Genomic DNA, 57,671 nt, shown 5'->3' on the forward strand with positions numbered 1-57,671 from the left:
GCTAAGTCACCGTTAACATAAAGCTCTGGTATTTGTTGAAGGCCTTCGTATAAGCGCTCTCGCAAGGCCAAAATGCGCGAATTTTCGCTCTCCATTTCTAACTTTGCTAAACGAAATGCTTCTCCCATACCCACGATTTGATGGGTTGCTAGGGTGCCTGCCCGCATGCCTCGCTCGTGTCCACCGCCATGGATTTGTGCTTGAATATGAATACGCGGCTTACGCCTGACATATAGCGCGCCGATGCCTTTAGGGCCATAGGTTTTGTGGGCAGAAAACGACATTAAGTCGACTTTCATCTGCTGTAAATCAATGGCAACTTTTCCCGTGCTCTGCGCTGCGTCCACATGAAATATAATGTTTCTGTGCCGACAAATTTCGCCAATCGCGCCAACATCTTGGATAACGCCAATTTCATTATTTACATGCATGACACTAACCAACACAGTGTCTTCGCGTATGTGTGCTTTGAACTTTTCTAAGTCGAGCAGACCATTTGATTCGACCTGCATATACGTCACATCAAAACCTTCATGCTCAAGCTGCTCAGCGGTATCTAGTACGGCTTTGTGTTCCGTGCTCAGCGTTATAATGTGCTTTCCACGGTCTTTATAAAAATGCGCAGCACCTTTTAAAGCGAGATTGTTCGATTCAGTGGCTCCCGACGTAAACACAATTTCTCGCGGGTCTGCATTGACCAAATCTGCAACATGATTGCGCGCAATATCAACCGCCTCTTCTGCAAACCAGCCAAATTTGTGAGACCGAGATGCAGGATTGCCAAAATTACCCTCTCGCGTTAAACACTCATGCATTTTCTGCGCTACGCGTGGGTCCACTGGCGTAGTAGACGAATAATCGAGGTAAATAGGCAATTGTGGAGCACTCATTAAACATTCACTTATTGTTGCTAACTCATTTGGGCATTAAGGCTGACATACTGAACAGGTAATATATGTCCAGCGTGCATGCTACCTGTGCATAGTGTGTCTATTGTTTCAAAATGCAACTTTTATTGCGCAGACATTCGTATCAGGCACTTCGTCTGGTGCTGCGTAAGCAAAGATGAGTCCGGCGCGCGGCACTCGCCCATTGAAACGCACTTTTCCATTGAAACGCACTTTTCCATCGAAACGCAACGCAATAGCGAAAGTCTAATTGTCTAGACAAAATTATCAACTTTTTACTCAAGCACGATTACTGCTGAGAGCGGCAATCTGGAAGCAATGTGGTACACGGCAATGGTTATCTAAATGCTAGGGTCAAAAGCCTCCGCTGCGGCCTTTTTCAACACGGGCGAAATGCCCGTTTGCGCAAAATCTTCAGCATTAAGCTTGGGCAACGACTGCGTGCACACATCGCCGCCTAGTGATTGAATGACTTTGCACATTTCTTCTACCTTAGTATCCATCAAGTGCACGTGCTCAAGCATTAAACCTAGTGCGCTGGCTACCGGGTCCGGATTTTCCTCCGAGATGGCGTATGCATCAAAACCATACTTCTTTGCAATCGCGTGGCGCTTTGCATCGCGTTCTTTGTCTTCTTTCTTTTGCAAAATATTACGCCCGGGTATGCCTACGCACGTTGCACCGTTCGGTACGTCTTTTACTACGACTGAATTAGAACCCACGCGAGCGTTGTGCCCAATCGTAATAGGCCCGAGTATTTTCGCCCCTGCCCCAATTACTGAATTATTTTCAAGCGTTGGATGACGTTTTCCAGCACTCCAACTGGTTCCGCCTAAGGTTACGCCATGATAAAGCGTGACATCATCACCCACGATAGCGGTTTCACCAATCACTACCCCCATGCCGTGATCAATAAACACACGTCGGCCCAGCACTGCTGCGGGATGAATTTCAATGCCGGTAATAAAACGGCTTAAATTTGAAACAAAACGAGCTAGCCAATATAGCTTTATATGCCATAGTTTGTGACTTAAGCGATGCACCCAAATGGCATGAAGACCGGGATAGTTAAACAGTACTTCGAGCGTATTTCGAGCCGCGGGGTCGCGATGAAATACACTGGCAATATCCTCTTTAACGCGCTCGAACATATCAGGCCTCGTCATCGTGCAGTGGTTTATTGACTGCTGTGTTTGCTCGACCCTGTTTCACATCATATTGTTTATCAATTGACGCAAGAATGCCGCGCAGTATATTAAGTTCAAGTGCCTCAGGACGGGCACGATTGAACAAACGTTTCAGCTTTTCCATTACCACGCCAGGGTGATTTTCGCGGATAAAACTCGTTTTGCGCAGCGTGCTCTCAAGATGCACATAAAAGCGCGCCAAATCTTCGGCCATTGGATACTCACTAACCTTGACCGGCCGATATTTGCGCTTTTCACGGTCTAAATAGTCGGTGCGAATTTCATAACAAAAGGTCTGAACGGCTGCGGCTAAATTAAGAGAGCTGTATTCAGGATTTGCCTCAATGCATGTATGAAAATCGCAGACCCGCAGTTCGTTATTATTTAAACCACTGTTTTCTCTGCCAAAGACTAAGGCAACATCGTGCTGATGTACTTCATCGTTTATTTTGATGCCTGTCTCGCGTGGCGTAAGCATCGGCCAAGAGAGCGTCCGCGTGCGTGCAGAAGTGCCAATCACCAAGCCACAATCGGCAATAGCCTCGGCTAAGGTGGGCACTATTTTCGCATTCGCAAGCACATCACCGGCGCCCGCTGCTAAGGCACTTGATTTGCCATCTGGTTCAGATACGGGGTCTACCAAATATAGAGAAGATAGGCCCATAGTTTTCATCGCTCTGGCTGCCGACCCTATGTTGCCTGTATGAGAGGTATTAACCAGTACGATACGAACCTTATCGAGCATATTTTTGATATCCTTTGCAACGCATCTCAAACATCGAACATAAAACATCGAACATGAAACGCAAGCGTCGCCTGAGTTGATGTATGAGCTTTATGTATGAACTATATGTATGACCCGTGTGCATAACTTTTTGGGAAAACGACCGTTAAAAAACGGCGCACAATATAGCATGTGAAGTGCTTGTCTGATACACTCTATGGTGTTTTTATCCCGTTCTTTTAACAATTTGTCTTTTTTATTTGGTGGACTCTATGCATCCTATGCTCAATATTGCCGTGCGCGCAGCACGCGCCGCTGGCTCAATCATCGCGCGAGGGTTTGAAAATCGCGACGACCTTAACATCGAAAAAAAAGGACTGAACGATTTTGTAACTAAAATCGACAAAGAAGCGGAAACCGCAATTATCGGAAAAATTCAAGACGCGTATCCTGACCACTCCTTCATTGGAGAAGAAGGCGGGTCAATCTCAAACAACCCTGATTATGTGTGGGTAATCGACCCTCTCGATGGCACCACTAATTTTATAAAAGGCATTCCTCATTTTGCAGTAAGCATCGCCTTACTGCACAAAGGTAAACTCGACCAAGCGGTAGTGTTTGACCCTATCCGAGGCGAGCTTTTTGCTGGCAGCAAAGGCGCTGGCGCTCAGCTTAATGGTTATCGTATTCGCGCAAGCAAAACAAAAGACTTATCGAGCTCGATTCTAGCAACCGCGTTCCCGTTTAGAGATAAAGCTCGATTGGAGGAATCTCTGCAGCAATTTAACCGTATATTTTCTCAAGCTGGTGATGTACGCCGCTCAGGCTCTGCTGCTTTAGATTTGGCATATGTGGCTGCCGGTCGCTTTGACGGTTATTGGGAAAAGGGCCTAAAATCGTGGGATATGGCCGCAGGCGAGCTATTGGTCAAAGAAGCAGGCGGCTTAATCACCGATTACGCAGGCAATAACGACCCCTTGTATGCTGAGCTTAAACAAGCCGGAAGTGCTAATGGTTTGGTCGCTGGAAGCTCTCGCGTGGTACAGCACATTGTTAAGAATCTTAAAGCCTGATAGCCATCAACTGATGGCACTTTTACGATAGTCGGTTGACAAGGAGGCGCTTTGAATCCATACCAAAATATGCCAGACGATGCTTTTTGGAAAAGCGCTGTTGCATCACAACATATGCTCGACATCGCAGGGCTTTGGAAGCCAAAATTTGCTATCAGACCTGCGCAAAAAGTGGTGACCTTTGGCTCATGTTTTGCGCAGCATATCGGCAGGGCGTTAAAACAGCGTGGCTACAATTGGTTGAGCACTGAAAAAGCGCCTCATCGAATGAGTGCCGAGGATGCGGCTCGATTCAATTACGATATATTTTCATCACGAACGGGCAATATCTACACCACGTCCTTGCTTGATCAGTGGACAAACTGGGCGCTTGGCTATAAAGAAATTCCATCTGAGATATGGGAAAAAGATGGGCGTTTTTACGACCCCTTTCGACCCAACATAGAGCCACAGGGCTTCGCGTCAGCTGACGAGGTAGTACGCTCGCGTCAGTACACGGTTGACGCCTTTGGTCGCGCCATAAAAAGCGCTGAATACTTCGTATTTACGCTAGGCCTCACCGAGAGCTGGACAAACCAAGCGCACGAATATGAATATCCGATGTGTCCAGGCACTGTTGCTGGAGAGTTCAACGGTGACATACATAAGTTTACCAACCAACAGTTTGTGCCTATTTTGGAACGTTTGCGCAATGCGATGGAAAAGATGCGTAAGGTCAATCCTAAGCTTCGGTTTATTTTGACGGTATCACCCGTGCCATTAACCGCAACCGCCTCTGGTAAACACGTATTAGTAGCAACGATGGCATCAAAATCTATCCTCAGAGCAGTGGCCGAACAATTGTCGTCCAACCGTCAGTATGTGGATTATTTTCCCTCGTATGAAATTATTAATTCTCCGGTTTTTAAAGGTAATTTCTTTATGCCAAATCTGCGAAGCGTTCACCCGAAGGGCGTCGCATTTGTAATGGAGAATTTTTTCGCAGCGCTGCCCCAAGCTAATAAGGCAAATAAAACAAAGGTAGACGCTACTCAAGCACAAGCTGATGAGGTATGTGAGGAGCTCATGCTCGCTCATTTCAAAAATTAATATGATGTCTAAACTTCTTCTTATATCAGATAGCAATGCCGCGTCAGTTAAAGATGCAGCCAACCAAGGCCTTTTAAACTTAGACATAGATATTGATTATCTGCCCCTAAGTGGCAAAAACGCTGCACTGTTAAATGAGCTATCGCTTGAAGGCAATATGCTGACATCTGAGCATGAGAGTGTAAAAGCAATAATGACCCGCAATGGCTTTTTGAACACCGGCATCGATTTGCGCGAATATTCGTACGTAGTGATATTTGGGTTCCAACTGTTCAGTAGCGGAAATGGCAGCAATTGGATTGCCATTGTGGATGACCAAGACAAGTTTTTGAGTCAAGCGGTGCGAAAGGCAACGCCTTCAATTTACGATAATATTTGCGCCACTTTCCATTTAGAATTTATTAAAAGACTAAAAACGGTTGATAACGAACAGGCGCTGAGTCATTTAAACGTATTTTCAATAGCATCACCACTGCCCAATCAAGGTCACCCTGGCTGGCGAGGCGTTATCGGTAAGCGAAGTAGCCCGCTAAACGCCTATGAGCAACAGGCTCAAGAAATTTGTGAAGGCTTTGGAGTCCAGTTTGTTACGCTGCCTACCCGCTTATTAGCAAATAACGGCTATAGTGCTGCAAAAGAGTTTTGGTACGGAAACGCAAAGGATTTTTCACACTTAAATGCACAAGGCGCCGCAATTCTAATGGAGCATTTTGCCGCTCTTGCCAACATTCGCAAGATAAGCTAAATCGCTTAAGCACATCTCAGTTGCTGTTGGGCGGCGCAGGCACGTCTATTTTTAATAAAATATCTTCACTCACCCATTCAGCTTGCGGGTCTGAATCATAGCCTATATTATAGTCTAAACGTTTGATAGGCAGCGTTGCCTTGAGCCGACCGCCGTCTTTTTTCAGGGTAAATTTGACCGGCTTGCTCATACCACGCAGCGTAAGTTCTCCACTTACGCTGAATCCATCAGCCGCTGCGGTAACTGAGCGGCTTACAAAACTGCCCGTTGGGTGATTTTCGACGTCAAACCAATCTGCTTCTGGCAGCGTTTCGTCATAAACAAAGTCACCTGTTTTTGCACTGCTTAAATCAAAGGTAGTTTCGATACTGCCAGAATCGTTGGCGTTTGGGAGAATGATGCTGCCCGTCCATTGTTCGAACTTGCCCGAAAACGTCATGCCCGCATGTTCACCACTGAAGGCGACGCTTGCATTTTGATTGTTAATCTCGAATCGAGCATAGCATGCACTGGCAACACACCAGAGCGCGATTGCCAATATCGTATGCAAGACCGTAAAACGATTTATTTGAATCACTTAGCTTTACTCCACCACATTCGTTTTAATAAAGAAATACCCTGCTTCTTTTTATGCATCACAACTGCGCCTATATGACCCACCACCAAAATGATTAATGCTGTAGCCGTTACCCAGTGAATGTTGCGTGCAATCGTTTCAATTGTTTTATTGCGCTGAACAAATGGAATATGAGGCCATTTTATCCATTCTACAAATACAAAGGTCGGCAGGCCGAAGGGACTGGCAGATACCATCAACCAGCCGCTGATGGGCATTAACACAAGTGCACAATACAGTGCCACATGACCGAGCTTAGCCAAACGTTGTTCGGCTACACTCATCTGAGTCGGCAATGCTGGCTGCCTAGTTAACCAACGCGTGAGCACTCGCAACACTATGGCCCACAGCATAATAACACCCGCCGCTTTATGCACCTGAAACAGCTTGTACTGGTCGGCTTTTGGCATGTCTGCATTTACCATGTACGCGCCTGTGACAACCATAAATAATAGTCCGAGCGCAATCAGCCAATGCAGGACTATGCTCAGACTATGATAACGCTGTATATTACTCGACATTCTAATGATTTCTGTTAGTCAGCTTTAAAGAACTCTCCCTCAATCATGACCTCAACAGAATCGCCTATATTCGGAACATATTTGCTCATGCCCCACTTTGAACGCTCAATAGTGGTTGTCGCTGAAAATCCCATAGTCGGTTTACCAGAAAACGGTTGACGCTGCATCGCGCCGTTGAATGTTACGTCTAAGGTGACTGGCAGTGTTGTACCTAAAAATCGTAAATCACCCTTCATCAAGGCGGTTGTATCGCCAGTCATTTCAATGTTGCTAGAGGTAAATTCGATGCTTGCAAATTCTCCTGCGTTAAACCAGTCTTTGTCGGTTGCCAAGATGTTGTTAAAATCTTTTTCAGCCGCATTAGGGTAGGCGGTTTGAATAGACATAGGGTTAATACTCGCCGTGACTTTGCTGTTTTCTATGTTATTAGGGTCGTAGTCGATGCTTGCGTCAAAATCGGCAAATCTTGCGACATAATCTGACAAACCGAGGTGCGACACTTTCCATACAATGCTTGCATGGCTTAAATCCAATGCATATTCGCCGGCGGGCATATCGTTAAACGGGCTTTTAGCAAACACCCACGACACACAGCTGCTAAGAAAAAGACTGATTGCTACAACACTGACAGTAAATACTTTCATTTTTATTATTCCTTTATCATGCTTATTTGGTGACGATGTTATTTAAAAATTTATTTCGGCGCGCCTACTTACACATTAGCCTAATATTGCGCCAATTGCTGATGAATGCTGTTGACTAACTCGCTTGGTATGCAAAGGTTCTGCGAAAGCTCTTGCAAAAAGGCCTGAGAGGCTGGCGCAGATGTATCTACAGCGCTCGCGCTAGCGGCATATACCTCAATGCCTGTTTGCGCATTAGGCACCTGATTCACCAAGTCGTGCAGCGACAAGGGTTTGCGCAGTTCATCAAACAAGGTCGCCTTTTCTTGAACGCTAAGCTCCATAGTGTCGACCTGTGCAAAAATTCGCTGGCGCTCTTGCGCATCAATATGGCCGTCTGCATGGGCTGCAGAAATCATTGCGCGCATTAAAAGCATTTGCCCTTGTTCGTTATTTTGGTCAACAACCTCTTCAAACGCTTGTTGAGGAAGCGCTGCGGGGCGAAAGTCAAACTGTGCCGCTTTTGACTGGACATGACCGCCTGCGTTATATGTTTCTGCTTGATGCCCTTGCGATGACGGAAAATACTGAGACTGGCTAGCTGGCGCGCTTTGTGCACCATGAGGCACGCCTGAGACAGCAGTCGCGCCTTTGTTTGCCGAGTAGCTCTGATAGGCCTTCCACGCGATACCGCCAACGGCAGCAAGCGCACCAACTTTTAAGGCACCTTTGCCTACTTTTCGGCCTTTTTTGCTGGCTATCATGCTTGTTAAACCGCCACCTGCCACGCCACCCATGAAGCCGCTAAGTGCGCCTGACTTACTGAGACCACCTACTAATTTAGATAAATCCATTTCGTTCTCCACCGATGAACTTGTCAGATATTGATGTTATTTATACAGCCGCTCGATAAAAAAGTTTCTTTATTTGGCACCTATTTACGCGAAATATTACGACAACTCTCATTTGCGATTGGCCGCTTCGATATTTTTTGCCGGTCGCCGATGTTTAGATAAGCTGAATCCTGTTTAAGAAACGGCCCTCAGCACCACCAGAGGAGCGAAGACTAACTTGTCCAATATTGACTCGTAAAAAAATGCAATAAAAAAGCACGCTCAAGAGCGTGCTTTTTTGGTTTTACTATGGCTAATCTGCCAAAACAGCCTAATTTACATGCTTAGAGCGATTCTAGGTCCTCGCCTTCTTTTTCAATTTCAGGTGGCATTAAGTCTTCTTTGCTCACGCCTAAGAACAGCGCAACAGATGATGCGATATAAACAGACGAATACGTCCCAATAAACACACCAAATAGCAAGGCCGTGGCAAACCCATGGATGAGTGCCCCACCTTTATAAAACAAGGCGACCAGCACTAAAATGGTGGTAAGCGAGGTAACAATCGTTCGGTTTAGGGTTTGAGTCAGAGAAATATTAATGACCTCTTCTGGCCCGCCCTTTCTAACTTTGCGAAAGTTTTCACGAATACGGTCACTAACCACAATGGTATCGTTAAGTGAATAACCAATTACCGCTAGCAAAGCTGCAAGTACGGTTAGGTCAAATTCAAGCTGCAACACGCTAAACAAGCCAAGCGTAAGAATAACGTCATGAGCCAAAGCGCCCACCGAACCTAGTGCAAAGCGGTATTCAAAACGCATAGCCACGTATATCAAAATACATATAAGGGCGACCAACATCGCAAGACCGCCTTGCTCTGTTAACTCCTCTCCTACATTTGGCCCCACAAATTCGATGCGCTGCATTTCGACGTTAGACGAGCCCTCTTTCAGAGCGGCCATTACCATATCGCCTATAATTTCTGCTTGCACATCGTCCCTTGGCGCTACGCGAATCAGTACTTCCTGACTGCTACCAAAGTTTTGCACCACAGCATCGGGGAAATTTGCCGCGCTGAGCTCATCTCGTATTAATTCGAGATTGGCCCCGTCGGGATAATTAACCTGAATAACCGTACCGCCAGTAAAATCTAAGCCCCAGTTTAGTTGATTCACCGCCAACGAAGCGATAGAGCCAATAATAAGGACCGTGGAAAAAATCATCGCAGGAAACCGAAACTTCATAAAGTTAACGGTTTCTTTGAGATTCAATATTTGAATTTGCATTGTCTCGTTCCTTAAATCGCTAACTTCGTAATTTTCTTGCCACCCCAAAAGAGGTTTACAAGCACGCGGGTCACTATGATGGCAGTGAACATTGATGTCAGAATGCCAATCATCAAGGTGATTGAAAAGCCCTTAATCGGTCCGGTTCCAACAGCAAACAAAATCATCCCCACAATGAAGGTGGTAATATTGGCATCTAAAATCGTTGAAAATGCATTGTCGTAGCCAAAGTGGATTGCTTGCTGGGGGCTTCGCCCGTCTCGCAGTTCTTCCCGTATCCTTTCGAATATAAGAACGTTGGCATCTACCGCCATACCCACCGTCAATACTATTCCAGCCATGCCCGGTAAGGTAAGTGTGGCACCTGTAATCATCGACATAATGCCGACTATCATCACCAAGTTGGTTACCAAGGCGATATTGGCAACAATGCCAAAGGCCTGATAGTAAATAAGCATGAATATCAGAACGGCAATCAACCCATAGATAATCGCTTGCATGCCCAGCTCAATATTTTCTTTACCTAAGCTCGGCCCCACGGTGCGCTCTTCTACTATTTGGATAGGCGCGATGAGCGCTCCAGCACGTAAAAGTAATGCCAAGTCTCTGGCTTCGCTTGCAGAGTCGATACCGGTAATGCGGAAGGACGAACCTAACTGACTTTGAATTGTGGCGACATTGATCACTTCTTCAGATTTTTCAAAAATCAACTTGCCATTAGCGTCACGCTCATCGGTGGCTTTAAATTCAATAAACACCGTCGCCATTGGCTTACCGATATTATCGCGACTGAATTTACTGATTTTACTGCCGCCCTTAGAATCAAGATTAATGTTAACCTGCGGAAACCCGTTCTCATCCATGCTATTTGTAGCATCAATGATGTGACTGCCTTCTAGCATGATTTGTTTTTTCAGCAATACTGGCTGGCCGTTTCGTTCATATAACAACTCTGAACCTGCCGGCACGCGGCCATTCACGGCGTCGCGGATGTCACCTTCGCCATCAACAAGGCGGAAGTTAAGTGTGGCGGTAGCATTGAGGATCTCTTTCGCCTTTGCCGTATCTTGTATGCCCGGCAATTGCACGACTATTCGGTCTTGACCTTGCTTTTGTACAAGCGGCTCTGCAACTCCAAGCTGGTTTACTCGATTTCGAATAATAGTAATATTCTGCTTCACCGCATAATCGCGTATTTGAGTAAGACGAGCCTCAGTAAAGCTTGCTCTGAGCGTTAGTGAATCACGCTCATCAATGGTCATGTCTTGATAGCTGTTGCGTAAGAAGAACTGCGCGCTTTCTAATACGTCTTCGTCGCGAAAAACAACTTCAACCGCATCACCTACTTTGCGTACCGAACGATAGCGAATTTTTTCTTCTCGTAAGCGGTCACGAAACTCGTCTACCACACCACCTACGGCAGTATCGATAGCACTGTTCATGTCCACTTCCATCATAAAGTGTACGCCGCCTCTTAGGTCTAAGCCTAACTTCATCGGCGTGCCACCTAAGTCATCAAGCCAGTCGGGAGTATCTGGCGCTAGGTTCATGGCTACAAAGTAGTCGTCACCTAAGGACTTTTCGAGGGTTTCACGAGCAAGCAATTGTGTATCTGAATCAGGCACGCGGATAAGGATCCTGTCATTTTCAAATTCAACTGCTTTTATCGCAATATTGGCTTTGTTTAACTGCGATTCAACATTGGCTGCTAAGGCTTGAGTGACAGTGGTATCTCTGCCCGATGAAATTTGCACCGCATGATCCTCTCCGTAGAGGTTTGGGAGCGCATACAAACTGCAAAGTGCCAGCATAAATACAACTAGCACGTATTTCCAAATTGGAGTTTGGTTTAACACAATAACTTCCTGTAAAGCCGCTAGCGCTAGCTAGCGAGAGTTAACTAACTATGCGGCTTTGTTAATTAATTACAATGACTTGAGCGTGCCTTTTGGCAGTACTGCGCTTACCGCAGACTTTTGAACAAGAATTTGGTTGGTCTCATTAAGCGAAATTTCAATGAAGTCTTTTTCATCAGAGACTTTTGTGATTTTGCCCACAATCCCGCCTTGAGTAAGCACCTCGTCGCCTTTTGCCAAAGACGACACCAAGTTTTTATGCTCTTTTACGCGTTTAGCTTGAGGGCGATAAAGTAGAAAGTAAAAAATCAGGCCAAAAACGGCGAGCATGATAAGTGGTTCAAATCCAAAACCAGGTGCAGCTCCACCGGCCTCTTGTGCATGTGCGCTTGATATAAAAAAGCTCATAATATTTCCTTGTTAATGTAAATTCTTATTGTTGTTATCTTGTTTGTAAGCCTTGGTGCTAAAGCGATGGAACGTCCATCCCTTTTTTAGCGTAGAACTCAGCAACAAATTCTTCTAGGCGATTGTGCTCAATAGCCTCTCTTAACCCTTCCATTACGCTTTGATAATAGCGTAGATTATGAATGGTATTTAAACGAGCGCCAAGTATCTCGTTGCACTTGTCTAAGTGATGAAGGTATGACCGAGTATAATTTTTACAAGTGTAACAATCACAATTTTCGTCAAGCGGCGAGGTATCCGTCTTATGCTTCGCGTTGCGAATTTTTATTACGCCCTCCCCTACAAACAAGTGACCGTTGCGTGCATTTCGCGTTGGCATAACGCAATCAAACATGTCAATCCCGCGTCTTACCGACTCTACAATATCTTCAGGCTTTCCTACGCCCATTAAATATCGAGGCTTGTGCTCTGGAATTTTAGGAGCGGTATGTTTAACAATGCGCATCATATCTTCTTTGGGCTCACCGACCGACAAACCGCCAATGGCGTAACCATCAAAATCTATCGCTTCTAAGCCTTCAAGTGACACATCGCGTAAATCTTCATACATGCCTCCTTGAATAATGCCAAACAAGGCCGAAGGGTTGTCACCATGCTCATCTTTACTGCGCTTCGCCCATCGCAGCGAGAGCTGCATAGATGTTTCGGCTTCTTCGGGCGTGGCAGGGTATGGCGTGCACTCGTCAAAAATCATCACGATGTCGGAGCCTAAATCACGCTGAACCTGCATAGACTTTTCGGGTGTAAGGAGGATTTTTTCACCGTTGATAGGCGAACGAAAAGTCACGCCCTCTTCATTGATTTTGCGTAAATCCCCTAAAGAAAACACCTGAAAGCCGCCAGAGTCAGTTAAAATAGGCTTGTCCCAGTGCATAAAGTCGTGCAGGTCGCCATGGTCTTTTATAATTTGCGTACCCGGACGTAACATTAAGTGAAAGGTATTACCCAAACAAATGTGAGCGCCTGTATCGGCTAACTCTTCCGGTGTCATGCCTTTGACCGTCCCGTAGGTGCCAACGGGCATAAATGCGGGCGTTTGAACAACGCCTCTGTCAAACACCAATTGCCCTCTGCGAGCCATTCCATCGGTGTTTAATAAATTAAATTTCATTGAATACTCTGCGCCAATTCCTCAATTTGCACTGCAAGAACACAGCAGACATTGAGGCTATCAAAAATTGGGCGAGATTATAGCAAAAGCTACCCGCCTTGGCATTAGCTAAAGTACGCAAGGGTTCGTGTTTCCTTTAGCGCTCCATAGAAGGCGTAAATCTTACTGGTCACTTTCCTTTTTTTCGATGAACATAGCATCACCATAACTAAAAAATCGGTATTGCTCTTCTATGGCTTGATGATACGCCTGCATCACTTCCTCGCGTCCAGCAAATGCGCTGATTAACATCATGAGAGTGGATTGCGGTAAGTGAAAATTAGTAATCATTGCGTCGACGACTTTAAAGTTAAAGCCCGGGTAGATAAAAATACTGGTGTCTGATAAAAATGGCGCAATAAGCGCATCGTCCTGCTGATGCGCTGCCGACTCTATCGAACGCACCGACGTCGTTCCCACAGCAACTACTCGCTTACCCGCGGCTTTGGTGGCTAATATTTTGCTTATTACCTCTTCGGTGACTTCCGCATATTCAGCGTGCATGTGATGTTCTTCAATATTCTCAACGCGCACGGGCTGAAAAGTACCGGCCCCCACATGCAAGGTTACAAAGGCTGAATCAACACCCTTTTGTGACAAGGCGTTTAATAATGCTTGGTCGAAATGGAGTCCAGCGGTAGGCGCTGCAACAGCACCGGGCTTTTGGTTATATACCGTTTGATAGCGCTCTTTATCACTTTCTTCATCAGGGCGGTCAATATAAGGTGGCAAAGGCATGTGACCGTGGCGTTCTAACAATTCAAACACATTGTCTGTGCCTAAAAATTTGATATGAAATAATGCATCCTGACGCCCTAAGACCTCTATTTGCAAGCCACCTTCCATATTCAATACCGCGCCTTGTTTAGGAGACTTGCTCGCGCGTATGTGGCTGAGCGCAGTATTATCATTAAGTACGCGCTCAAGCATGACCTCAACCTTGCCCCCAGATGATTTCTGCCCAAATAGCCGCGCGGGTATTACCCGAGTATTATTAAAAATGAGTAAATCACCGCTCTCGAGTAAGTCCAAAATATCAGTAAACTGCCCATGAACCACCTCGCCAGTGTTTCCATTGAGCTTTAGCATCCGGCTAGACGTACGCTCTTTTGCGGGATATTTGGCAATTAAATCTTCAGGTAGCTCAAAGTCAAAGTCGCTTATTTTCATATTTCTCACTGTTTGCTGGTGGGCGTTTTGTCAAAAGGGATAGTATCAGATACCTAAGCACAGGTTCACATACCTTAAAGTTGTCGCACATTGTATCGTACTGACCTAGTATCTATTGTTCATATTTTAGACATCTCCCTGTAGTCTTAAATTTAGCCCAACCTTATCGCTGGGCTTTTCTTTTGTAGCCTTACTTTTTTTACTCATGAATATCGTATTTTTACTTTTTTTACGGGAAAAAGGTTGTTGAGTTATGGTAACTTTATGCCTTAAATCATCGAAACAATAAAAGTGTGAACTCAGCATAATGACAACATGGATAAAAGCCAAACGGATTATGGCGCGATATTTAAGCGAAATGCGATGGTACGTAATTGTCAGTTTTACGCTCGCCTACGCCGTTTCGAGCTACTTGTTATTATACGCGGTAGGAGAATACGATCTCTTAGCGACTCATAATTTCGCTTATTGGCTCGTCGTCACCGGCTCCACTGTTGGTTATGGCGATATGTCACCTACCACCGAGGCAGGAAAATGGGCCGTTGCGCTCTACATTATTCCCGTTGGCTTAAGTATATTTGCATTGTTATTGGGCAGAATTGCCAATTGGGTAGGGAATCAGTGGCAAAAAGGAGCAAAAGGCTTGAACGCATTAAATGTTGAAAATCACGTATTACTAATAGGCTGGAACGGCAAACGAACGATGCAGCTACTCAAACTTCTGCTGATTGAGAAGGCAAGCGCGTCGAACAATCCCGATATTGTTCTGTGTGTTCGTGCAGATATTGAAAACCCCATGCCCTCAAAAATCGATTTTGTGAAGGTGCACTCATTTAACAACGATGACGATATGGACAGAGCGTGCATAGATAAAGCGGCAACAATTATTATAGACAATCCGCAAGACGATATGACCATGACCACGGCGCTCTATTGCTCCAAGCGCAATCAAAAAGCGCACAAAGTCGCTTATTTCGATGATGAAAGCCTAGTGCCGTTGTTACAAAAACATTGTCCTGAAATTGAGTGCACGCCCAGTGTTGCGGTAGAGATGCTGGCAAAATCGGCGTTCGACCCAGGTTCAAGTTTACTGCATCACGATTTATTAGACGTATATGAAGGACAGGCACAGTTTTCAGCCACTATCCCAGAGGCAACACAAGATTTAAAGGTAGAAACTGTATTTTTAGCCCTTAAAAAACGCTATAACGCTACCTTTATTGGCTATGTGGAGCATAGCGACTTTCATAATATTATCGTTAATCCCCCCTTAACGGATGAACTCCACGCAGGGGCGAAGGTCTTCTACATTGCTGACAAGCGCATCAACGATATTGCGTGGCAGTCGTTTGCCGACTCAAGCGAAGAAATCTAGTTTTGAGGCCATTGTTTGTGAGAGTTTTATTCTGCGAAAAGCGTTTTACACGAGAGTAAGTAGTACATGACAGAGCAAGCCCCTATAGAAAACAACAATTCGCCTAATAGCGCTGGGCCAAAGGCCAATAAACCTCCTCAAACCGGTTTTTTTGGCAATCTAGTTTTTAATATTGCAGTGCCCGTGCTGATCATGAGCTATTTGAGCTCAGACGAACATCTTGGACCTGCATGGAGCGTCGTTGTTGCCTTAGCGTTTCCGCTTGGCTTTGGCTTATATGATTTACAAAAGACCAAAAAGATAAATGGTTTTTCAATTCTTGGTATTGTGAGTGTATTGCTCACCGGCGGAATAAGCCTATTGAAGCTACCGGCGGAATACATGGCAATTAAAGAGGCGTCAATCCCTGCAGCCATAGGGCTTGCAGTGTTGGTAACACAATTTACGCAAAAGCCGCTAGTTAAAATGCTGATACTAAACGACCAGATCATCAATTGGGATAAGCTTAACGCGAGCCTGGCTCATCACAATGCAAGCGCTGAATTTAATAAAAAGGTAGCCGTGAGCTCTTATATCGTCACCGCCTCTTTCTTTTTGTCGTCGGCGCTCAATTATGGCCTTGCCAAATGGATATTAGTGTCGGAACCGGGAACGACCGCGTATACAGAAGAGCTCGGGCGCATGACGGCGCTCAGCTATCCGGTAATTGTTATCCCCAGTATGGTGCTTCTTATCACTGCCCTCATCTACCTTTTCAAACAAATATCGCGCTGCACGGGCGAACCCATAGAAAATTTCTTGAATCAATAAGTGAGTAGAGAATGACTCGACATTTTGAGCAAGCCGACGGGCTTTGTGAGCAGCATGACAGCGCAACGCATAATTTTGTGTTCAACCAAACCATGTTGCGAATTAAAGACCCTAAACGTAGCCTTCACTTTTATACAGAGGTGTTAGGTATGACCTTGGTCAAACGTTTAGACTTTGAAGATATGCAGTTTAGTCTTTATTTTTTGACGTCTATTGCACCTGACCAACGAGAGCAATGGTCAGAGGATGCAAATGAACGCATTATCCAAACCTTTGGTCGCCCCGCCATGCTAGAGCTCACTCATAACTGGGGAGATGAGCAAAATGAGAATGTGTCTTATCATAATGGTAATAATGAGCCTAAAGGCTTTGGTCATATCGGATTTGCAGTTCCCAACATAGAGCAAGCCTGCGAGCGCTTTGAATCGCTCGGTGTTGAATTTCAGAAAAAGCCTAACGATGGCAGCATGAAAGGCATCGCATTTATAAAAGACCCAGACGGGTACTGGATTGAAATTTTCACGCCACACGACCTACCAAAGATGCTTGGGAAACACACAGAATAAGCGAGTAGGTAGCATTTGGCGTTGAGGCATACCTTGAGGAATATTTTAAGGCGTGTAATGAATGCACGTAACAAATGCATGTAATAAACGAAATGCTTCAAAGCGACCATCAAAATTGTCAAAAAAGGTCCATGAACACGGACCTTTCTGTTTTACTTAATTTTTTACTTCATTTTCTACTTCATTTTTTTCGCCGTACCCACATCACAGTTATCGCAAGACCCATTATCAATATGCCCGCCGGCGCCGGCACATCAATAGGGTTTTCTGAGGTCGCTAAAAACGCAAACGCATTTAGTGCAAAAATACCGTTGTCATTGAGCGGCGAAAAGTCTGCCTGCGTAGTAAACATATCGATGTCGGCTACCACAATCAAAGAACCCGCTCCCGCTGCATATTGGCCTGCGCCCCAAGCAGCCGCTATCACTTGGTTTTCAGCATTTGTCCCGATTACCGTGCCGTTATTGTCAAGTACATCATTGAGCGAAATGTAACCTTCTTCTCCACCCCCCTGCGTTATATTGTTAGCCACGCCAAAAGGCCCATCGAATAAAGGCGCGATGCCATTAACTGGTGATATTGCGGTTTGACCAACCGTGGGCAGTCCAAGAGCGGCACCTATCCCATCTCGACCTGCACTGTCTTGCATCAACCACAAATCACCACCGTTCAAGAAGAAATCGATGACATCTGCGTGAAAGGACGTTGATTCGCTCGTAAGCCACCAAGGTACAATAAATCCGTCTACTCCGGCCAAACCAGCTGCATCGGGCACAATGTCGACGGTTGAAATAGATTCATTTACTATGCCGCCGGGGCCAAAGTAAACAGGATTTTCAAGAGCTTCTCGAAAGCCAACCACGTTTAAACCGCCATCCCAAGCATATGAACCATTGCTGGCTTGAAATGCGGCGCTAGGACCTCCCACAATATATGCGGAGGCATTAAAAGATGGCAGTAAGACAAGTAATAAGCCTGCCATAAGAATGTTACACATTTTATTCATATCAATTTTCCTTTTGTTAGAGAATGCGAGCAAACTACAAAACCCCTATTGCTCATTTTTTGTACAGCACGGAATGTGCCAGCTCATTAAATTCAAACTTAATCAACTGTTTAAAAAATGAACAAATAACAAATGTGAAATTTTGTAAAGAAATCTGACAGGTGTTAACGCAGAACAAAGAAGATAATTCTTTGTTTAATTTAGGGAGTCTGCTTCAAAGACAATAGACAAGATATTTAGACTGAAAAATGTAGGAATAAAAAAGCTACTGCAAAAGGCATGAAAAATGAAAAATGAAAAGGATAGACACGGTAAACAAGAGAACGGCTAGTTAAGATAGCCGCATCATACCCTTTAGTTACATAAGCTCAGCTCTTCTGGAGAAAAAACATTCCTCCAGCAGCGTTATAACGCGAGTTACTGCGTTGAATTAGCGGGTGATTGGCGCACGTCCAAAAGCTCAAAAATACCGTGAGCAATGTCTACATTATCAATATTGCCGCTGAAACGCTCAATGCCAGGGCCATAACCGAATACATTCACATCTACCGCAGTATGGCCGATGGTTGTCCAGCCAGTATTAGTTCGCTCATCGAGGATACGTTTCAATACATTTTCTGCATCTCGCGGCTTCATATCACTTGAAATAGATTGAACACTGGCGACTTCGGTCTCGGTAAGCTCAAAACCAAACATTTCAGCCACAAAGGCAGCGGGCTCATTGTTTTGCTTACTGCTGTTCGAAGAAGACTCCATTAAAGAGCGCGATAGCACCCCTTTTGCTATTTCCGGTACTGATGCCTTAACGCCCTTTAACCATTTAGGATCCCAGCGATACCCGTCTTCTCCGGCAACCGTCAGCCCGCCAGTGCTGTGATCTGCTGTTAGAATAACAAGGGTATCTGGATTAGTGGCCGTAAACGCTTTAATCGTGTTCATGGTTGCCACCAAGTCGGTCATCTCAGCCATTGCCGATGCAATCTCGTTACCATGCCCTGCCCAGTCTACCTGACTAGCTTCTACCAATAAAAAGAATCCGTCTTTATTGTCGAGCTGCTCAAGCGCCGCTTTGGTTAAGGTGTTTAGGCGAAGGGGGTCACTATCATCTAGCGACCAGGGCAGACTTTGCGGTGCAAATAAGCCCAGCAGGGGCTTGTCTGTGGCGACCGACGCAAGTTCGTCATAAGCTGTAATATATTGATAACCGTTTGCTACAAATTCACTGACCACATCACGGTCTTCACGAATAAAGTGGTCGGTACCGGCCCCTAGCATTACATCAGCCAGAAATTTTCCGTCGATCCTATCGTCAAAAAAACTATCCGCAATCTGGGCGTAGTTGCGACGTTGCTCGTTTGCCACCATATAAGAAGCTGGTGTTGCATGCACAATAGTTGAGGTGACCGCTAGCCCTGTCTTCATGCCCTGCTTTCGCGCCCGATGCAGAACCGTCTCTTGGGGCTGCTTGTTAACGTCCATGCCAATGGCACCGTTGTAAGTTTTTACGCCTGCGGCCAGTGCCGTCGCGCTCGCCGCCGAATCGGTCACATAGCCAGAATCGCCGTGCGGGTAAGTGCGCGCGGTACCTATAAGCATGTCGTCAAACACTGTAGTCTCGACCGCCTCGGTATTTGGGTCGTCGTTATAATATCGATATGCTGATACATAAGCAGGCCCCATGCCATCGGCAATGACCATAATGATGTTTTTGGGCGCGTCTTGCTTTGGCGTGTTATCGCTCGCAGATGTAGCCGTGGCTAAACATAAAAGGCTGGCAGCAACTGCGCTAAAACGTAAAAAAGAGGCTGAAATATTATTGTGCTTTTTCATAGTATGTCCGAAGAGTGACGCGATAGCTTATACAAGTACATTATCGCTTTTTGCCCATTATCATTGCATTGATACATCTGCATTAACACATCTGCACAAACACATCTGCATAAACAACGTGTGTTACTACAGAGCATCACTTTTTGCTTACCGAACGTGTCTGTTCGGTTGAGATATGCGTGGTATGAGTATACTAGGAATTTTTAAAATTTATAATCTAACGAGGTTTTTTAAACACTTATTTGCTTTGTTAGTGCATTTCCAGTGTTTAAGTATCTGTTGATTAAGTTCCCAGTGATTAAGTACCCAATGATGAAGCGGTGTTTTCGCAACAAATAAGCGGTGAGTAAGCCGAGACTTAGAAATGAATCCTCCCATGGCCCTTCAAGCGCTTATTCACACTTATGGCCGTACTAACGGTCATAATTATGGTTATTGTAGTACGTGCGACCATACTCATGGTCATTCTCATATTGATTTCAATATTCTAACTGCGTTCAAGCAAGCAAACCCAAGCGTTCAAGCGCAATCATTCACAAAATGAATATCGAAAATGAAAATTATACATTATTTTTATTGAGATTGGTCTTCTAGGATGAAAGCAGGTCTTAAGCAAAGCCGCTTATTCACAACTGCCAAAATTTAGGCAGACACAGAAGAGGAAATCACTATGTCAACTTATCTTCAAGACATTAAACAATTCACCGAACTTAAATCTGCACAGGGCAGTGCTTGGAATGCGATTAGTCCTGAGTATGCGGCGCGCATGAAGGCGCAAAATAGATTCAAAACCGGGCTCGACATCGCTAAGTACACCGCCGGCATTATGCGCCAAGACATGGCTGACTACGACGCCGACAGTGCGCAATACACCCAATCACTAGGCTGCTGGCATGGCTTTGTAGGCCAGCAAAAAATGCTAGCAGTGAAAAAACATCAGGGCACTACCAGCAAGAGCTACTTATATCTGTCAGGCTGGATGGTGGCAGCGATGCGCTCTGAGTTTGGTCCACTGCCCGACCAATCTATGCACGAAAAAACGTCAGTGCCAGCGTTAATAGAAGAGCTTTACACATTTTTACGTCAGGCTGACGCACGCGAACTAGGCTCACTTTTTGACCAGCTCGATACTGCTGCAGCTAATGGGCAAGATACAAAGGCGATTCAGGCTAAAATTGATAATTTTGAGACACATATTGTTCCCATAATTGCAGACATAGACGCCGGTTTTGGTAACGAAGAGGCCACTTACTTATTAGCTAAAAAAATGATTGAAGCGGGTGCTTGCTGCATCCAAATTGAAAACCAAGTTTCAGACGCTAAGCAGTGTGGTCACCAAGATGGAAAGGTCACTGTTCCCCACGAGGACTTTTTGGCAAAAATTAATGCAGTACGATACGCATTTTTGGAGCTAGGTGTGGACGATGGCGTGATTGTTGCGCGCACAGATTCATTGGGTGCTGGGCTAACGCAAAAAATTCCGGTATCGCAAAGCGCAGACGATTTAGCCGCGCAATACAACGCCTTTTTAGAGACTACAGAGATTAGCAACATTGAGGAGCTGAGCGAAGGCGACACAGTGATGAAACTTGCCGGAAAATTAGTAAAACCGGTGCGCTTACCCAATGGCCTCTATAAGTTTAAAGAAAACACGGGATTTGATCGTGTGGTGCTAGATTGCATTACAAGCTTACAAAACGGCGCCGATCTGTTATGGATTGAGACTGAAAAGCCCCATGTCGGTCAAATTGCAGACATGGTAAATGCGATCCGTGAGCAAGTGCCCAACGCGAAGTTGGTGTACAACAACAGTCCGTCATTCAACTGGACGTTGAACTTCCGTCAACAAGTCTTCGATAACTGGACACAAGCAGGTAAAGACACGGCTGGCTACGACCGCAGTGCATTGATGTCGTCTGTGTATGATGACTCAGAACTGGCACTAGAGGCCGATGCGAAAATTCGTACCTTCCAAGCAGATGCTGCTCGTGAGGCCGGAATTTTCCATCACTTAATTACCCTACCAACTTATCATACGGCGGCTCTGTCTACCGACAACTTAGCAAAAGGCTATTTTGGTGAAGACGGCATGCTTGCTTATGTGAAAGGTGTTCAGCGCCAAGAGATTCGACAGGGCTTAGCCTGCGTAAAACACCAAGCAATGGCTGGTTCAGACTTAGGCGATACTCACAAAGAGTACTTCTCTGGTGAGCAGGCGCTTAAAGCCTCTGGTGAAGACAACACGATGAACCAGTTTGACGTAGTTGCATAGCAGCACGTGGTGACTTCAATATTTAAAGACTCTTGTTCGGCGCCCTTCGGGGCGTTTTTTTACGCTCATCTTTTAGACTTTTTTCAGATTTATTTTTAAGACTTATTTCTCATAGAAAAAAAGCATCAATACCAATAAGTGCAGCACAACAAGGCAAGACGAGCGCAAAGCTTAGGTTTTAGCAATATTGAATTGAGCGATACACCGCTTCGGCCCGATAACAGAACAAAGAAATGAGTATAAATATCAATAAAATACATAAAAAAACGGCATTCATGCTACTAATGAATAATCAATGCGATATTCTATTGCTTATATACTCGTATCGAGATGTGTGTTCACGATAGGCATAATGCACGTACGGCGACTGCATCCTTTCTCTACGTTCTTTATACGCATGCTTTGTATGCGTTCTTTAGATGCTTGAACAACGACAACAACTGCAAATTGGGGAGTTTTTTTGAACATTGCAAAGGTAGACCTTAATTTACTCGTTTACTTAGACGTGTTACTCAGAGAAGGCAGCGTTACAAGAGCTGCAAACCAACTGAGTATTACTCAGCCAGCAATGAGCAACGGCTTAAAACGCCTTAGGGACTTATTTAAAGACCCCCTACTCGTGCGCACTAGCGACGGGATGACACCCACAAAGCGGGCACTTGAGCTGCAGCCAGTTATCCGAGATGTCTTAAGCCGACTGGAATCATCTATACAGCCTGAAGTAGAATTTGAACCGAGTACAAGCGTTCGCACCTTCCGCATTATGACCAGTGATTATGCTGAATCAACCTTATTGCTTGAGCTTATTGGCAAATTGTCAAAACTCGCACCCAATATTACCCTCGATTTAATCACACCAAGTGACGTAACCTTTCACGATGTGGAGCAAGGTAAGGTTGATATGGCGATTAATCGATTTGATGAACTGCCGCTGTCGTTTCATCAGAAGGTTATTTGGTACGACACCTTTGCCTGTGTTATCAGCTCTGATCACGCGGCTAAAGACAATTTTGATTTGCAGGCGTATCTGCAAGGACAACATATTTGGGTAAGTAAAACCGGCTTTGGTGTAGGCGTTGGTATTGACCCTAACGAAGTGCAAAAACTCGGTTGGGTAGATGCCGAGCTCACCAAAATTGGCAAACAACGAGATATTCGAGTGTTCACGCGCCACTATCATGCGGCGCTTCAGCTGGCAAAAACGCAGAACCTTATTGCGACTCTGCCGAGCAAAGCTGCAAAAATATTTAAAGACGACCCTGCTATCACTGTTGTGCCACCGCCATTTGATATCCCCCCTATCGCCCTGAAGATGGCATGGAGCGCTTTATTGCATCACGACGCCGGGCATATATGGCTGCGCCGCCTAATAAATGAGGTGGCCGAAGAGATGTCTCCAAGTCATTAAACTACTTCGTTATGTGGCTAGCTCACATACGATAAGCCCATGCCAATGACTATTCATGTAAGTTATGCTAAACATATTTATCATAAACTAAACAATAGTAGTTTGCTCTCATACACTGCAAGTCAGATTAACGCGGGAGAAAGCCATGTCAGCATATATTGAAAAAGGGAGCCTTAAGATAGCCCCGACGCTTTATTCATTTATAACGAAAAAAGCATTAGTAGGCTTAGATGTCAGTGAAGCTGAGTTTTGGCAGGGCTTCGAAGCCGTGCTTAATGAGTTTACTCACCCAAACAATGAGTTGTTAAATAAACGCATTCAGCTGCAGACTGCTATTGATGAGTTCCATACTCAGCAAAAAGAAGCAAGCTTTGAGCAGTACAAAACATTTTTGCAGTCGATTGGCTATTTAGAAGCGCAAGCTGTAGAAGCACAAGCTGCTGAACGCAGCGACTCAGCCCAAATTAGCACTCAAAATATTGATGAAGAGATAGCCAAAATGGCCGGACCGCAGCTTGTGGTCCCCATCAACAACGCCCGATATGCGCTAAACGCGGTAAACGCTCGCTGGGGAAGTTTATACGACGCTTTGTACGGCACAGATGCGCTTGGCTCCTTGCCCTCTGGCAAACAGTACGACGCGAATCGAGGCGATGAAGTCATACAGCAGGCAAGGAAATATCTTGACGTAATTGCCCCCCTCACGCATGGAAGCCATGTGCAAAGCACCGCCTATTATATCGAAAATCAACAGCTGGTTGTGGCGCTCAGTGATGATACTCGAACTACTCTACAAGATCCGGCGCAGCTTAAAGGCTATCAGGGTAGCCTGAATAATATCAGCGCTATATTACTTGAGCATAATGGTCTTCATGCTGAAATCCAGTTTGACCCAACTCATCCCATTGGTGAGCGTGACCCAGCTAACATCAAAGATATCGCGCTGGAGTCTGCCCTTACAACCATCATGGACTGCGAAGATTCGGTCGCCGCGGTAGATGCAGAAGACAAAACCCTGGTATATCAAAACTGGTTAGGCTTAATGCAGGGCAATCTCAGTGTAGAGCTCGAAAAAAACGGCAAAACTAGCATCCGTAAAATGCATGCAAATCGTTTTTACAAAACCCCAGACGGCGCTCACGAGGGTTTGACCCTCTCGGGTCGGAGTTTAATGTTCATCCGCAACGTTGGCCATTTGATGCAAAACGATGCTGTGTTGTTCAATGACGAACCGGTTTATGAGGGCATTATGGACGGCATTATCACAAGTCTGATTGCCAAGCATGACCTTAGTAAAAACAGTGCGTTTGAAAACAGCAAAACCGGCAGTGTATATATTGTGAAGCCAAAAATGCACGGGTCAGAAGAGGTGGCATTTACCTGCAGTTTATTTAGCGCGATTGAAACTGCGCTTAAACTACCATCATACACCCTCAAAATAGGCATCATGGACGAGGAGCGACGCACGAGCTTAAACCTAAGCGCATGTATCGCAAAGGCTAAAGAGCGAGTGGTTTTTATCAATACCGGATTTTTAGACCGAACCGGCGATGAAATTCATACGTCTATGCTGAAGGGCGCATTTGCACCAAAAGCAGAACTCAAAGAGCGCCCGTGGCTGCAGGCATACGAAATGGCAAACGTGATCACCGGGCTCAATCATGGCCTTTCGGGCAAGGCGCAAATTGGAAAGGGTATGTGGCCGATGCCAGAACTCATGGCTAATATGATGCAAACAAAGGTTGCCCATCCAAAGGCCGGCGCTAGCACGGCATGGGTCCCCTCGCCTACTGCCGCAACTCTACACGCCTTGCATTATCATCAAGTCGATGTATTTGAGGTGCAGCAGCATCTTTCAACACACACCTTTGATGGCGTCGATACCATACTCGACATTCCTCTACTGCAAAGTCAACGCACCCTTACTGACGACGAAATACAGCGTGAACTCGACAATAATGTGCAGGGAATATTAGGCTACGTAGTGCGCTGGGTGCATCAAGGCATAGGGTGTTCAAAAGTGCCCGACATAAATAATGTTGGTTTGATGGAAGATAGAGCCACCTTGCGTATCTCGAGCCAGCATATTGCCAATTGGCTAGAGCATGGTCTACTGACGGCAAATCAGGTAAACGAATCGCTCAAACGCATGGCTAAATTGGTAGATGAACAAAATCAAGGTGACGCCTCCTATATTCCAATGCTGCCTGATTTAGATAACAGCATCGGCTTTCAGGCGGCAAAAGACCTTATATTTTTGGGTAAAATACAGCCTAACGGCTACACCGAACCACTTCTGCATCAACGCCGCAGAGAAATGAAGGCACGCTTGGCGCAGCAGTCTGTCGTGACAGATGATTTTACCAAACAGTCTGCATAAGTCTGAATAATTGCGCATAAGTTTGCGCATAAGTGGTAAGGAAGTAAAAACCTCTTAAGCTGAATGGATATTGAATTTATTTAGCTTAAGCGGTTGACCGCGTCACCAAAGCAGATTACATTCTAATCAACTACAGGGCACTTAAGTTGATATTGAACGAATAAACGTTCAAAGTCGTTGCACCTTGCGACTTTTATAGCAAAGAACACAAAGCCGACAATATCACAAGCTTGCAAACGGAACACAAATGACGTCAGCAAATTCATTAATTATTTTACTACTCGGTCTGGCAGCTTAGGCGCACGGGTAGCCTGTATATGAAATTTCAAAAACCCGTGTATATCACGGGTTTTTTTATGGGCGCATCACCACAAGCATTATGGTGTAAGCATTAGACTAAAACGCCAATATTTAACAGCACAGCAACATCGAAAGGATGAACATCATGGACAATCGAGTCATAATATTTGATACCACATTGCGCGATGGCGAACAGGCCTTGCCGGCAAGCCTAAGTGGCCGTGAAAAATTACAAATTGCGCTGATGCTCGAACGTTTAGGTGTAGACGTGATTGAGGCAGGTTTTCCCGTTTCTTCACCTGGCGATTTTAAATCGGTGCAGCTCATTGCCAAAGAAGTAAAGAAGGCAACCATTTGCGGTTTGTCGCGGGCATTGGAAAAAGACATTGATGCATGTGGTGAAGCGCTCAGCGTTGCCGAAAAATTTCGGATTCATACCTTTATCGCGACATCTGATATTCATGTAGATACAAAATTAAGGAAATCTCAAGACGAAGTAGTCGAGATGGCGGTTAAAGCCATTGCGCATGCTAGAAAATACACCAACGACGTGGAGTTTTCGTGTGAAGATGCAGGCCGCACGCATATCGATTACTTATGCCGTATGGTCGAAGCGGCCATAAAAGCAGGTGCAACGACGGTTAATATTCCTGACACCGTGGGTTATACCATACCGTCGGAATTTGGCAGCACTATTGAAAATCTATTTAATCGGGTGCCAAACATAGACCAAGCCGTGATTTCAGTGCATTGCCACAACGATTTAGGCTTAGCCGTAGCTAACTCGTTAAGCGCCATCCAATACGGGGCGCGTCAGGTAGAATGCACCATTAACGGCATTGGTGAGCGCGCGGGTAACTGCTCACTAGAAGAGATTGTGATGGCGCTAAAAACCCGCGAAAGTTTGTTAAATTTGCAAACCGGCATTAACACCCAAGAAATTAGCAAAACATCAAAATTAGTCAGTCAGCTTTGCAATATGCCCGTGCAGGCTAATAAAGCCATTGTGGGTGCAAACGCATTTAGTCACTCATCTGGCATCCACCAAGACGGCGTGCTTAAAGGTCAAAACACCTACGAAATCATGACGCCAGAAAGCGTGGGCATCAATAAGAATAACCTCAACCTTACCTCGCGCTCTGGTCGACACGTGATTAAGCATCGACTCACCGAGCTTGGTTACGGGCCAGCGGAGTACGATCTTGACGAGGTGTATGCGTCATTTTTGCGTTTGGCTGACAAAAAAGGGCAGGTTTTTGATTATGATCTTGAGGCGCTATTGTTTTTTAATCAACAAAAGCATGAACATGCGTTTTATAAGCTTCATTACCTCCATGCCACCTCGGGTCATAACATTATTCCCTCAGCAACCGTCACGATTGAAGCGGGAGACGACAAAATCACTGAATCGGCCACAGGAAATGGACCTGTAGACGCAGCATTTAATGCTATTATTCAGGCCATAAAAGGGCACGACTTAGAAATCGTCGATTTCAAGCTCGACTCCAAAGGTGAAGGCGCAGACGCATTGGCCCAGGTGAGCGTAATAGTAGAATATAAGCATCGCCGTTTTAACGGTATTGGCCTGGCTACGGACATCGTTGAGGCCGGCGTAAAATCATTGATATTTGTGCTAAACAACATGTATTTAGCAGACCAAATTGACCAACAAAAACAAGAAAAGATAGCAGGAGTATAGAATGACGCGTCACAACATTGCCGTATTAGCCGGCGACGGTATTGGGCCAGAGGTCATGCGCGAAGCGAACAAAGTGCTCGATGCCGTAGCGGCACAATGTGGCTTTGAGCTTGTCCGACAAGACTATGCTGTAGGTGGCTATGCCATTGATCATCATGGCAAGGCCCTTCCCAACGAGACTTTAAAAGGCTGTGAAAACGCCGATGCGATCCTGTTTGGCTCTATCGGAGGTCCTAAGTGGGACAGTTTACCGCTAGAGCAACGTCCTGAAAGGGCGGCGCTGTTGACGCTCCGCAGTCATTTTGATTTGTTTAGCAATTTGCGCCCTGCCCGCATTTATCCCGGTTTAGAAGCCTTATCTCCTCTTCGAATCGATATTGCAAAAAGCGGTGTAGATGTTCTAGTTGTGAGAGAATTGACCTCTGGTATTTATTTTGGTCAGCCCAAAGGAATAGACGGTGAGGGCGAGGCACAAAACGCATTTGACACCATGCGCTATTCTCGCAAAGAGATTCGACGTATTGCTCATTCGGCGTTTAATGCCGCTAGCAAACGTAACAACAAAGTCACATCGGTCGACAAAGCCAATGTATTAGTCAGTAGTCGCTTATGGCGCGAAGTAGTAGAGGATGTTGCCAAAGACTATCCGAATGTAAGTTTGGAGCATATCTATATTGATAACGCGACGATGCAACTTATTGCCAACCCTTCACAGTTTGACGTGATGCTGTGTTCTAATTTGTTCGGCGATATATTGTCAGATGAATGCGCCATTATCACCGGCTCTATGGGGCTATTGCCCTCAGCGAGTATCAATGCAGACGGCTTTGGTATGTATGAGCCTGCCGGTGGCTCTGCCCCCGACATTGCGGGCAAAGGAATCGCCAATCCCATCGCGCAAATTCTTTCAGCGGCGATGATGTTAAAATTCTCTTTAAACGAAGAAAAAGCCGCCAGTATCATTGAAGACGCCGTGACCAAAACTTTGATGGACGGTATACTGACCGGCGAATTATTACCAAAAGACCAGCGTGAACATGCAAAGAGCACCTCTGAAGTGGGTGATTATGTTGTATCCGTGATTCAGGGGAAGTAAATGTCTAAAACGCTTTATCAAAAAATTGTAGATGCACATTTAGTTGACAGTATCGGCGAAGATTTACTGTTATATATCGACCGTCATCTGATTCACGAAGTGACCACACCTCAGGCCTTTGCAGGACTAGCTGAGAAAAACCGTAAAGTGCGTCGACCCGATTTAACCTTCGGCACAATGGATCACAGTATTTCTACTCGCTCTTTAGCGATTGATGCCTGTGGACCGCAAAACGAGCTTCAACTCAATACACTGGCAGCCAACTGCGCCAAATACGGCATTGAGCTTTATCCGGTAGGCCACAAAAATCAGGGCATTGTTCACGTTATTGGGCCACAACTTGGCTTGATTCAACCAGGAATGACCGTAGTTTGCGGCGATTCACATACCGCTACTCATGGCGCCTTCGGTGCATTGGCGTTTGGCATCGGCACCTCGCAAGTAGAGCACGTGCTTGCCACCCAAACACTTAAGCAATCGCGCGCCAAAAGCATGTTAGTGAATGTTGAGGGTAAACTTGGCTTAGGTGTTACTGCCAAAGATATTATCTTAGCGATCATTGGTAAAATTGGGCATGCGGGTGCAACCGGGCATGTCATCGAATATGCGGGCAGTGCAATATCTGCGCTTTCGATGGAACAGCGCATGACCGTGTGCAATATGAGTATAGAAGCTGGCGCCAAAGCAGGCCTGATTGCACCAGATGACAAAACCTATGCCTACATAAAGGGCAGAGAGTTTGCGCCGAGTGACAAAGATTGGGACGCCGCCTTAGCCCATTGGCAAACGTTACACTCTGACGACGGCGCTCACTTTGACACCGTTGTAAATTTAAATGCTGACGACATCGCACCACAAATTACATGGGGCACTAATCCTGGACAAGTTATCGCCGTAAATCAGACCGTCCCGTCTCCAGATGATTTTGATGACCCTATCGTAAAAGCCTCAGCAATTAAAGCGCTGAAGTACATGGGACTTACGCCCGGACAAGCGTTAACCGACATAGATGTATCTCACGTCTTTATTGGTTCATGTACCAACAGCCGCATCGAAGATTTGCGAGCGGCAGCAGCGGTTGCTAAACAAGGAAAAGTTAAAAGCAGCGTGACCGCCATCGTCGTGCCCGGCTCCGTTGCCGTAAAGGCGCAAGCAGAACAAGAACAGCTCGATAAAATCTTTATAGACGCTGGATTTGAATGGCGCTTACCCGGTTGCTCCATGTGCTTAGGCATGAATGACGATGTGCTGAACGACCAAGACCGCTGTGCATCAACCAGCAACCGAAACTTTGAGGGGCGTCAGGGACGTGGTGCCCGTACACATTTGGTAAGCCCTGAAATGGCTGCCGCAGCGGCTATCACGGGCAAATTTGCCGATGTTAGGTCTTTTGACGCCTAAGCGCTCAACTGCCATAAACAAAGACCTAGCGTTATTCATTGGAGAAAGTATGAGCGAAATCAACACCATCACGGGGCGCGCTGCGCCTCTTGACCAAGCTAATGTCGACACCGACCAAATCATTCCGAAGCAATTTTTAACTGGCGTTACTCGTAGCGGCTACGGTAAGCACTTGTTTCATGACTGGCGCTATTTAGACCAACACGAAAGCGTGCTCAACCCCGACTTTAGTTTAAATCAAGCTATTCATAAGGGCGCCAGCGTTTTGCTCACCCGCGAAAACTTTGGGTGTGGTTCGAGTCGAGAACATGCGCCTTGGGCACTCGCTGACTATGGCTTTAAAGCCATTATCGCCGTTAGCTTTGCCGATATTTTCTATGGCAACTGCATCAACAATCAATTGCTTCCCGTTACACTCTCATCGGCTCATATGGACCAGTTGTTCGAGATTGTTTTACATGCCCCTGATACCGATATTCATATCGACCTGCCCGCGCAGACCGTAAGCTGCAAAGAGCTTAGCTTTGCATTTGATATTGCCGAGCACCATAAAACCAATTTGCTAAAAGGCCTTGATGCCATTGGGCAAACCTTGGAGCTCGACGCTAAAATATCGGACTTTGAACAAACTCGGCAAATTTGGCTTTAAAAAAAACCAGAACAGCCGATAATTTTGATATAAACATTATGCGAGTTAATGCACTGCTTTTTGTAGCCTAGCGCTTAAAAACAGCAACGCGTCAAAAGATATGAATCAAATCGTCAACATCGAAAACGTTAAAATTGGCATGTACCTGCTGCGTATAAGCGCATGTAGCACCAATCTTGAGGTTAAAAGCCAAGGCTTGATTAAATCGAGCGGTACCATCGCAAGCTTAAAGCGCCGCGGTGTAGAGTCTATTGAAATAGACTTAGATAAAAGCGTGCATGCGCAAAAGAAAAGCAAAGCTGCTGATAGCACAAATGACGTTGAGAGCGACGTCCCTGATGTTAGCCTGACAGCGCCGCGCCCAAAACCATTTGTTAAACTTACCTTTGAGCAACAACAGGCCCACCTAGCAAAAGCTGACAAACTCTATACGCAAGCAAGAAGCGCACAAACACGCTTTATGAAGCAACTGCGCACTGCAGATTCGCCCGATTTTGATGCGCTCAATCATGTCTGCCAAGATATCATTGATTCGGTGTTCGAAAATCCTGAGGCATTAAGTTGCTTGGTGATGTTAAAAGACACCAATGACTATTTGGTGGAGCATTCACTTAATTGTTCAATTTTGATGAGTCTGTTTGCACGTCACCGGAATTTTTCTCAGGCGGATATTGAAGACTTCACAATGGCTGGCTTGTTAATGGACGTAGGAATGACCTTACTTCCGCAAGACTTAGGCAGTCGCTCAGACGAGTTTTCACCTGCCGACATTGTACTGATGCAAACCCATGTCGATATTGGTATTGAGGTGATTGAACGCTTCGCAGACGTGCCTCCTATGGTTTACGATATTATTAAAAATCATCATGAACGCATTGACGGCAGCGGTTATCCAAAACAGAAAACGGCTGAACAAATTTCAGAGTATGCTCAGATGGCGGGTATTGTGGATTGTTATGATGCCATGATAACGGATAGAGCCTATCGCTCTTCAATGTCATCACAGGAAGTGCTTGAGACCCTCAGCGCAAATCCAGCATTCTCGTCTGACTTGGTACAGTCTTTTATTGAAGCAATCGGTTTATATCCAGTTGGCTCACTGGTACATCTGAAAAGCGAGAAGCTTGCGATTGTGGTTCAAAAACATAAAGACAACCCACTTAAACCTCGCGTAATGAGCTTTTACAGCATACGCAACAAACATCATGCTGAAGTGAAAATAATCGACCTTACAAAATCTTCCGATAAGATTTTAGGGGCGGTGCGACCCGAAGAATTTGACCTTAATTTATCGAAATTCTTTAAGTCAGTGCTGTTTCAGGGATAGCGTTTAAGCGCTGAAGATAAAACGACCTTCCTGCTGCATTGCATTCCAAACGGGCTACAACACTAAAAGGCGACTCGCCTCGTTGGTGACTTTGGTTGCGGGCATATCCGTTATAAAGTCAAATGCGACTTACCTAAACGGTGACTCGAAAAGTTTGGGGTATGTTCAAATGTAAAAGCATGCGCGCACATGGATGTGCGCGTTTGACTTTGTAACCGCCCGTACGAGCAGAAACTACCAGTCCGACAAGGCATTCATTGAAAAGGTCTCACCTTTAAATGCCAATAGGATTTTTTCAGGTTGAATTTCAACTATCGCCAGGCCGTCTTCAATAAAGTCGCCCTCTGATAAGCGCAGCCCGTTAACCCTCACCCATCTGTCTTGTGGGTCAGACGCGTACATATGCGCACTAAAACTCATTGAGGGCATATCAACTAGAATACCCGCGGGTAATTGGTCAATTCGTGGCGTATCTTTACGCTGAGTGCGAAGATCAAATTGTGCCGGTGCGGGAGCTCGCTCAAGCGCAATTAAATCGTTTGCATCATAACTTGCTGGTGGTGGAATAATATCGCCTTGCGACTGCTGCTGAGCTTCTAGCTGCGCGGCGACCTGATTCACACGACGCAGCAGCTCCGGCGATAGCACTTCTTCAGTGCTGTCGGAACTTGGGCTTTGCGGCTCATCGTTTGTTGTCATTGAAGCAGTATTCGAGGCGATGTTGAGCGTATCGTCAGCACCATAGCCAAGCACAGTTTCACCTTCATTGAGCACGACTCCGTTTATACTCTGATAGCTTTTAGGAGCAAGGTCTGGCTCGGCGCTCGAGGTTGGCGCATCATCAGATGCATTTACGGCTTCTTCAAAAGGCTCACTTTGCTGTGCAATTGCTGCTTGCTCACCTGCAACTTGCTGATTTTGGCTTGCTTGTTGTGAACTCGACTGGTCATCTGATTGAGACGCTTGAACTTCTGGACTGTTTGTTTGCGGGAGCTGCTGTGCAACGCCCTCTTCTGTAAAGTCTTCAAGCTTATGTTGTGCACTTTGACGCATATTGACAATATTTGAAGGCTCAACACTAGACAGCCATTGCGGAATATTCATCAGGGCAAAGCCCAAACAAAAACCCACAAAGCTTATTGTTACCAACAATCCATAGGGCCGCACAAACAAACGCCACTTTGAGGGCATATCGTCAATGGCAGGCATAAATAACGAACGATGAAACTGCTGTGATAACTGACGGTCAACTGTGGCGCTTTTTTTATCTTGCGCCATTAAACGCTGAGTAGCAGATTGGCCGGCGGATGCTTGCCGATGTTCGACTACCGCATCTGGCTTTGCCGGTGCAGCGCTTTGCGTAGTCTTGTCGGGTAAGGAGTTGTCAGGGCCTGAATTGTCGGTTTCAAAGCCCTCTATCTCAAGGCTTTGCGCCTCATCAACCTCCACCAACATCACGCCCATTTCTTTCAGGCCTTTTATCATGGCCTCAGACCTGACCATGCCCACCCTTCTTATTTTAACCGGTCCGCGTTGTTCAATAACCTGCGTAATCATCATGCCCGGTTTAAGCGCTTCGGTCGCCACCTGCTTAAGCATAAAGCCCTCCAACAAGCACACCAAAGACTAAGGCGAGCAAAAAACTAATAATGTAGCGTCTGCGCCATTTGGTATGCTGACGCTGACTTACAATGTCTTCACCTAAGACCTGATAGCTTGCCGACATCATTACCTGATAATCAATAAAGGGGCGCTGCAGCGAGTAGCCTAAACTCATCGCTCTATCGCACAATAAATTAATGACCCGTGGAATGCCCCCTGAGATGGCAAACAAAAGAGCTAAGGCAGGTTTAGTAAAGGGACTTTGGGGAAGATTCGCCACATTTAAGCGATGCTCAACATACTGCCCCACCTCTTGTTCAGTCAATGGCAATAGATGATAGCGCGCGGTAACTCGCTGAGCGAGTTGACGTAGCTCGTTTCGACGCAGCAATTGTTGTAGCTCAGGTTGCCCAATTAATACGACTTTTAAGAGCTTTTCACGGTTGGTCTCTAAATTGGTCAGCAAGCGCAGTTGCTCTAGCACTTCCGGCAGCAGATGCTGGGCCTCATCGATAATAAGAACCGTATTTTTACCCTGACGGTGATTATTTGCTAAATGGCTTAAAATTGCGTCGGTGTAGGTTTTCAGGCTGGCCTCATTTGCGCTGTACTGAATATTGAGCTCGTCGCACACAGTTGCCAGAAGCTCAAGTGCCGATAGCGTAGGGTTCAAAATAAGTGCCGTTTGCGTATTGTCTGACAAGTCCTGCATCAGCTTACGTGAGACTGTGGTTTTGCCAGTACCGACTTCACCGGTTAGCATCACAAAGCCGCCCGACTCTTGCAATCCAAAGGTTAGGTGCGCCAAGGCTTGTTTATGACGGGTACTCATAAACAAATAATCGGGATTAGGCGCAATTGAAAATGGATTATCCGTTAATCCAAAGTAGCTTAAATACACAGCAGTTTCTTACATCCAATGCAGTAATGACGGTAACGTTATCACGAAAGTGAAGCGAGTCAATATTGAGACTCTTTTAAGCAAGAAATTACATAAGTTTTTGGCGAAGATAGTCGCTGATGTGATATTTTACTGAGCATCTGATAACGCCAACGAGCCTCTTTATCAATATGCAAATATACTTAGTGGGCGGTGCGGTCCGCGATACTTTACTCAATCGAGAAGTTACCGAGCGCGATTATGTAGTCGTGGGCGCGACGCCTGAACAAATGTTGCGTAAGGGATTTACTCAAGTAGGTAAAGACTTCCCGGTGTTTTTGCACCCTTCCACAAAAGAGGAATATGCACTTGCCCGCACTGAGCGCAAACAAGGCCGTGGCTACACCGGCTTTGCATGTGATGCATCGCCAACCATCACCCTTGAGCAAGACTTACTAAGACGAGATCTCACTGTTAATGCGATGGCGATGGACGATGAGGGCAATATTATTGACCCTTTTAACGGACAACATGACTTGCAACAGCGTGTGTTAAGGCATGTGAGCGAAGCGTTTACCGAAGACCCTCTGCGCGTGCTGAGAGTTGCCCGCTTTGCTGCGCGCTACCATAGCCTCAGCTTTCATGTACACACTGATACTTTAGATTTAATGCGCCGCATTTCACAAAGCAACGAACTCACATTTTTAAGTGCCCCGAGGGTCTGGCAAGAAACCGCAAAAGCGCTTCGTGAGGCGCATCCAGATGTTTATTTTACGACCTTAAAGTCAGTAGACGCCCTCAAGCACTGGTTTAAAGAGCTCGATAAGCTATGGGGCGTGCCAAACCCTAGCAAATGGCATCCTGAAATCGACACCGGCGTACACACAATGATGGTATTACAACAAGCGGTAAGCTTATCGGATGACCTCCCCGTGCGTTTTGCAGCCCTCGTGCATGATTTAGGCAAAGCACTTACCGATACAACGCAGTGGCCTGCACATCATGGGCACGACGATTTAGGTCTTGCTGCGATTAATCAGTTTTGCGACCGATTAGGCGTGCCTAACCAAGCGCATGAACTCGGGCTATTGGTGAGTGAACATCATTGCGTGGTTCACCGCATGCTTGAAACATCGCCCGAAAATATTTTACAGGTGTTTGACAAAGCCGACGCATGGCGACGACCAGAGCGATTTTTGCAGCTTTTATTAGTATGCAAATGTGACTTTTTGGGGCGTAAAAACTTCGCTCAACGGCCTTACCCACAATTTAAGGCTTGGCAAGACTTACTCGCAATATTACAAAGTGTAGATGTAAAAGCGATTGTTCGTAGCGGTTTAAAAGGCTCACAAATAAAAGACGCGGTACGCAAAGAGCGTTTAGAGATGATTAAACAATTTCTAGCCAGTGCGCACGGGCTTGCTTAGTCGCTCGGTTTATTCAAACTCGGCGAGTGCCGGTGTATTTGGCAAAAGCTTTTACGCGAAACTTAGTGTAAACTCCCGCACCGATTTATTATAGGAAGTGATTCATGTTTGCAGACTTAGAATTGGACGACGAACTTTGTCGTGCAGTTGCCGAAATGGGATTTACCCAAGCCACAAGCATACAAGCATTGGTGATACCCGACGCTATGGAAGGGCACGATATTCTTGCTAGTGCGCCCACCGGAACAGGTAAAACGGCTGCATTCTTACTGCCTATTTGTCAGTATTTGCTCGACAACCCTAAACGCACCGAAGGCAGTACACGCGCCCTCGTGCTAGTGCCTACTCGTGAGCTTGCCAATCAGGTGGGCGAGCAAGCGCGCGCCATTATGAAGTACACCGATTTAACCTGCGGCGTAATTACCGGCGGGATAAATTATGGCACCGACCGAGAAACCCTAGAGATGCGGCCTGATGTACTCATTGCTACACCCGGACGTTTATTTGAGCATATCGAAAAAGAAACCTGCGACTGTCGCGACATCGAGTCATTAGTATTAGATGAAGCAGATCGCATGCTCGATATGGGCTTTTCTTCTATTGTTTATCAAATTGCTGGCGAAGCAAGATGGCGCAAGCAAAGCATGTTGTTCTCAGCGACGCTATCAAGCAGAGGTGTGCGTAACTTTGCTGCCGAACTTTTAACGGATCCTAAAGAATTCAATGCCACGCCTTCACGAAAAGAAAAAGCCAAAACCATTCAGTGGTATCACCTATGTGACGACCTAGCGCATAAAGAGGCATTGCTTGAGCATCACCTTAATCATTCGGTGGAGTCGTGCATCGTTTTTGTGAAAACACGAGAACGCCTTCATGCATTAAAAGACAAACTCATGAACAAGTACCCGTTGGTGTATTTGCAAGGTGAAATGCCGCAAGACAAGCGCAACGCCGCTCTGGCAAAATTTAAATCGGGAGAAGCTAAAATATTGCTTTCAACCGACGTTGCAGCACGCGGTATTGATGTTCCTAATGTTAGCCACGTGATTAACTACGACATGCCACGCGGGGCCGACGTATATCTGCATCGGATTGGCAGAACAGGTAGAGCAGGTGCTAAGGGCACAGCAATATCGCTCATTGAAGCGCACGATTTTATGTGGGTGGGCAAAGTTGAACGTTACACCAAAGAGAGCTTTAAAGCCCGTGTGATTGAAGGCTTAAAGCCAAAAAACAAAGCGCCTTCGCTGGTAAAGAAGAAAAAACCTAAAAGCAAAGTTAAGCGTAAGAGTAAGCAATCGAGTCCTAAAAAGCGCAATAAGAAATGAGTTTATCGTTAAGCATGCAGCAAATTGTTTTGGCTACCGGCAACAAAGGCAAGGTCGCTGAGTTTGACGCATTGTTTAAACAATACAAAATTCAAGTGTGTCCACAATCGGAGTTTTTAGTCAGTGACGTTGCTGAAACCGGCTCAACTTTTGTTGAAAACGCCATTATTAAAGCTCGCCACGCCTCGCGCCATACCAAACTACCGGCGATTGCCGATGACAGTGGTTTGGTCATCGACGCATTAAATGGTGCGCCGGGCATTTACAGCGCAAGGTACTGCGGACAACACGGCAACGACAAAGGAAATTACGAAAAAGTACTGCGTGAGCTCGCTGACGAGAGACGTCGAAGCGCGCGATTCTTATGTGTACTGGTATTTTTGCGTCACGCAAATGACCCCACGCCGCTTATTTGCCAAGGCGAGTGGGAAGGTCAAATCACTACTGCACCATCGGGCGATGGCGGCTTTGGTTACGACCCAATTTTTTACCTTCCCGAGCATCAGTGCACCGCTGCCGAACTTGATAAGTCTATCAAAAATGCGCAGAGCCATCGCGGTAAAGCACTAAAGCGGCTTATGCACGATTTACAGCCCCTTTTGTGATAGTACTTGGTGAGCTAGCCTTTTATTATTTCTCTGAATAAGACCTCCAACACCATGCCCACACAGTTGATGCAAAAAACGATACCGCTTTCGCTTTACGTGCATATACCGTGGTGCGTGCAAAAGTGCCCATACTGCGATTTTAACTCGCATCAAATGAAAGGCGGCATACCTGAGAACGAGTATATCGGACACGTACTTGACGATTTAGAAAAAGACCTTCCCAGCATTACTCACCAAGGGCAGGTGCGAGAAGTATCGACCATTTTTATTGGCGGCGGCACACCGAGCTTGCTCAGTGTAGAGGGCATGCACAGATTAATGCAGGGCATTGCGCAACGTGTGCCGCTGGCAAAAAATGCCGAGGTAACCATGGAAGCAAATCCTGGCACAGTAGAAGCTGAACGCTTTGCCGGCTTTAAAGAAGCTGGGATAAATCGTATTTCCATTGGCGTACAAAGCTTTCAAACGGAGCACTTAAAACGTTTAGGTCGTATTCACGATGACCAGCAGGCGGTAACAGCAATAGAACTTGCCCGCACACTTAATTTGCGCTCATTTAATACCGATTTAATGCATGGTTTACCCGAGCAAAACTTAGATAACGCCTTGTCTGACCTACAAAGAAGTATTTCGCTCAACGCGCCTCACATCTCCTGGTATCAACTGACTATTGAGCCCAACACGCTTTTTTACTCAAAGCCACCTGAGCTGCCAGACGACGATGTTCTATGGGATATTCAGCAACGAGGACAGCAATTATTACAAGCAAACGCTTATGAGCAATATGAAATTTCGGCCTATAGCCTTGCAGGTCAACAATGTCAGCACAATCTTAACTATTGGCGCTTTGGTGACTATCTTGGAATAGGATGCGGGGCGCATGGGAAGGTTACCAACATGCACTCGGGTGTAATTACGCGCACTGAAAAAGTAAAACACCCAAAAGGCTATATGAATCTTTCAACACCTTATTTATATAAAACACATGCGGTGGCGAGAAACGAATTAGCCTTTGAGTTTTTCATGAATCGCTTTCGCTTATTAGAGCCCTGTCCTAAAGAAGATTATGAGCGCCTAACAGGATATGGTTTAAGCGTGACAGAACAAGCTCAACTGACGGGCGCCGTAAATAAAGGCTTGTTAGATGAAACGCTGACCCACTGGCAGGTCAGCGAGCAAGGTAGGCGTTACCTTAACTCATTGTTGTCAGAGTTTGTGTAACGCGCTAAAAGCCCTAGCGGATGGGCTGTAAGCCCTTTTCTCTATCACGCACTGCTTCAGATAAACTAAACCCGCCCTTTTTCCAATTTGATGCTTCGCGAGCCGAAAAATTCTTTTTAATCCAGTCGTGAGCTTCATCCACTTCAAAGCCGTTACGTGTCCACATTTTAGACTCACGCGCATTAAGACCAATTTTGCTCCACTGCTGCGCTGATTTGGCGTCAAAACCCTCAGATTTCCAAGCAGTGATGTCAGATTCGCTCATACCTTTCCAGTTTGGCGCACTTGAACAGGCGGCTACAACAAGCGTTATCAATAATAAGCTGATGAGTTTTTTCATGTTTTATTCCTTTATGTTGTTAATTGATAATGTTTTTAAACGAGCTTGCAACCGATGAGATAGATGATAGCGTAGGTTTGATGATCTCGCTAGATGTTAAGTATTTGCGTTTGGATTTGAGTCGAGTGGGCAATGTTATGCTAGACTTTTAGTCAAGCTAACACGTAACAATAACAATATTTCTCTCAACCTTATCTATCACATTAATCAATTATGATATTAATTGAACAATCAACGGTTCATTAGATGCCTAGAGGAAGCATGAGCGTAGACAACGCTAAACTAAATCAGCTAATCGCTTGTCATGACTGTGATTTACTGATTGAAATACCAGAAAAACTGGAGAATTTTCAGCACCTTGCTTGCCCACGCTGCGGGGAGACGCAGTTTTCTGTTCAAAAAAGTCCAATCGATAAAACCTTGGCCCTATCGCTTAGTGCGCTCATGTTTCTGATAATATCGGTTAGCTTCCCGTTTATGACCATTTCAAGCAAAGGCGTGGTAAATACTATCTCCTTGCTGCAAGCACCCAATGTATTGTTAGAAGATGGGTACTCCTTTATGGCCTTTATTGTCATTGCTTGCGTGATTGTTCTGCCCGGAATGTATCTTATTTGTTTGGTCGCCATGCTCGCCCCACTTTTAAAAGAACAATCAAGTAAGGCGTCGATGCTTTGCGCAAAAATTATCAGTACGCTGGTTCCTTGGATGATGGCGGACGTATTTGTACTGGGCGTGTTAGTTGCTCTGATAAAGCTCATGCATATGGTAGACATTCTCTTGGGCGTGGCGTTTTGGTCTTATATTGGTTTCACCGTCTTACTACTAAATTTAAGCAGCATTGTGACAAAACGTCAGCTTTGGTATTGGGTGACAAATGGCAGATAACAACACCGAGCATACCGCCGCCGATTACAATCTAGCAAATTGTTCGCGCTGCCTATCGCTCACGCCTATTGATGAGAACAACTGCAGAGTGTGCTCTCGGCGTTTACACTTGCGTCATCCAAACAGTTTGCAGCGAACATTAGCACTGGTCGTAACTGCGATGATACTTTACATTCCCGCAAATATGTATCCAATCATGAGCACAACTCTGTTCGGACGCACAGAGCCCTCAACAATTTTAGGCGGCGTAATTCTATTTTTTGAGATGGGCTCGTACTTTGTAGCCAGCGTCATATTTATTGCCAGTATTATTATTCCGATAGCTAAAATGTTGGCTATTATTTGGTTGTGTTACTGCGCAAAAAGTAATCATGATGTTCACCACCTAGAGCTCACGAGGCTTTATAAAATTACCGAATTTATTGGTAAATGGTCGATGATTGATGTATTTGTAGTAGCGATTTTGGTTGCGCTCGTGCAAATCACTGGCTTCATGACAATTCACCCTGGATTGGCTGCGCAGGCGTTTGCGGGTGTCGTGATCCTAACTATGTTGTCTGCCCAACAACTTGACATTCGTCTTATATGGGACAATGTTAAGCGCACACCAGAACTTACAAAAGATGGACTAAGTAGAGCAAACGTAAATGACGGATGAAGTTTCTAGCAAGCAAGCAGTAGTCACCCATAAATCTCGCATATCAAGCATATGGATACTGCCCATAATAGCGGTGCTTGTGGGCATCGGTATGTTGTACAAAGAATGGCAGGACCAAGGCCAAACTATCACCATTGCCTTTGAAAATGCCGAGGGCTTGGAGGTCAATAAAACCAAGGTTAAATATAAAAATGTCGACATTGGCATGCTCGACGGCATTGAGTTTAACGAAGACGGCGACGGCATATTAGCGCAAGTTGTTATCGACCGTGAAATGACCCATTTCTTGCGCAGCGACAGTCAGTTTTGGGTGGTGCGCCCGCGGATCGGTTCGTCGGGTGTAAGCGGCATTGGTACCTTGCTTTCAGGCGCATTTATCACGCTAGAGAAAGGAAAAGATGAACAATTGAGTAATAGCTTTGTTGGCCTCGAATCTCCCCCGATTTCCTCACCAAACGACGAAGGTTTGAAAGTGAGCTTGGTCTCAAGCGGCGGAAAAGCCCTTCGGGAGGGCAATCCAGTCATGTACCGCGGGTTTGAGGTCGGTGCGATTGAGCTAGTTGATTTTGATGTTGATACCCGCGAAATCACTTATGAAGTGTTTATTAATGCCCCATTCCATAACTTGGTAACGACTAACACATTTTTTTGGAACGCGGGAGGCTTTGAGTTCAGCACCAATGGTCAGGGTCTGGCCATTGATTTTGCATCCGTAGAAACATTTTTAGCCGGTGGTGTGCAATTTGATATTCCCGATGACCTTCCCCTAGGAGAAAGAATTACAGAAGCGGCCAGCTTTAAGCTGTATGAAAATAAACGTAGCGTCACCGAAGAACGCGTATACGAGTATTTGGAATATGCAATTTTAGTCGAAGATTCAGTCGCTGGCGTGCAAGTGGGAACACCCGTTGAATATCGAGGTATTCGCGTCGGGCGCGTCGCAAAACCCTATTTAGGATTTCATCAAACTAATTTAATCGACCCAGATGAAGAGCGCATTCCCGTTATTATTCATATAGAGCCTCAACGTTTAGCGCAGGAAGAGGGGTATTCACTCGAATGGTTTGACCGGCAGTTTAAGCAATGGATAAAAACCGGCCTAGCCGCAAAAATTGAGAGCGCAAACTACCTTACCGGCGCGATGAAAATCAATCTTGATATGACCAATCCGGTGAGTAATGAGATTACATACTTCGGGCAATATATGGTCATTCCTATCAATGAAACAGGGTTTGCCGGCATATTAGACAAAACCGATGCGCTTCTTGCCAAGATAAACGCACTTGATATTGAGTCGGTGATTGTGTCGGTAAACGACGTGATGAGCTCAGCCGAAACGACGCTAGATTCGGCGAATGACGCTATCATATCTACGCAGTCAGTTATCCTTACCATGGAGCAAACGCTTCGTGAAGGGCAAAGTGTGATGAAAGGCTTGCAGCCTTCGTCGCCTATTTATCAGGAGCTCCAAGACAACTTGATAGAAATTCAGCGCACCTTAGATAGCCTTCAACCATTTATTGAAAAAATCAGTGCCCAACCTAATTCGCTTATATTCGGCGAACAGGCTCAGCCTGATCAAGAGCCCAAACGGAAAAATCCATAATGTTTATACGAATCTGTTTCATCATTTGCGTCTTCTCGTTAACCGCATGCAGCAGCTCAGGTCCCGGGCCTAAGGTTCAGTATTATTTACTCGATACAGCCAGCGATAGGTCTTTGACAACAGACGGTGCTTCGCAGCTTGCAGAGGTGCGCGTTGGCGCAGTTCCTGACTATCTGAATCAGAACGCGCTGATTATGATGGTAAGCGAGCACACGCTTGAAATAGCCCGCTATCATAAGTGGGCCGACCGACTCACCGACAGCATTGCGCGTGTCGTGGAATATGAGTACAACCAAGCATTGATAGTAAGCGAAGCGGACAGTGCGTGTGAGCAGTGCCGCAGCATCGTGCTGTTTATTGAACACTTTTACCCCACCGCAGACGGCGACGTATTCTTAACGGGTTTTTATCAATACAACAATGACCAAAGCGCTCCGATTAAGAAACGCTTTAATTTACAGGGTCGTATTCAAGGTGATGGATACAAAGCTGCGGTTGTTGAAATGCGTCAACTGTTGGTTGAACTCAGCGCACACATAGCACAAGAGCAAGGAATTACTCAGAGTTAAGCCTCGTTCGCACTAAGCGCACATGAAGACTTCGGTCTTTGGCTTTAATCGAACTGGTGCCATTAAAAAATGCCATTGACCATGCGCGAGTGTCATCAATGATTGAGGGTGTTGATGTCCAAAAATCGTCAGGCGGCGTCTGCGGAAACAGCGCCTCGTTAACCGCAGGCCTTACGCAGGCTCGTTCTACGATAACACTTAATTCTTTTATATTTGGCATACGCCAACCGAGCGCTTGGGCAAACTCATATCCATAGCTTGCCTGCAGGGCGTCTTGCCAAGTATAGAGCGCGGCCTCGCCGGTGCACTCATCGTTTTCCCACGTTTGCCCTAGTGAGCAACGCATAAATACCAAGTTAGATGGCCTGTGCAATATCTGACCGTCGCCGATTTCTAAATAAAGCTCTTCATCTGATGTAGCTGGAATGTCACCTACACACACCGATTCAGCTATTGCCACATTGCTCAATATTGCCAATAAGGCCCAACAGCCCACTAATATCAGCCGTTTAATCATGACTCCTCTCATAAGCTATTCCTCCCCGCACGCACTAGTCTTACTCGATGTTCGCTAGATTTGCTCCAAAAATTATCGACACCGCTCGCAAAGTCTATTGCCCATGCATTACGCGCAATTTCCTCGTTTACCCCATCAGCACTGCTTTGGCGTGTCCAATACCACAGCGATGGCGAAGAGCCTGTATTTGGAAAATAAAACGTATCGATAAGCGGCGCACTGTCTTTGCCATAGTGCAAAATCGACTGCAATTCAGCGTGAGTGGGCAAACGCCAGTCAAAAAATCCGCAGCGACCTGCTTGGTTAACTTGTTCAACAAAGGCTTGTGTATTGCATTGGTCACCGCTTAGCTCACACGACTCGCTTTGCGCGTTAATATCGCCCTCAAATCCACCGATTTCGCCCTCATCTTGATACCAAGTAAAGGTGCTGTTTGCGTTATGAATACTGCCTGCGTCGGTGTTTTTAATTTCCCATACTAAGCCAGTGATATTGTCTCTAACACAGCTGAACGGAAGACTTAGGTCGTCTACCGGATCGCCATTGTCGTTGAGCCGAGTAAAATCAAAGCCATTTTCACCGCGCCCGGTTTTTTGCAGGCTGCCTGTGGTTTGCAGCCGGTCGTTGCCATATTGTGCATCTTGCCCGGGGTAATCAAAAGGATACGAGACCTGCATGTTTGACGCGCGAGCATATAATGCAAGCCCAGTATCGTTTATCCTTGCTCGCTGTGCTGGATTGACGGTGTGTGTAAGCGTTTGTGACATTTGATTGTCTTTTGCATCGGTAGCGGTTAGCTCAAATGAAATGGCCGTAGGCTCAGACACCGCTGGCGCGATCGCCAAAGCCCTAACTTGCTCTGCAAACTGTAAATTCAAAAAGCGCGTAAAATCATGCTGCCATATACTGGTAAATGGAGCGTTGCCAGGTGCGTCACTCCCTATCTCTGCATATAAGGGCAAATGCTCCCCAGAAAATACGCTTAAAGATTTGCTTACGCTTACGTGCGGCAATGTTCCCCGCTCACCTAAAAGCGTCAAAGACATGCGCTCTGTTGCCTCACCGCCCTCTTGGTCTGTTACCGTCAACATAATGTCTACATCTAAGGGCTCTAAAAATGATGATGTAGAAAAGCGTAAGGTCTGCTGGTCAACCTGCACCCCATCTAACACGTTCAAGCCGGCAACTTGCTGCCATAAATATGCGGCAATATCGGCATCTTCTGTTTGTGGATCAGGGTCTGAACTCATCGCAGCGCTCAAAATCACGTCAACGCCCACCGGATATGAAAGCGGAGCATAGTTTTCAATGGTGTTGGCTGATATCACGGCGGTAGGAAGTTCATTGATTGGATTTACAATGAGTGAAATGGTTTTGCTACCGCTTTTACCCTCTGAATCTGTAGCTACGAGGGTTAAGTTAAAGCTGGTTTCAACCGTTACCACCGGCGCCATCACCGATGCGTCGGCCATAGTGGTATCTGGATGATCAATAACAACGGGCGCATTGGCTCGCCATTCATATGTATAGGTTCCGTTGCCGCCGCTTGCAGTGCCGCTTAACGGAGAACTTTCTTGTTCAAGCAACTGTAGGTCAGTACCGGCATTAACTAACACCGGGCGTGTTGTCGCTGCGTCGGGGCTATCAGAGCCGCCACCGCCACAGGCAGATAAGGTCAAACATAACAATATTGTTAAGAAAATAGTGAGATATGTTCTCATGGGTACGCAAAATTATAGTCAACTTACCATTGAATTAGCAAAAGGCAGACCAAGTTACCGCGTATACGGAGAATATAGCGAAGAACCTATTTACTGAGGTCGCTTTGCTCTTGCAACTCAGCTTCTTTAACCTGCAAAGATAAGAGCTGTTTTTTAGCCGATGCTGCGTCGGTCATGTCGTATATCATCATGCAAACATGCTCAACCGCGCCAGTAGCAGATACTAAAGGTGAGAACACAACATTTTGATACATATAGGGCGCCGAGCTTGTGATAGGCCGATAGTTGCGAAATTTAAATAAGTAGGGACGTTGCTCCCAAGTAATGAACGCACGAGTGCGCAGGTCAAACACACTTTTTACCTTTTGTGAGAACCAAGCAGGGGCGATATCTGGAAATAAAGAAAATAGGACTTTATCTCTAACGTCCGACGGCAATAGGCCGGAGTGAGCTTCCATGAATCCATTCCATACCTTAATTTCAAAATCCCGATTAAACACAACAATGCCCACATCAACGGTTTGGATCATGTCCATCATCCAATGAAACTCAAGTAATTCGTCTAGCGCCTCTTTTGCGCCACCGGTGGTTACACTCATGCTTAATCCTCCAACAAATGGGCAAGTTTTGCGTTCATCATATCCATCGATTCCTCGGTAAACAGCAGCACAAGGTCGCACTGAACGTTAAACCCTTCTAAACCATAACTGAGCTCAATTGCCAGTGTTCTCCGCCATGCGCTTTTATTGGCGTTAATCAGCTCTTGCACGCTTTGATGCTGACCAAGCACCACAGGATGCCCCTGTCGAAACTGCATATCTAACTGATTGGCAATACCTCGTAAGCATGTGCCAATTAATATACTGGCAACGTCCATAAGTAACTCAAGCTGCATCTGGTCGTCGATATTGCCCTCAACTTGCATGATCCTCGCCATATCGCTAAAGCTAGAGTCACTCAATACACACAGTGCCTCGCCGCTAATACCGTCACCGAGAAAGCCTTGGCACACGCCAGAAGTGGTTTCATTAGCATCAACGTCTGACAACATCATATGCAGCTCAGAAACCTCAATCAGGTTTACATTTGGGATGGGTAGGCGCACAAATACGTTCATAGTGCGCGCAAGATGGTCTCCTGCCTGTCCCATGGCCACGTTTACCACTTCTTGATAACAGTCTCGTATCTCTTCATCTATGGCACTGGGCTGTTCAGGCACCTCTTCTTCTGCATGAAGAATGCTGTGCTTTTCGAGCATAGCTCTTAATTCTTCAGCATTTACCGGTTTTTTAATAAAATCCAGAGCGCCTAAATTTATCACTCGTTGGCGTGCTTCTGGCTGAATATCACCAGAAATTACGATGGTTTTAGTCCCTAGCGCCTGCTGCTTAATATGGAGTAAGGTTTCGTAACCGTCCATCACCGGCATGTTTAAATCGAGAAGAAGAAGTTCGCCTTTGTTTTCGCAAATTGCATCAAGCGCTTCCTCACCGTGCTTGGCAAAGTGAATGCTTGTTTCTAAGTCTTGCGGGAGGCATTTTGCGACTTGCTTGCGAGCAACCATTGAGTCGTCACAAATGAGCACTGATAACATATACAGACGTCCAACTTCATCAATGAGTTAATTTCATACTGGTATCATCGGAAAAATCTCAAGAATCTTTATATGTTTTACGCTTTGCTGGGCAAAACTGAAGGGATAAATTGAGCTGGCGCTCCTAGCCAAACAAAATAGGAAGCAATAAGGCTGTTACTATGCCGTTTAAGCATACGGCTAAGGTAGCAAAGGCAGCGCACGTTTCAGACGTGCTTATTGCTTTTGATGTGCCGACTGCATGGGCAACAGTGCCCAGTGCCACACCTTGCGCCATATGTGATGTTGTTTGAGTGATTGCAAAAACCCAAGGCGCAAAAATGGCGCCAACTATTCCGGTAACAATTACAAATACCGCCGCCAATGAAGCAATACCGCCGATAGACTGCGCCGTGCCCATTGCAAGTGGCGTGGTAATAGATTTGACCAACATGGTCATTTGCAAATTAAAGGGAGTGTCAAACGCAAAAATGCTCAGCCATGCAAGCAGTGGGGCGAGCGTTCCGCCGATACAAATAGGCACAATCACTCGCCAGCCCATTTTAATGAGCACCCTAAACTGATTAAACAAAGGAATAGCCAGAGCAATGGTTGCTGGGCCCAACATAAATGCCAGTAGCGATACATGTTGCCGGTAAGTATCAATGGAGATATTCAAAACGGTAATCGCACCAATTACCATTACCGCGCTTCCTATCAAAGGATGAGCCATAGGATGACGCTTGGCTTTGTTATAGATAAATACGCTGATTAAATAGGCACATATGGTAGCTGCTAGCAGACCTAGCGTTAAGCCGCCAGACTTCAAAAACATCCAATCATTCATTATCGATATCTTTTGGAAGAAGCTTTTGACTTAACAAGGCGGTTATTAACAAACTCAACACCGTGGAAGCAACTATGGACAGTAGTAGGGCAAGCGGAAACGCTAGAATTAAGGTGATATAAGCAACAATACCTGCAATCGCAGGAATAAAAAATACCACCATGTGCGATAGCAAAAAGCCTGTTGCTGGCTGCAAGATCTTTGGCACGCGCCCAATAATTAGTAGTATAAGCAGTAGGATGGCGATGCCGATAAGAGCAGGAGGAAAACTGAGGCTTAACGATTCGACGGCATATTCACACAGCAGAAAGAGACCCCCGAGGAGCGCAATGCCACCAAAAAATGATATCGAGGCGCTTACTTTAGAACGTACTCTCTTGATGAATGGTGATGAAGTAATCGGTTCCTTTTTTGGAGTAGTCAATTTTATACTCTTTATTATTCAGGGTTTGAACAAATAACAGACTACGATAATCGCCGAAATTTTCTGAAGATGCTATATCGACTTTAGCCACATCCATGCGCTTCGCTTCTAATTTGTTTTCCGGCACCTTGCCGTTGTATTCTTCAATACCGTTGTGAATAACCATTAGCACAGGGTCTTGACGACTATTAACGATTAATAGGTCAACCTTGCGTTGTTTGTGGATAATGGTATTGCGCCCGCTCAACAAATAAGGGGTTTCGTTCATTCGCACTCTCCAATCTAAAATGCGTAATGCTATGGTGCAAACATAGCAAAAATTCAGAGTTATTGCACTTATATGACGGCAGATTGCTTGCAAACTTTAATAAATGCAACGAGTTAGCATTATTTTATAAAAATTTTAAGGCCTTGGGTGACATAAAAGTAAAAAATCATTATACTTCGCACCGCTTCAAAGAATGGCCCGATAGCTCAGTTGGTTAGAGCATCCGACTCATAATCGGCAGGTCCCCTGTTCAAGTCAGGGTCGGGCCACCATTTCTTACTTATCTTGACGCTCGCCATTGTACCTAGCGTCCTTTGCATAAAAAAACGCAAACCAAACAACTACATTAATTAGATAGATAATCACCCTCGTCTCATCATCATTCAATAAGTCTGTTGGCCAGACATAGATCAACAGAGATGTAGCGACTATCATGATCATCAAAATAGACAGTCTTTTTATAGTTAAGAGCATACTTATATTGTTCAAAATAATATCCGCCATAGTGTTAAAGAGAGGAGATTTTATCTCCCCTTAATGTTTTGAAGATTTTTAAAGTTTGCGTTTATACAGACGGCTGCCTATAAAGCTGCCGACCTTATCAAGACCAATTGCGTTGCCAAAGTAATAGCCGCCAAGACCAGCTCCGGCGATTAATCCACCGGCAACCACCGCAGAACCTATTACAGCCATACTAGCTCCTGCGGCGGCAGCGCCTAAACCACCAGCAAAACCACCCAAGCCAACCCCGTCAGTAAATGAAATACCTCCATTTACCTGTTCTGTTTCAATATTGTTTAACTGTTTCATATTCATTCCTTAAATATTGCTAAATCGAGGGAATAATATAAACCTACTCAGGATAGTTCGTAACTGTACTTAAGTCGGTAAATATCAAGCTTCCAAAGTAAAATCGAAATAATGATTTTCCCCTTCATCCACATATTCGTTTGTTAAAATCAGTCCATGCTTTAATAACTCGCTCACATATGCATCTTTACCTAATGATCGCGACCGCTTCGCTGTTAAAACGTCCTGCCATTCACATACCTGCTTAGGAGCTGTGAACAAAAAACGCCCTCGGTTTTTAAGGGAGTGTGCTGCGTTTTGTAAGACCTTTAACTGTGCATCCTCTGGCAGTAAAAAAATAAGCCCTATTGCTATAATCGCATTAAACTTTATATCAAAGTAATTCGATGATTCTGCCGCTTCACAAGCAGCTATTGCCATCGGGAATCGTTTTTTATATTGCGCTATCAACGTTTTAGAAGCATCAATTCCATAGACTTGGCAGCCTGCATTTATTAAGACTTGTGTGTTGGGCACGCCAAATCCACATCCAATATCAAGTACCTTCGCGCGAGGAGGTAGGTTTGCTACCCAGTTTTCCAGTGTACTTTTGCCAACATTGGGGTTTCTCACAGCAATAAAGGTATTTGCTACCCGCTCCCATCCATTAGATAAATCCATATTTTCATCCAAGGTGTTCACTGCCCTCTCGTATTTAAGCACCGCATCTTAAATGAGCAAAACACAATAGTGCAGAGTAGTAAAGTCGAATACATTTTGTCCGTCTTCACATAATTGCGGCGAACACTAGAAAATTGGCGGGTAATAGTCACCAACATTATGTGAGTTCATTTCAAACGCTAAAGGAGAGCTGACATTTTAGATAGCCTTGTTAGGTCCAGAAGGTTAGGTCCAGAACGGTAGGTTCAGACCTGCCCTCTAATCACAACGCTGGTCAATTTTCACACTCCGTTAAAGCTTTATTGCGATTAACCGATTATTTAACATTAAGTCATCTTATTTCGGTTTATATGTTCAACATTTTCTTCAGACGCGTTTTCCAAGTAACTCTCTTCGTTTATGTGTGCATAGTCTCATGGGCGTCAGTTGCCAGCGTACAAATTCAAGTAGTTGATTTTGCGGGTGAGCCGGTGAGCGACGCGATTATTGCAATTGATTCGAAATCGCAGCAAAGCGCTGTTAACAACACGCTTGCAGTCATGGACCAAGTTGATATGACCTTTCAGCCTCATGTACTGCTTGTACAAAAAGGGCAAGCCGTTGCGTTTCCTAATAACGACAATATTCGCCATCATGTGTATAGCTTCAGTAAGGCAAAAACCTTTGAACTAAAGCTATTTAGAGGCTTGCACAGCGAGCAAATCGTCATGGAACAAGCGGGTATTGTTGAGCTTGGCTGCAATATTCACGATAACATGCTCGGTTTTATCTATGTTGACGACACAAATACCGCAGTAAAAACAAATGCGCAGGGTATGGCGGTCCTGCCTAGCCGCAGTCAAATGCAGGTGAACATCTGGCACCCAGCACTTGCAATTGGCATAGATAAACGCGAAGAGCGTGTTTTGGAGCAAGGCAAAGGGCTGCAAGTAATAAAAATTAACCTAAATCCACCCGCCGCGCCTGAGACTAAACGAAGTTTTAAACGTCGTTTTAATGCGCCTAGCTCACCCTCTGCTGGCTCGGGTGGCGGATCATGAAGCAGTCTTCACTAAAACGTCATTTGCTTGCTAGCATGCTTGGCTTGCTCACATTTTCATGTATGGCAATACTGGCGAGTATATGGATATCAACCTCTCAAAGCGGCAAAGCACAGTTACGAAACTCATTTGAAATTGCGCAAAGCGTGCTTCAAAGCGTGTTTAGCAATCGTGAAGCACTGTTGATTAATTCAGCCCAAGTGCTCACTGACGATTTTGGCTTTAAAGAAACGGTCGCAATTGGCGATGTCAGCACCATCCATAGTGCCTTGGTGAATCATAGCGCTCGCATCGAAGCTGACATGATGGCGATTATAAATCTCGACGGACAAATTGTATCAGCAACGCTTGATGTGCCCAGTAAACAAGGTAAGGTCACCTTTTTAAAAGCATCTACGCTAGATGAGGTTATGCGCAGTGGCGGCCTTATCACTTGGTCGGTGCTAGGCGGTAAACTATACCAAACTGTATTGATAACGGTCGATGCCCCCACACCTATCGGCATTGCACTTATTGGTTTTGAAGTAGACCAAGCTGTGCTGGCTACCTTTACTGCAGTTACGCAACTGCACACCAGTATCGAGGTGCAAAGCAGCCATTATGAGCCCTTTTCGATATCGTCGCTCAAAAACGGGCTAAGCGACGAAATTAAAAACACGAGCGTCGACTCGCTTTCGTGGATAATTCTGCCTTTTTTAAGCCAAACTTTTGCGTCTGAGTCGTTCACAATATCTGACATTGATGACACTCAAATAAACGTCATCTTCAGTGCAGATGTGACCGAGCGATTTTCTGCCTACAGGCGCTTGCAAATTGGCATCATTGCAATCGGATTGCTTACCGTTTCTTTAGCTTTTTCTGTGGCCATATGGCTTTCGCGGCGCATAACTAAGCCCATTGCTCAGCTTGTAGAGCTTACACAAACAATGGCGAATGGGGCATATCAGGGGCGTCCGCTTACTGACCAGCGCATAAAAGAAGTGGAACAGCTGTCGCATTCATTTCAATTGATGCAGGTAAATGTGGCAAATCGCGAGCAGAAAATTCGATATCAGGCCGAACACGACATGCTCACTGGTTTATTGAACAAAGGGCGCATTGCACAAATAATTGCTGAAAATCTGACTCACTCGCGCTTTAATGTCGTAGGGTTTAGCATTCCTGATTTGCGTCAAATCAACGATGTATTTGGTATCGACGTAGCTGACTTGTGCGTAAGTGCTTTTGCAAAAAATTTGTCGACCTTAGAAGGTACGCTTGCTCGTTTTTCAGAAAATGAGTTTTTGTGGCTACCTAACTCACAGCTTAATGAATTTAGGTTATCTGAGCTTCTCGATACCGTCGATTACCCCGTTATTTCTGACGACATTGCTATTCGCCCCAAATTTAGGCTAGTGAGTCTGATTTGCCCTGAGAATGCCGCTAGTGTTGACGAGGTATTTAAGCGCATAAACATTGCGTTTGATGAGGCAAATAAACAAGATAAGCGCGTTTTGATGTTCGAAAATAGCTTTGAGCAGCGCCATAGCAGACGCCTTAACATTGTGACTCAGTTAAAGCATGCTTTGAACGAAGGACAGCGTGAACTCTCGATGGTTTATCAGCCAAAACTAAATTTGCCTGACAACAAAGTGAGCAAACTAGAAGCTTTAATACGCTGGACCAACAAAGACTTAGGCTTTGTTCCTCCCGACGAATTTATTGAAATTGCGGAGCACGCTAATCTTATTCATGCACTCACTCGCTTTGTAATAACGCAGGTCTGCAAAGACCTTGTGACAATTCGTGCTGAACATAAAGACATGTGCATTGCGATTAATTTGTCAGCTCGCGACATCATGTCGTCAGACTTGCTCTCTTGGATTTTGGACGAGCTATCGCAGTACAAGCTGCCGACAAGCGCCCTGTCATTTGAAATTACTGAAAGCGATTTAGTCAGCGACACTGAGCAAGCGGCTATTCACCTTCAAGCGTTTAGAGATGCGGGCTTTGATTTAGCAATTGACGACTTTGGCACAGGCTATTCATCGTTGAGCTATTTGCAAAAGCTTCCGGTTAACGAAATAAAAATAGACAAGAGCTTTGTCCTCAATCTTTCGAGTAATCCAGGCGACGTTAAAATAGTGCAGCATATCGTGGAGCTTGCGCATAGCTTTGACTTAGCCGTTATTGCAGAGGGCGTAGAAGACGAGCAGGCCTTGTGCATTCTGCAGCAGCTAGGCAGCGATTGGGCGCAAGGCTACTATATGAGCCGCCCCCTCAAACTCGCTGACCTTCTCTCTTATCTAGCATCTTATCTAACAGATGCCCAACAGACTCGCGCAGAGGAAATTTAGTATGCGCAGGCTTTTTTTATTAGCGATATATCTAATGTGCCAATGTGTTTTAGCAAGCGCGACTGCTGCAGACGGTAAACTGATTGGCACCGCTGGGCTCATGCAGGTTGAAGGTGCGGGCGGCGGCGGAATTGTGCCTTGGGCAACCCTAGCAGGTTACGACTCGCGCGAGCAAATCTCGTTAAATGCGATGTTCAGCCAAGTATCGGTAGATGACTATCGCTTGCGCGCGATGGGCGCATCGGTGTCATTGTACGACAGAGTTGAGCTCTCGGTGGCTAAACAGCGATTCGACATCAACGGCACCGATGTAAATATCCAGCAAGATATTTACGGGGCAAAAGTGCGCTTAAGCTCAGATGCAGTATACGGAAGATGGCCGCAAATAAGTATCGGCTGGCAGCACAAACGTTTAAGAGACGGCGCTATCGCACGTACGCTTGGGGCTGATAACTCCTCTCACGGTAACGACTTTTACCTTGCGGCAACAAAAGTGCATCTTGGCGCTCTGGCCGGCTATAACGCCGTTTGGAATGTAACGGTTCGCGCCAGCAAAGCGAATCAAACGGGCTTATTAGGCTTTGGGAGTGCAAGCGATAATCACTACAAAGCTTTGCTTGAAGCGTCAGCAGGAATTTTACTTTCTCGGCACGTGGTAATAGGCGCTGAGTACAGGCAAAAACCTAACAATTTAGGTCTTGGCGAACAGGCATGGAAAGATATTTTTATCAGCTACATACCGTCTAAACGCGTCAATTTTACCCTAGCCTGGGTTGATTTAGGCAGCATCGCGGGCGCCCCTGAACAAACGGGCGTGTATTTTTCAATCAGCGGGGGCTTACTGTAATGGCTTTGTTTAGAATAGCGGCGATGTTATTAACTGCACTTTTACTGTTGAGCTGTAAGCATACAGACGCGGGCAGCACTTTGTATGAAGAGTTAGGCGGTCGCAGTGGTATCAACCAGATTGTTGATAATTTTATAACTGAAATTGAATATAGCCCCGATATATTCCCGTATTTTGAAAATAGCGACGTTGCGCGTTTTCATGAAAAGCTGTCGGAGCATATATGCATGCTGGCATCAGGACCCTGCGCTTATACCGGCGATACTATGGAGCAAGTGCATGCCGGTATGAATATAAGTGAGCGCGACTTTAATATTGGCGTTGATTTGCTGATAAACGCCATGAACAAAGCCAACATACCTCATACCACTCAAAACAAGCTATTAGCCACCATGACACCCACTCGCAAAGAGATTATTTATAAATAATGTAAGTCACGCAAAGGCTTACGTAAGTTAACTTGCAAACGCCACGCACTGATAAGCAAAGTCTGCGGAGCCAACACATGATCCTTGCTAATGACCTGTGTTTGCTTATTCGATTAAAAAAGACTCAATGGCCCCGCGCTTTTGCATGGTGACGAACATGCGCTTTTTATTATTTCCCCCTAGCGCAACGTTGGTAGGGTATTTTCCTTTAAGCGCTACCTCTCGCAAAATTTTTCCTTGCGGGGAAACGATGGCAATCACACCTTTGCTGTAGCGAGCAATGTAAATATTGCCAGAGGCATCAGTCAGCATGCCGTCGAGACCAAAATCATCAAACGAAATGAGCAAGGATTTGCTGATAACATTACCATCTTTGTCCAATTTATACTGCCACACCTTGCGCTGAACGCTCTCGTTCACATAGAGTGTTTTTTCGTCAGGACTTAAAGCAATGCCGTTGGTAGTGCCCATGTTACCCTCAAGCAAGGTCACCGTGCGGTCTTTATTTATTCGCCAAAGATTACCGTTACTTTGCGCCCAGTTAGGATCGCTCGCAAAAATCAATCCGGAGCTTGAAACGACAATATCATTCGGCTGATTCATTTTCTCAAAATGCGCGTAAACCTCTACCTCGACCCCACCCTCACGCCGCATGTTTTCAGCACTGATTATCATCACGTTATGATTTACGTAGTCGGCAATATACATATTTCCAGCTAGGTCGAAATCTATGCCGTTGCCAATAGAGTCATTAGGCAAGCGAGCAAACTCAACCGCCTGATGTTGCCCACTCACTCGCCCGATTGTTCCATTTTGCTGAAAATTCACCGCGTACAAAGCGCCGTCTTTACCCACCGCTGGCCCTTCTACCCCGTTGGTAAAAACACCGTCAGCCACCCAATCAACGCTTCTATATACAGGCAGTGTCGAACTTGTGGTGTGGCAGGCTTCAATGAGTGTTAAGAACAAGGGTACCGCTGCAATAAGCGTTTCTTTTTGCTGAGCTTGTAAGGCCATAAGCTGAGTTTGAAGGCTAGTGACTTGCGCGTTTGACATCGTGCTTGTCCCAGAGCATAAATCAATGGTTTGATGCGCAAGCCTTAAAAAAGCACTCGCCTCGTTTAACAGCACTTTGAATCGCGCTAACTCTGGGGTATTTGTATCAATGTCTTGCAAATTCAAGATGCTTTGTTGCCATAATGCAAGCTGTTTTGAGATTGCCTCAATCACCGAGCTTTTGCTTGTTTCCTGCGCTTGAAGCGCTTGAGTAAGCTCAATCAAAGTTAAACTTTCAGGTCCTAAGTAATCCACAAAATCATCCAAAGGGGCTAGCTGGTGATATTTGTTCTGTCGATATTTAATATGGTGTCGGGTGTAGTAATGCGCAGGCTCAAACAAAGGTGCAAGTTGCCGCAGAGAAGCGATAAGGGATGACGTCTTGCCTCTATACGGCTCATTTCTATCAATGTCATTGACTGAGTTAGTCTGTGTCTTAGATTTTGAGCCAAAGGTCGTATCTAACGCCGGATGTGTTGCGCCCAGCAACTTTGAAAAGCCCTTGGTTTGCTGCTGGTAGTGCTGCAAACCAACAACATCGCGTGCATATTGGTCAATCACAAATAAACGCTCATACATATTATCGCTATCTGTTAACGTCGGCGGCGACCACAATCTCTCAGCAATTACAAACAAGCGCGGCCAAGTTCGTATATCTATGTTTTCATGGGTCACTAATTCAGACCACAATGTAGCCTCTCCACCCAATACATAACGGCGTTTGTCGTCGGTTAGCGCAGCAGGCAATTTTATATCGGGCATCTCTTCAAGGACTAGCTCTTGTGCATTGAGCATATAAAAAGCGTTGCCAATAAATAAACGGTGAGCCTGCAGCAGTGATGCCGTCTCGCCGACATTCATCTCTATATTCAGCGGCCCCATCCAGCTATCAACCGAAAATTTCAACACGCCACTTAAGGCAGAGCTCCGTTTCTCTTGCTGAGTAAGCGAGCGGATGTCAACTTGCCTAAAAGAGCGCTCGTTAAGCTGCATATAGCCGCAAACCTTCACCGGCGTATTGTCCTGTGTAAAGGGTTCTAGTCTTAGTACACCTGTCACAGGCGATCCTTTCAAGCGCTCAATTTCGAGCGCCCATGCTCGGGAGCTAATTTTTTCGCCAATATCCATACATTTTGATACGTCATGAGAATACAGGTCACGGATAGGTGCATTGCGATAATGGTAAGCGCTGTACTGGGGTTGGTCGATATAAAATCCGGTCGACAGCACACCTTGATAACCCTTTTGTGTAAACTCAGTGATCGAGTCTAAGCCGCGCCAAGACTGAATAACGATATCTTGCGGTAAATCTGGATGATATATCTCATCCCACCCCACTAGTTTGCGCTGATATTTAGCTAAAATGTTCTGCACTTTGACATTAAAATAATGGTGGATATCTTCGCTTGAGTGCAGCTTATAATCGAGCATGAGCTGGCGAATATTAGGATTATTCAGCCATTGTGTTGGATTAACTTCATCGCCTCCTATATGCAAATAGGCGTCTGGAAAAAGACGACTGAACTCTTTTACAATGGCGTCAACAAAGGAGTATACCCTATCATCGCTAACATCAAGGACCGGTTCAAACACTCCCCAATGGCGCTGCATTTCACTTTGCTTTTTGTCTGCCATCAGCTCAGGAT

The 57,671-nt window shown here is 45.5% G+C and carries 53 protein-coding genes and 1 tRNA gene (2 of these 54 running past the window's edge); 27 read left to right on the forward strand and 27 right to left on the reverse strand.

What is annotated here, in order from left to right:
- The 3 genes from ACFO4O_RS17270 to trmJ form a co-directional block, all read right to left on the reverse strand.
- Positions 1-890 carry the 5' portion of an IscS subfamily cysteine desulfurase gene (locus tag ACFO4O_RS17270; protein WP_382410809.1) on the reverse strand. 322 nt of this gene lie to the left of the window's left edge, so 890 of the gene's 1,212 nt are visible here — the first part of the coding sequence; it begins with the start codon at positions 888-890; its stop codon lies beyond the left edge, outside the window.
- Positions 891-1,249: 359 nt separating this feature from the next.
- Positions 1,250-2,059 (reverse strand): serine O-acetyltransferase, encoded by an 810-nt coding sequence (gene cysE, locus ACFO4O_RS17275; RefSeq protein WP_382410811.1) that lies wholly within the window; start codon positions 2,057-2,059, stop codon positions 1,250-1,252.
- Between the two features lies 1 nt (position 2,060).
- Positions 2,061-2,840 carry a tRNA (cytosine(32)/uridine(32)-2'-O)-methyltransferase TrmJ gene (gene trmJ, locus ACFO4O_RS17280; RefSeq protein ID WP_382410813.1) on the reverse strand — a complete coding sequence of 260 codons (780 nt, stop codon included), beginning with the start codon at positions 2,838-2,840 and terminating at the stop codon, positions 2,061-2,063.
- A 251-nt stretch (positions 2,841-3,091) separates the two neighbouring features.
- Between trmJ and ACFO4O_RS17285 the strand changes: the two genes are divergently transcribed.
- Genes ACFO4O_RS17285 through ACFO4O_RS17295 form a run of 3 tightly spaced genes read left to right on the forward strand, consistent with a single transcriptional unit; the run spans position 3,092 to position 5,726 of the window.
- Positions 3,092-3,892 carry an inositol monophosphatase family protein gene (locus ACFO4O_RS17285; protein WP_382410815.1) on the forward strand — a complete coding sequence of 267 codons (801 nt, stop codon included), beginning with the start codon at positions 3,092-3,094 and terminating at the stop codon, positions 3,890-3,892.
- Positions 3,893-3,943: 51 nt separating this feature from the next.
- Positions 3,944-4,981, forward strand: a complete 1,038-nt coding sequence (locus ACFO4O_RS17290) for a GSCFA domain-containing protein (RefSeq protein ID WP_382410817.1) — start codon at positions 3,944-3,946, stop codon at positions 4,979-4,981.
- A 1-nt stretch (position 4,982) separates the two neighbouring features.
- A complete protein-coding gene (locus ACFO4O_RS17295) occupies positions 4,983-5,726 on the forward strand; it encodes a hypothetical protein (protein ID WP_382410819.1) in 744 nt (247 codons plus the stop codon).
- Between the two features lie 16 nt (positions 5,727-5,742).
- Here ACFO4O_RS17295 and ACFO4O_RS17300 read toward each other — a convergent pair whose 3' ends face one another.
- The 9 genes from ACFO4O_RS17300 to queA form a co-directional block, all read right to left on the reverse strand.
- A complete protein-coding gene (locus ACFO4O_RS17300) occupies positions 5,743-6,303 on the reverse strand; it encodes a YceI family protein (protein ID WP_382410821.1) in 561 nt (186 codons plus the stop codon).
- Positions 6,300-6,863, reverse strand: a complete 564-nt coding sequence (locus ACFO4O_RS17305) for a cytochrome b (protein ID WP_382410823.1) — start codon at positions 6,861-6,863, stop codon at positions 6,300-6,302. Before ACFO4O_RS17305 ends, ACFO4O_RS17300 begins: the two co-directional genes overlap by 4 nt.
- Before the next feature lie 14 nt (positions 6,864-6,877).
- Positions 6,878-7,507 carry a YceI family protein gene (locus tag ACFO4O_RS17310; protein WP_382410825.1) on the reverse strand — a complete coding sequence of 210 codons (630 nt, stop codon included), beginning with the start codon at positions 7,505-7,507 and terminating at the stop codon, positions 6,878-6,880.
- Between the two features lie 80 nt (positions 7,508-7,587).
- Positions 7,588-8,340, reverse strand: a complete 753-nt coding sequence (locus tag ACFO4O_RS17315) for a tellurite resistance TerB family protein (protein ID WP_382410827.1) — start codon at positions 8,338-8,340, stop codon at positions 7,588-7,590.
- Positions 8,341-8,663: 323 nt separating this feature from the next.
- Positions 8,664-9,602, reverse strand: a complete 939-nt coding sequence (gene secF, locus ACFO4O_RS17320) for a protein translocase subunit SecF (protein ID WP_382411125.1) — start codon at positions 9,600-9,602, stop codon at positions 8,664-8,666.
- Between the two features lie 17 nt (positions 9,603-9,619).
- Positions 9,620-11,464 (reverse strand): protein translocase subunit SecD, encoded by a 1,845-nt coding sequence (secD, locus tag ACFO4O_RS17325; protein WP_382410829.1) that lies wholly within the window; start codon positions 11,462-11,464, stop codon positions 9,620-9,622.
- Between the two features lie 69 nt (positions 11,465-11,533).
- On the reverse strand, positions 11,534-11,872 hold the full coding sequence (gene yajC / locus ACFO4O_RS17330; RefSeq protein WP_382410831.1) for a preprotein translocase subunit YajC: 339 nt from the start codon (positions 11,870-11,872) through the stop codon (positions 11,534-11,536).
- A gap of 58 nt (positions 11,873-11,930) precedes the next feature.
- Entirely contained in the window at positions 11,931-13,043 is a 1,113-nt protein-coding gene (gene tgt, locus ACFO4O_RS17335) for a tRNA guanosine(34) transglycosylase Tgt (protein WP_382410833.1), read from the reverse strand.
- Positions 13,044-13,205: 162 nt separating this feature from the next.
- Positions 13,206-14,252 carry a tRNA preQ1(34) S-adenosylmethionine ribosyltransferase-isomerase QueA gene (gene queA, locus ACFO4O_RS17340; RefSeq protein ID WP_382410835.1) on the reverse strand — a complete coding sequence of 349 codons (1,047 nt, stop codon included), beginning with the start codon at positions 14,250-14,252 and terminating at the stop codon, positions 13,206-13,208.
- 307 nt (positions 14,253-14,559) lie between these two features.
- Here queA and ACFO4O_RS17345 point away from each other — a divergent pair, with 307 nt between their 5' ends.
- The 3 genes from ACFO4O_RS17345 (at position 14,560) to gloA (ending at position 17,003) form a co-directional block, all read left to right on the forward strand.
- Positions 14,560-15,627, forward strand: coding sequence for a potassium channel family protein (locus ACFO4O_RS17345; protein ID WP_382410837.1), 1,068 nt, complete (start codon positions 14,560-14,562; stop codon positions 15,625-15,627).
- Positions 15,628-15,693: 66 nt separating this feature from the next.
- Positions 15,694-16,437: a VC0807 family protein gene (locus ACFO4O_RS17350; RefSeq protein WP_382410839.1), complete on the forward strand. Its 744-nt coding sequence runs from the start codon at positions 15,694-15,696 to the stop codon at positions 16,435-16,437.
- Positions 16,438-16,448: 11 nt separating this feature from the next.
- Positions 16,449-17,003 (forward strand): lactoylglutathione lyase, encoded by a 555-nt coding sequence (gene gloA, locus ACFO4O_RS17355; RefSeq protein WP_382410841.1) that lies wholly within the window; start codon positions 16,449-16,451, stop codon positions 17,001-17,003.
- Positions 17,004-17,184: 181 nt separating this feature from the next.
- On the opposite strand, the gene ACFO4O_RS17360 is transcribed toward gloA, so the two are convergent.
- Together ACFO4O_RS17360 and ACFO4O_RS17365 are read right to left on the reverse strand one after the other, a co-directional pair.
- The gene (locus ACFO4O_RS17360; RefSeq protein WP_382410843.1) at positions 17,185-18,009 is read right to left on the reverse strand and encodes a hypothetical protein; all 825 of its coding nucleotides are present in this window, start codon (positions 18,007-18,009) and stop codon (positions 17,185-17,187) included.
- A 417-nt stretch (positions 18,010-18,426) separates the two neighbouring features.
- On the reverse strand, positions 18,427-19,839 hold the full coding sequence (locus tag ACFO4O_RS17365) for an alkaline phosphatase (protein WP_382410845.1): 1,413 nt from the start codon (positions 19,837-19,839) through the stop codon (positions 18,427-18,429).
- A 670-nt stretch (positions 19,840-20,509) separates the two neighbouring features.
- Here ACFO4O_RS17365 and ACFO4O_RS17370 point away from each other — a divergent pair.
- The 8 genes from ACFO4O_RS17370 (at position 20,510) to ACFO4O_RS17405 (ending at position 32,371) form a co-directional block, all read left to right on the forward strand.
- Entirely contained in the window at positions 20,510-22,111 is a 1,602-nt protein-coding gene (locus ACFO4O_RS17370) for an isocitrate lyase (RefSeq protein ID WP_382410847.1), read from the forward strand.
- A gap of 460 nt (positions 22,112-22,571) precedes the next feature.
- A complete protein-coding gene (locus tag ACFO4O_RS17375) occupies positions 22,572-23,519 on the forward strand; it encodes a LysR family transcriptional regulator (protein ID WP_382410849.1) in 948 nt (315 codons plus the stop codon).
- A gap of 145 nt (positions 23,520-23,664) precedes the next feature.
- On the forward strand, positions 23,665-25,899 hold the full coding sequence (locus ACFO4O_RS17380; protein ID WP_382410851.1) for a malate synthase G: 2,235 nt from the start codon (positions 23,665-23,667) through the stop codon (positions 25,897-25,899).
- Positions 25,900-26,344: 445 nt separating this feature from the next.
- Positions 26,345-27,898 (forward strand): 2-isopropylmalate synthase, encoded by a 1,554-nt coding sequence (leuA, locus tag ACFO4O_RS17385; protein WP_382410853.1) that lies wholly within the window; start codon positions 26,345-26,347, stop codon positions 27,896-27,898.
- A gap of 1 nt (position 27,899) precedes the next feature.
- Complete coding sequence (gene leuB, locus ACFO4O_RS17390; protein WP_382410855.1) at positions 27,900-28,994, forward strand: 3-isopropylmalate dehydrogenase; 1,095 nt, start codon at positions 27,900-27,902, stop codon at positions 28,992-28,994.
- Complete coding sequence (gene leuC / locus ACFO4O_RS17395; protein WP_382410857.1) at positions 28,995-30,395, forward strand: 3-isopropylmalate dehydratase large subunit; 1,401 nt, start codon at positions 28,995-28,997, stop codon at positions 30,393-30,395. It begins immediately after the preceding gene.
- Positions 30,396-30,444: 49 nt separating this feature from the next.
- Positions 30,445-31,044, forward strand: a complete 600-nt coding sequence (gene leuD / locus ACFO4O_RS17400) for a 3-isopropylmalate dehydratase small subunit (RefSeq protein ID WP_382410859.1) — start codon at positions 30,445-30,447, stop codon at positions 31,042-31,044.
- Between the two features lie 100 nt (positions 31,045-31,144).
- Positions 31,145-32,371, forward strand: coding sequence for an HD-GYP domain-containing protein (locus ACFO4O_RS17405; RefSeq protein ID WP_382410861.1), 1,227 nt, complete (start codon positions 31,145-31,147; stop codon positions 32,369-32,371).
- 234 nt (positions 32,372-32,605) lie between these two features.
- On the opposite strand, the gene ACFO4O_RS17410 is transcribed toward ACFO4O_RS17405, so the two are convergent.
- Positions 32,606-33,970 carry a general secretion pathway protein GspB gene (locus ACFO4O_RS17410; protein ID WP_382410863.1) on the reverse strand — a complete coding sequence of 455 codons (1,365 nt, stop codon included), beginning with the start codon at positions 33,968-33,970 and terminating at the stop codon, positions 32,606-32,608.
- Entirely contained in the window at positions 33,963-34,874 is a 912-nt protein-coding gene (locus tag ACFO4O_RS17415) for an ExeA family protein (protein WP_382410865.1), read from the reverse strand. The genes ACFO4O_RS17410 and ACFO4O_RS17415 overlap by 8 nt, the downstream gene beginning before the upstream one ends.
- A gap of 170 nt (positions 34,875-35,044) precedes the next feature.
- On the opposite strand from ACFO4O_RS17415, the gene ACFO4O_RS17420 reads away from it, so the two are divergent.
- The 4 genes from ACFO4O_RS17420 to hemW all read left to right on the forward strand — a co-directional run bounded on the left by ACFO4O_RS17420 (position 35,045) and on the right by hemW (position 39,437).
- Entirely contained in the window at positions 35,045-36,280 is a 1,236-nt protein-coding gene (locus ACFO4O_RS17420) for a multifunctional CCA addition/repair protein (RefSeq protein ID WP_382410867.1), read from the forward strand.
- Positions 36,281-36,384: 104 nt separating this feature from the next.
- The gene (gene srmB / locus ACFO4O_RS17425) at positions 36,385-37,608 is read left to right on the forward strand and encodes an ATP-dependent RNA helicase SrmB (protein ID WP_382410869.1); all 1,224 of its coding nucleotides are present in this window, start codon (positions 36,385-36,387) and stop codon (positions 37,606-37,608) included.
- Entirely contained in the window at positions 37,605-38,213 is a 609-nt protein-coding gene (gene rdgB / locus ACFO4O_RS17430) for an RdgB/HAM1 family non-canonical purine NTP pyrophosphatase (protein ID WP_382410871.1), read from the forward strand. Before srmB ends, rdgB begins: the two co-directional genes overlap by 4 nt.
- A gap of 54 nt (positions 38,214-38,267) precedes the next feature.
- The gene (gene hemW, locus ACFO4O_RS17435; RefSeq protein ID WP_382410873.1) at positions 38,268-39,437 is read left to right on the forward strand and encodes a radical SAM family heme chaperone HemW; all 1,170 of its coding nucleotides are present in this window, start codon (positions 38,268-38,270) and stop codon (positions 39,435-39,437) included.
- Positions 39,438-39,450: 13 nt separating this feature from the next.
- Here hemW and ACFO4O_RS17440 read toward each other — a convergent pair whose 3' ends face one another.
- Positions 39,451-39,777 carry a membrane lipoprotein lipid attachment site-containing protein gene (locus tag ACFO4O_RS17440; RefSeq protein WP_382410875.1) on the reverse strand — a complete coding sequence of 109 codons (327 nt, stop codon included), beginning with the start codon at positions 39,775-39,777 and terminating at the stop codon, positions 39,451-39,453.
- 261 nt (positions 39,778-40,038) lie between these two features.
- On the opposite strand from ACFO4O_RS17440, the gene ACFO4O_RS17445 reads away from it, so the two are divergent.
- From ACFO4O_RS17445 to ACFO4O_RS17460, 4 genes are read left to right on the forward strand one after another with little or no spacing between them, the layout of a single operon-like run.
- The gene (locus tag ACFO4O_RS17445) at positions 40,039-40,665 is read left to right on the forward strand and encodes a paraquat-inducible protein A (protein ID WP_382410877.1); all 627 of its coding nucleotides are present in this window, start codon (positions 40,039-40,041) and stop codon (positions 40,663-40,665) included.
- Positions 40,655-41,323, forward strand: a complete 669-nt coding sequence (locus ACFO4O_RS17450) for a paraquat-inducible protein A (RefSeq protein ID WP_382410879.1) — start codon at positions 40,655-40,657, stop codon at positions 41,321-41,323. The genes ACFO4O_RS17445 and ACFO4O_RS17450 overlap by 11 nt, the downstream gene beginning before the upstream one ends.
- Positions 41,313-42,929, forward strand: coding sequence for an intermembrane transport protein PqiB (pqiB, locus tag ACFO4O_RS17455; protein WP_382410881.1), 1,617 nt, complete (start codon positions 41,313-41,315; stop codon positions 42,927-42,929). The genes ACFO4O_RS17450 and pqiB overlap by 11 nt, the downstream gene beginning before the upstream one ends.
- The gene (locus ACFO4O_RS17460; RefSeq protein ID WP_382410883.1) at positions 42,929-43,498 is read left to right on the forward strand and encodes a PqiC family protein; all 570 of its coding nucleotides are present in this window, start codon (positions 42,929-42,931) and stop codon (positions 43,496-43,498) included. Before pqiB ends, ACFO4O_RS17460 begins: the two co-directional genes overlap by 1 nt.
- Here the strand turns inward: ACFO4O_RS17460 and ACFO4O_RS17465 are convergent.
- The 7 genes from ACFO4O_RS17465 to ACFO4O_RS17495 all read right to left on the reverse strand — a co-directional run bounded on the left by ACFO4O_RS17465 (position 43,485) and on the right by ACFO4O_RS17495 (position 48,848).
- On the reverse strand, positions 43,485-44,027 hold the full coding sequence (locus ACFO4O_RS17465) for an Lcl C-terminal domain-containing protein (RefSeq protein ID WP_382410885.1): 543 nt from the start codon (positions 44,025-44,027) through the stop codon (positions 43,485-43,487). The two genes, ACFO4O_RS17460 and ACFO4O_RS17465, sit on opposite strands and share 14 nt — an antisense overlap.
- On the reverse strand, positions 44,024-45,736 hold the full coding sequence (locus ACFO4O_RS17470; RefSeq protein WP_382410887.1) for an Lcl C-terminal domain-containing protein: 1,713 nt from the start codon (positions 45,734-45,736) through the stop codon (positions 44,024-44,026). Before ACFO4O_RS17470 ends, ACFO4O_RS17465 begins: the two co-directional genes overlap by 4 nt.
- Before the next feature lie 86 nt (positions 45,737-45,822).
- The gene (locus ACFO4O_RS17475; protein WP_382410889.1) at positions 45,823-46,335 is read right to left on the reverse strand and encodes a PAS domain-containing protein; all 513 of its coding nucleotides are present in this window, start codon (positions 46,333-46,335) and stop codon (positions 45,823-45,825) included.
- A gap of 2 nt (positions 46,336-46,337) precedes the next feature.
- Positions 46,338-47,330 (reverse strand): response regulator, encoded by a 993-nt coding sequence (locus ACFO4O_RS17480; protein ID WP_382410891.1) that lies wholly within the window; start codon positions 47,328-47,330, stop codon positions 46,338-46,340.
- A 124-nt stretch (positions 47,331-47,454) separates the two neighbouring features.
- On the reverse strand, positions 47,455-48,156 hold the full coding sequence (locus ACFO4O_RS17485; RefSeq protein ID WP_382410893.1) for an LrgB family protein: 702 nt from the start codon (positions 48,154-48,156) through the stop codon (positions 47,455-47,457).
- The gene (locus tag ACFO4O_RS17490) at positions 48,149-48,580 is read right to left on the reverse strand and encodes a CidA/LrgA family protein (protein WP_382410895.1); all 432 of its coding nucleotides are present in this window, start codon (positions 48,578-48,580) and stop codon (positions 48,149-48,151) included. Before ACFO4O_RS17490 ends, ACFO4O_RS17485 begins: the two co-directional genes overlap by 8 nt.
- Entirely contained in the window at positions 48,519-48,848 is a 330-nt protein-coding gene (locus tag ACFO4O_RS17495) for a hypothetical protein (RefSeq protein ID WP_382410897.1), read from the reverse strand. The genes ACFO4O_RS17490 and ACFO4O_RS17495 overlap by 62 nt, the downstream gene beginning before the upstream one ends.
- A 195-nt stretch (positions 48,849-49,043) precedes the next feature.
- On the opposite strand from ACFO4O_RS17495, the gene ACFO4O_RS17500 reads away from it, so the two are divergent.
- A tRNA-Ile gene (locus ACFO4O_RS17500) sits at positions 49,044-49,120 on the forward strand.
- Positions 49,121-49,400: 280 nt separating this feature from the next.
- Here ACFO4O_RS17500 and ACFO4O_RS17505 read toward each other — a convergent pair.
- Positions 49,401-49,658 (reverse strand): hypothetical protein, encoded by a 258-nt coding sequence (locus tag ACFO4O_RS17505; RefSeq protein WP_382410899.1) that lies wholly within the window; start codon positions 49,656-49,658, stop codon positions 49,401-49,403.
- 84 nt (positions 49,659-49,742) lie between these two features.
- Positions 49,743-50,318 carry a class I SAM-dependent methyltransferase gene (locus ACFO4O_RS17510; RefSeq protein WP_382410901.1) on the reverse strand — a complete coding sequence of 192 codons (576 nt, stop codon included), beginning with the start codon at positions 50,316-50,318 and terminating at the stop codon, positions 49,743-49,745.
- 350 nt (positions 50,319-50,668) lie between these two features.
- Here ACFO4O_RS17510 and ACFO4O_RS17515 point away from each other — a divergent pair, with 350 nt between their 5' ends.
- From ACFO4O_RS17515 to ACFO4O_RS17530, 4 genes are read left to right on the forward strand one after another with little or no spacing between them, the layout of a single operon-like run.
- Positions 50,669-51,358: a methylamine utilization protein gene (locus tag ACFO4O_RS17515; RefSeq protein WP_382410903.1), complete on the forward strand. Its 690-nt coding sequence runs from the start codon at positions 50,669-50,671 to the stop codon at positions 51,356-51,358.
- The gene (locus ACFO4O_RS17520) at positions 51,355-53,694 is read left to right on the forward strand and encodes a bifunctional diguanylate cyclase/phosphodiesterase (protein ID WP_382410905.1); all 2,340 of its coding nucleotides are present in this window, start codon (positions 51,355-51,357) and stop codon (positions 53,692-53,694) included. The genes ACFO4O_RS17515 and ACFO4O_RS17520 overlap by 4 nt, the downstream gene beginning before the upstream one ends.
- Position 53,695: 1 nt before the next feature.
- Positions 53,696-54,541, forward strand: a complete 846-nt coding sequence (locus tag ACFO4O_RS17525) for a DUF3034 family protein (protein ID WP_382410907.1) — start codon at positions 53,696-53,698, stop codon at positions 54,539-54,541.
- Positions 54,541-54,969 (forward strand): group I truncated hemoglobin, encoded by a 429-nt coding sequence (locus tag ACFO4O_RS17530; protein WP_382410909.1) that lies wholly within the window; start codon positions 54,541-54,543, stop codon positions 54,967-54,969. The genes ACFO4O_RS17525 and ACFO4O_RS17530 overlap by 1 nt, the downstream gene beginning before the upstream one ends.
- 105 nt (positions 54,970-55,074) lie before the next feature.
- Here ACFO4O_RS17530 and ACFO4O_RS17535 read toward each other — a convergent pair whose 3' ends face one another.
- Positions 55,075-57,671, reverse strand: the 3' portion of a protein-coding gene (locus ACFO4O_RS17535) for a family 20 glycosylhydrolase (RefSeq protein WP_382410911.1). 1,009 nt of this gene lie beyond the right edge of the window; the window shows 2,597 of its 3,606 coding nt (coding positions 1,010-3,606); the start codon falls outside the window, past its right edge — the gene reads right to left on this strand; it ends in the stop codon at positions 55,075-55,077.

Source organism: Glaciecola siphonariae, assembly GCF_042652645.1.
GTDB lineage: Bacteria > Pseudomonadota > Gammaproteobacteria > Enterobacterales > Alteromonadaceae > Glaciecola > Glaciecola siphonariae.

What these genes read in the sequence shown, in the direction of transcription:
- ACFO4O_RS17420 (WP_382410867.1), top strand. Translation starts at nt 35,045, where the DNA reads ATGCAAATATACTTAGTGGGCGGTGCGGTCCGCGATACTTTACTCAAT.
- trmJ (WP_382410813.1), bottom strand. Translation starts at nt 2,840, where the DNA reads ATGCTCGATAAGGTTCGTATCGTACTGGTTAATACCTCTCATACAGGC.
- ACFO4O_RS17295 (WP_382410819.1), top strand. Translation starts at nt 4,983, where the DNA reads ATGATGTCTAAACTTCTTCTTATATCAGATAGCAATGCCGCGTCAGTT.
- ACFO4O_RS17410 (WP_382410863.1), bottom strand. Translation starts at nt 33,970, where the DNA reads ATGCTTAAGCAGGTGGCGACCGAAGCGCTTAAACCGGGCATGATGATT.
- ACFO4O_RS17285 (WP_382410815.1), top strand. Translation starts at nt 3,092, where the DNA reads ATGCATCCTATGCTCAATATTGCCGTGCGCGCAGCACGCGCCGCTGGC.
- ACFO4O_RS17305 (WP_382410823.1), bottom strand. Translation starts at nt 6,863, where the DNA reads ATGTCGAGTAATATACAGCGTTATCATAGTCTGAGCATAGTCCTGCAT.
- hemW (WP_382410873.1), top strand. Translation starts at nt 38,268, where the DNA reads ATGCCCACACAGTTGATGCAAAAAACGATACCGCTTTCGCTTTACGTG.
- ACFO4O_RS17310 (WP_382410825.1), bottom strand. Translation starts at nt 7,507, where the DNA reads ATGAAAGTATTTACTGTCAGTGTTGTAGCAATCAGTCTTTTTCTTAGC.
- tgt (WP_382410833.1), bottom strand. Translation starts at nt 13,043, where the DNA reads ATGAAATTTAATTTATTAAACACCGATGGAATGGCTCGCAGAGGGCAA.
- rdgB (WP_382410871.1), top strand. Translation starts at nt 37,605, where the DNA reads ATGAGTTTATCGTTAAGCATGCAGCAAATTGTTTTGGCTACCGGCAAC.
- ACFO4O_RS17315 (WP_382410827.1), bottom strand. Translation starts at nt 8,340, where the DNA reads ATGGATTTATCTAAATTAGTAGGTGGTCTCAGTAAGTCAGGCGCACTT.
- ACFO4O_RS17450 (WP_382410879.1), top strand. Translation starts at nt 40,655, where the DNA reads ATGGCAGATAACAACACCGAGCATACCGCCGCCGATTACAATCTAGCA.
- leuB (WP_382410855.1), top strand. Translation starts at nt 27,900, where the DNA reads ATGACGCGTCACAACATTGCCGTATTAGCCGGCGACGGTATTGGGCCA.
- ACFO4O_RS17530 (WP_382410909.1), top strand. Translation starts at nt 54,541, where the DNA reads ATGGCTTTGTTTAGAATAGCGGCGATGTTATTAACTGCACTTTTACTG.
- ACFO4O_RS17480 (WP_382410891.1), bottom strand. Translation starts at nt 47,330, where the DNA reads ATGTTATCAGTGCTCATTTGTGACGACTCAATGGTTGCTCGCAAGCAA.
- ACFO4O_RS17350 (WP_382410839.1), top strand. Translation starts at nt 15,694, where the DNA reads ATGACAGAGCAAGCCCCTATAGAAAACAACAATTCGCCTAATAGCGCT.
- leuA (WP_382410853.1), top strand. Translation starts at nt 26,345, where the DNA reads ATGGACAATCGAGTCATAATATTTGATACCACATTGCGCGATGGCGAA.
- cysE (WP_382410811.1), bottom strand. Translation starts at nt 2,059, where the DNA reads ATGTTCGAGCGCGTTAAAGAGGATATTGCCAGTGTATTTCATCGCGAC.
- gloA (WP_382410841.1), top strand. Translation starts at nt 16,449, where the DNA reads ATGACTCGACATTTTGAGCAAGCCGACGGGCTTTGTGAGCAGCATGAC.
- ACFO4O_RS17520 (WP_382410905.1), top strand. Translation starts at nt 51,355, where the DNA reads ATGAAGCAGTCTTCACTAAAACGTCATTTGCTTGCTAGCATGCTTGGC.
- ACFO4O_RS17360 (WP_382410843.1), bottom strand. Translation starts at nt 18,009, where the DNA reads ATGAATAAAATGTGTAACATTCTTATGGCAGGCTTATTACTTGTCTTA.
- ACFO4O_RS17470 (WP_382410887.1), bottom strand. Translation starts at nt 45,736, where the DNA reads ATGAGAACATATCTCACTATTTTCTTAACAATATTGTTATGTTTGACC.
- ACFO4O_RS17485 (WP_382410893.1), bottom strand. Translation starts at nt 48,156, where the DNA reads ATGAATGATTGGATGTTTTTGAAGTCTGGCGGCTTAACGCTAGGTCTG.
- yajC (WP_382410831.1), bottom strand. Translation starts at nt 11,872, where the DNA reads ATGAGCTTTTTTATATCAAGCGCACATGCACAAGAGGCCGGTGGAGCT.
- ACFO4O_RS17495 (WP_382410897.1), bottom strand. Translation starts at nt 48,848, where the DNA reads ATGAACGAAACCCCTTATTTGTTGAGCGGGCGCAATACCATTATCCAC.
- ACFO4O_RS17525 (WP_382410907.1), top strand. Translation starts at nt 53,696, where the DNA reads ATGCGCAGGCTTTTTTTATTAGCGATATATCTAATGTGCCAATGTGTT.
- ACFO4O_RS17345 (WP_382410837.1), top strand. Translation starts at nt 14,560, where the DNA reads ATGACAACATGGATAAAAGCCAAACGGATTATGGCGCGATATTTAAGC.
- queA (WP_382410835.1), bottom strand. Translation starts at nt 14,252, where the DNA reads ATGAAAATAAGCGACTTTGACTTTGAGCTACCTGAAGATTTAATTGCC.
- ACFO4O_RS17510 (WP_382410901.1), bottom strand. Translation starts at nt 50,318, where the DNA reads ATGGATTTATCTAATGGATGGGAGCGGGTAGCAAATACCTTTATTGCT.
- pqiB (WP_382410881.1), top strand. Translation starts at nt 41,313, where the DNA reads ATGACGGATGAAGTTTCTAGCAAGCAAGCAGTAGTCACCCATAAATCT.
- srmB (WP_382410869.1), top strand. Translation starts at nt 36,385, where the DNA reads ATGTTTGCAGACTTAGAATTGGACGACGAACTTTGTCGTGCAGTTGCC.
- ACFO4O_RS17380 (WP_382410851.1), top strand. Translation starts at nt 23,665, where the DNA reads ATGTCAGCATATATTGAAAAAGGGAGCCTTAAGATAGCCCCGACGCTT.
- ACFO4O_RS17440 (WP_382410875.1), bottom strand. Translation starts at nt 39,777, where the DNA reads ATGAAAAAACTCATCAGCTTATTATTGATAACGCTTGTTGTAGCCGCC.
- ACFO4O_RS17515 (WP_382410903.1), top strand. Translation starts at nt 50,669, where the DNA reads ATGTTCAACATTTTCTTCAGACGCGTTTTCCAAGTAACTCTCTTCGTT.
- ACFO4O_RS17445 (WP_382410877.1), top strand. Translation starts at nt 40,039, where the DNA reads ATGAGCGTAGACAACGCTAAACTAAATCAGCTAATCGCTTGTCATGAC.
- ACFO4O_RS17370 (WP_382410847.1), top strand. Translation starts at nt 20,510, where the DNA reads ATGTCAACTTATCTTCAAGACATTAAACAATTCACCGAACTTAAATCT.
- ACFO4O_RS17465 (WP_382410885.1), bottom strand. Translation starts at nt 44,027, where the DNA reads ATGAGAGGAGTCATGATTAAACGGCTGATATTAGTGGGCTGTTGGGCC.
- ACFO4O_RS17460 (WP_382410883.1), top strand. Translation starts at nt 42,929, where the DNA reads ATGTTTATACGAATCTGTTTCATCATTTGCGTCTTCTCGTTAACCGCA.
- leuC (WP_382410857.1), top strand. Translation starts at nt 28,995, where the DNA reads ATGTCTAAAACGCTTTATCAAAAAATTGTAGATGCACATTTAGTTGAC.
- ACFO4O_RS17475 (WP_382410889.1), bottom strand. Translation starts at nt 46,335, where the DNA reads ATGAGTGTAACCACCGGTGGCGCAAAAGAGGCGCTAGACGAATTACTT.
- ACFO4O_RS17405 (WP_382410861.1), top strand. Translation starts at nt 31,145, where the DNA reads ATGAATCAAATCGTCAACATCGAAAACGTTAAAATTGGCATGTACCTG.
- leuD (WP_382410859.1), top strand. Translation starts at nt 30,445, where the DNA reads ATGAGCGAAATCAACACCATCACGGGGCGCGCTGCGCCTCTTGACCAA.
- ACFO4O_RS17505 (WP_382410899.1), bottom strand. Translation starts at nt 49,658, where the DNA reads ATGAAACAGTTAAACAATATTGAAACAGAACAGGTAAATGGAGGTATT.
- ACFO4O_RS17365 (WP_382410845.1), bottom strand. Translation starts at nt 19,839, where the DNA reads ATGAAAAAGCACAATAATATTTCAGCCTCTTTTTTACGTTTTAGCGCA.